Genomic DNA, 57,671 nt, shown 5'->3' with positions numbered 1-57,671 from the left:
CTGAAAGGGGCGCCGTGCAAGGCGCTGTGCAAGGCGCTGTGCACCCCACTCCCCCACCCCTCTGGTCCGACCGCATACGCTCCGCCCTCGCCGGCGCACCGGACGCGCCCATGGTCCTCCTCGGGAACTTCGAGGTGGAGAACCAGTGGGCCGAGAACGAACCCGGGCTGCCCCGGATCGCCGCGAGCGCGACCCGCGAGATGGCCAACCGCATGGACGAGTTCTGTCTGCTGCTCGCCGGGCCGCAGGACCACGTGGTCCTCAAGTCCGCGCCGGACCCTGACCACTTGGCACACCTCGAAGCCCTGGGCCTGGAACTTCCGCGCGTCCTCACCCCGGCCACCCAGGATCCGCAGCTCACGGTGGTCGAGGACGTCCTCGCGGACCCCGTCCTGTGCAAAGAGCTCGGCGCGCTCCCCGGGAACCCGGCCCTGTGGCCGCACGGGGTCTCCGAGCGCGAGGAGAAGCTGGCCGAACTCACAGGGCTGCGGCTCGCCCTGCCGTCCGCGCGGGTCTGCAAGGCCGTCAACGGCAAGACGTACAGCCGCGAGGTCGCCACCACGCTGGGGCTGCGCCAGCCGCACGGCTGGGTCTGCCGTACGGTCGACGACCTGGCGAACGCGGTGACGGAGGCCGGTGAGCTCCTCGACAGGGGCGAAACCGTCGTCACGAAGGACTCCTACGGCGTCTCGGGCAAGGGTCTCCTCGTCGTCTCCGAACGGGCATCCCTGGAACGCGTCGCGAGGAAGATCGCCCGTCGTGCGGAGCGCACAGGCGACGACAGGGTCAGCATGGTCGTCGAGACCTGGGTCGCCAAGCAGACCGACCTGAACTACCAGTTCACCGTCGGCAGGGACGGGTCCTTCACCTTCGACTTCGTCCGCGAGGCCGTCACCGACTCCGGAGTCCACAAGGGCCATCGCATCCCGGCCCGCCTCGACGCCTCCCAGCGCGCCGAACTCGAAGGAGCGGCCCGCGCCATCGGCGAACGCCTCTTCGCCGACGGGTACTTCGGCCCGGTCGGGGTCGACGCGATGGTCGATCCCGCGGGCGGGCTCTACCCCCTCGTGGAGATCAACGCCCGCAACAACATGTCGACGTACCAGGAGCGCGTCCGCGACCGCTGCATACCCGAGGGCAAGGTCGCACTCGCCACCCAGTACCCCGTCACCCTGCGCGGCCCGCTGCCGTTCGCCCGGCTCGCGGACCTCCTCGAAGGCCTGCTGCTGACTCCCGGCGCCCCCGCGGGACTCCTCGTCAACAACTACGCCACCGTCAACGCGGCCGCGCACCGGCTGCGGACCGACGAAGGGCGGCACACGTTCGACGGCCGTCTCTACGCCATCGCCGTCGCCGACAGCGACGACCGGCTCGCCGCCCTCGACCATCAGACAGCCGCACGCCTCGCGGCCTTCACGGAGGAGAACCGCCATGGCCGCTGAACCCACCGAACTCCACATCCAGGGCCTGCCCGTGTCCGGCCTGGCGGCGGAGTTCGGCACCCCGCTCTACGTGTACGACGCCGACGCGATCACCCGCCAGTACCAGGGCCTGCGGAAGCTGCTGCACCCCGCAGTCGAGGTCTTCTACTCCCTCAAGGCCAACCCCAACGTCGCGGTCTGTGCGCTGCTGCACTCCCTGGGCGCGCGGGCCGAGGTCTCCTCGCTGACCGAACTGGCCACGGCCCGGCAGGCCGGCGTGGCGGCCGACGACATCGTGTTCCCCGGCCCCGGCAAGAGCACCGAGGAACTCATCGCGTGCCTGGACGCGGGGATCGCGGCCGTCGTCTGCGAGTCCCTCGACGAACTGGCGCTGCTCGACGGGCTCGCCGCGGAGCGCGGGGTCACGGCGCGCGTGGCGCTCCGCGTCAACCCCAGCTTCTCGGTCAAGGGCGCCAAGCTCGTGATGAGCGGCACCAGCAGGCAGTTCGGCATCGACCAGGAGACGCTGCTCGCGCAGAGCGGCCTGGCGGAGCGCTTCCCCTCGGTGCGCCTGGTCGGCATCCACATCTACATGGGCACCCGGGTGCTCGACGAGGGCGTCGTCGCCGAGCACACCGAGCGCATCCTCGAAGCCGCCGAGCAGATCGCCGACGCGCTCGACTTCCCCCTCGAACTCGTCGACATCGGCGGCGGGTTGGGCGTGCCGTACTTCGACGGCGAGCGCGATCTTGACCCCGCGGTCCTCACCTCGCTGCTGAACCCGGTGATCGAGAAGTTCACCGCGGGCCGCCCCGGCACCCGCATCATCATGGAGCTGGGCCGCTACCTGACCGCGCCGGCCGGTACGTACGTCACGCGGGTCCGGTATCTGAAGGAGTCCCGGGGCGAGCGGTTCGCCATCGTCGACGGCGGCACCCACCACCACATGGCGGCCGTCGGCATCGGGTCCTTCGTCAAGCGCAACTTCCCCATCCGGCTGCTGAACCGCACCGGGGCGGAAGCGGACGAGGACGAGGTGTGGAACATCGCGGGCCCGCTGTGCACTCCCAACGACACGCTGGGCAAGAAGGTCCTGCTGCCGTCCCTCAGGACCGGTGACCTGATCGGAGTGCTCCAGTCCGGTGCGTACGGGCCGAGCGCGTCGCCCGTCCACTTCCTCAGCCACGGCCATCCCGCAGAGGTCCTGGTGCACCGGGGGCGACCGCTCCTGGTGCGGGAGCGGGACCGGCCGCAGGACCTCCTCGCCCGGCAGCGGAGCTACGACTTCACCGAAACGTCCGAAGGGACGGCCACGCACACCGGCTGACCACAGCCCGACAACCAGGCCGCGCCCACCGGCTGTCCGCAGCCCAACAACCAAGCCACGCCCACCAGTCGACCGCAGACCCACGACGTCACGACACCCGCCGCAAGGAGCGCACACCACCATGACCACCCACACCGGCCCCTCCGCCGACCTGGCCCGCATCACGCGGACCACGATTGCCGCACTCGCCGAGATGCGCGGCCGGGAGGCCGCCTCCATCACCGCCGACACCCGGCTCTTCGACGACCTGGGCTTCGACTCCACCAGCGTCCTCGAACTGCTGATGCGCCTGGAGGACGACCTGGGCTTCGAGTTCGACCCGGAGACGCTGGAACCAGGCGACTTCGAGACGGTCGGTTCGCTCGCGGCCCAGGCGGCCAGGCAGCTCGACGAGCCCGAGCAGTGATCCACACGTCGGCGCCCCCGCGGACGGCCACCGCGGGGAGCGCGGCCCCGCCGACGCTGCTGCGCCTCGCGCACGTACGACGGCGGGACTTCGGGCGGAACGAAGCCTTCGACGCGTCGGACCGGGAGTACTTCTCGGACCTCGCCGCGTCCGCCCGGCTCCCGGTGGACGAGGACTGCTTCGGTGCGGGGCGTACGACGTACTCGGCGATGGTCTCGGCACTGCTGCCCGAACTCGTCCCGTACGGGGACGACTTCGACCTCGCCCTGCTCACGCACGCCACGCCCGACTCGACCCCCGGCTGGTCGATGAGCCGCCTCGTGCGGTCCACCGCCAGGACCGGGCTCGCGTTCGCGGTCTCCGAGCAGGGCGTCACGTCGCCGTTCGCCGCTCTGCGCATGGCGGTGGGCGGCATCCCCGTCGAGGGCGCCCACCGTGTGCTGGTACTGGTCGCCGAACAGTCCGCCGTGGGTCACCGGGGGCCGGTGCCCGAGCCAATGCGGGCCGGGCGCGACACCGCGGTCGCGCTGGTGCTCGACGTGTCGGGCCCGCTGGGCGGCCTCACGGCCGAGCATCGGTCCGGGGTCGAACCGGACGACGTCTCCCGCGCGCTCACCTCACACCTGGCACAGCTCACGGACCGGTCCTCGGGCGGCCCCGGGCAGCCCCTACTGATCGCCGGTGCGGGCCTGACCGGGAGCAGCCACGACGTGCCCGATGGCGTCAACCTGCGCACCGCACCGCCGGGGATGCCCTGCGCCGGGATCTGGGCGGTGCTCGCCGACGAACTCGCCGAACCGCGGCGCGCCGCCAGGACCGTACTGCTCGCCGACTACGACGCGCGGTTCGGCTACCTGGGGCTGTGCCGGGTGGACACCACCGCTCAAGAGGGAGAGGTACGCCCATGACGACGCGCATGACGACGCGCATGCACAACGCGCCACCTGCGGATCTCTCGGACCCGGAGTTCCAGCAGTCGCTCGCCGGGACGGCGCGGGCAGCGGGCGCGCTGAGGGCCGTCGAGGAGCTGTACCGCGCCGTCCCCGCAGGGGCCCTGCTCAGCGGCCCGGCGGGCCACGCCCTGGTCCCCGCCGCCCGGCTGTCCGAGGTCCCTTCGGTCTGTCCCGTGGCCCTGGAGGGCAGCGGGCTGACGGTCGTAGGCACCGACAGCGCCGACCGGGCCGCCACGGGGAACATGCTGTCCACCGCCCTCGCGTGGCTGCGCCTCGGACTGTCCCGCGGGCTGTTCGACGCCTGTGTCGACCACCTGGGCCGGCGCACCGTGCACGACGCACCGTTGTTGCAACAGCAGTTGGTCAAGGGGGCGCTGGCCGACGCGGCCACGGAGCACACGGCGATCGAGACCGTGCTGCTCGCCCCCGTGCTCGACGGGGCGACCCTGGGCGACCTGCACCGCCAGCTCACCGGCGCCGACCGGACGGTGCTGCGGCTGCTCGGGGCGTTCGGCTTCACCGCCGAAGGTCCGGGCCGCGCCGCCCTGCTCTCCGAGCTGATCGCCGATGCGTACGCCTGCCACCACCACCCCGAACCAGGGACCGAACCAGGAACCGAACCAGGGGCCGCCTTGTGATCGAACTCGACCGGCGCCATGCACTGCTGCAGGCCCAGGCCCGCGAATGGTGGGCGGAGTTGCGGCCGCACGCGCTCGACGTGGACCGCGACCCGACCCTGCCCGCGCGGCTGCTGCACCACCCGGGGCTCGGCCGCCTCGGCACCCTGCAGATCCCGCCCGCGTACAACCCGGACCCGCTCACCCTCTCCGGGCACCACTTCTTCCTGATGACCGCCCTGGAACGCGTCGTGTACTACGAGGAGGCGGCCCGGGGCGACCTCGCCACCGCCCTGGCCGCCCCGGGAGCGCCCATGGCGGGCGCCCTGGTGGACGCGCTCGGGGACGAGGAACAGAAGGAGTGGTTCTACGGCCGGGTGCTCGCCGAACCCACCTGGACCTTCTTCGCCCTGACCGAGCCCGAACGCGGCTCGGACGCGGCCGGTCTGACGACCACGCTCACCCGAGAGGCGCGCGAAGGACCGTGGCGGCTCAACGGCACCAAGCGGTACGTGGGCAACGCGGTGCGCGGCCGGCTGGGTGTGGTGTTCGCACGCACGGGCGGCGGACCGCTCGGTGTCAACGCGGCGCTGGTGGAGGCCGAAGCCCCCGGCGTCACGGCCGAGCCCGTCGCCACGCTCGGCCTGCGGGGAGCCCAACTCGGCTCCCTCGCACTGGAATCGGTGGAAGTCGCCCCCGAGCGGATCCTGGGCAGACACCTGTCGCCCACCCGGCGCGGCATGGCGGGCTGGCTGCGCACCTTCAACCTGCTGCGGCCCGTCGTCGCCAGCATGGGCGTCGGCCTGGCGAGGGCCGCGCACGAGTACGTACGTACGTGTCGTGCCGGCCTCACGCGCGAGGAGCAGTGCCGGCTCGACGGCATGGAGCGCCGGATCGAGGGGGTGCGCCGGCTGACCCGGCGGGCCGCGGTCGCCGTCGACGCGGACGTCTCCGCCGGACAGCTGGCGTGCATGGCCAAGCTGCGCGCGGCCCGGCTCGCGGAGGAGACGACCCTGCAGGCCCTGGAGTTCTTCGGGGCCGGTGCCCGCTTCGAGCACCCCTTCCTGGAGAAGCTGGCGCGGGACGCACGCGGCGTCGAGTACATGGAGGGCACGGAGAACGTCCAGCGGCTCAGCGTCTTCCACGGCCTCGTCCGGGGCGGCTCCCATGGGCTCGTCCAGGACGGGTCCCACGGCTTCCGGTGCGGCTCCCATGGCTGAGGAAAAGAAGGCATCGGCCGCACGGGGCTCGCTGCGCATCGCGCGTCTCGCCGCTCCCATGGTCGTGGGCGAGATCGTCGGCTACCTCACCATGCTGATCCTGGTGGCGATGGTCGGGCGGATGGGCAGCAACGCCCTGTACGTGCGCTCGCTGTTCCTGCCGCTGGGCATGGTGTTCAGCGCGGTCAACGCGGCTCTCGCGGTCAGCACGCAAGTCGCCTGCTCCCTGAGCAAGGGCAAGGACGCCCCCGAGGACGTCTACCCGCTGACCGTGAACATGATGAAGGTCTGGGTGGTCGTCGGGACCTCGCTCACGCTGCTGCTCTCCGTGGGCGCGCCCCTCTTCGCGTCGCTGTTCGAGGTGCCCGACGCCGCGCGGGAGGAGTTCGTCTGGTTCCTGCGCTGGATGTCCGTGGTCAGCCTGCTGGGCTTCGGGCCCGCGCTGTGCGCATCCGCACTGCGGGGCTTCGGCTTCGCCCGGCAGGGCCTGGTCCTCACCCTGGTCAGCTCCTTCGTGGAGATCGCGCTGGTGGCCTGGCTCGGCCTCGGCACGGGGCTCGGGATGCACAGCCTGCCGATCGCGGCGGCCTTCTGTGCCGTCGCGGGTACGGCCGCGGGTCTGTGGCTGCTGCGCCGCGCCGGGCTCTGGCGGCGGGGCCAGCGCGCCCCGTGGCAGTCCGCCGTGCTCCGGCACGTCAAGTCCGTGGGCCTGCCGGTGGGCGCCACCCTCGGCATCATCTCCCTTTACAGCCTCGCCCTGGTGTGGGTGCTCGGGCCGTTCGGCGCGGCGACCGTGGCGGGGTTCTCCACCGCGTCCTCCGTACAGAGCCTGATCATCATGCCCGCGCTCGTGCTCGGCTCGGCCACCGCGATCATCATCAACCAGCAGCGCGGCGCGGGCTCCTACACGAGCCTGGCGGCGACCTACCGCAGCGGCATCCTGCTGTCCTTCGCCGTCTTCGCCGTGATCGCCGTCGTGACGTTCTTCGGCCGGGACGTCATCGCCCAGCTGATGACGGGCGAGACCGAGGCGGCCGGGGCGGCCGCCGGATACCTGGGCATCGTGGGTCTGACCTATGCGGTCGAGGGTCCGGTCCTGGTGGCTCTCACCCTGCTCGAACACATCGGCGGCGGCAGGCGCGCGGTGATCCTGAACGTCGTCTACTTCGGCGGGAACGTCGTCGTCGGCCGCTGGGCCGTCGCCGTGAGCGACAGCCCCGAAGGGCTCTACTGGACCGTCGCCGTCTCCAACCTGGTCAGCGCCATCGCCCTGGTGGCGGCGGCCGCCTTCGTACGGAAACTGGTCGCGGACTCCGAACGGGCCGCGGACGCCCCGGACTCCGAACGAGCCGCGGACGCCCCGGACTCCGAACGGGCCGGAGAGCAGGCGTGCTGAGGACCGACACCGTCCATGTCTGGCGGATCGATCTCGACGCGGCCGCCGCGCGGGCGGGCGTCCTGCTGCGTACGGCACTGAGCGAGCCGGAGCGGGACCGGGCGGCCGGTATCGGTGACCCGGTGCTGCGCGCCAGGTTCGAGGCCGCACGCGGTGCGGCCCGTCGCCTTCTGGGCCGGTACGTGTCGAGGCCGCCCGCAGGGCTCGGCTGGCGGACCGGCCGCTGGGGCAAACCGCACCTCGCGGGCCACGAGGACGCGCTGCGGTTCAGCCTGTCCCACTGCGGCCCGCAGGCACTGCTCGCGGTGACGGGCCCGCGTGACGTCGGCGTTGACCTGGAGCGGCCGGTCGCGGGCCGGGACGTCCTGGCGCTGAGCCGCAGGTACTTCACCGCCGACGAGAGCGCGCTCGTGGCGGCGGCCGCCGCGGTCGACCGCGAGGGGGTGTTCCTCTCCCTGTGGACGCGCAAGGAGGCCTGCACCAAGGCGGCGGGGACGCACCTGCTGGGGCACGGCCTGCGGCTCCCGGTCGCGGGAGCGCCCCGCTCCCCCGGTCCCCTCCGCGTGCACGATCCGGCCGGACGCCTTCCGGGGTGCTGGTCGGTACGCGACGTACCCGCGCCGCCGGGCCACCGTGCGGCGCTCGCCCTGACCGGTACGGCACCGGCACACCTGACGATCCGACAGTGGGAGCCACGGTGAAAGAGACACAGATCGGGACACGCAGGGCACCCATGCTCTGGGGGCAGGAGCACTACTGGTTCCTGTACTTCGACATACCCTCCTACGGCGCCACCCGGGACTGCGTGAAGATCACCCGCTCCTGGCACCTGGACGCGGAGCTTCCGGACGACGCCGTCCTCGCGTCGCTCAGCACTCTGGTGCGCCGGTACGAATCCCTGCGGACCCGCTTCCTCCACGACGACGCGGGCAGGCCCGTCCAGGAAGTGGATCCGCCGTGGCCGGCCGTCTTCGAGTTCCGCACCGTGGGCGACGCCTCGGACCTCCCGGCGGTGTCGGAGCGCCTCGCCGCGCGCCCCTTCGACCCCGCCCGGGACAGGCCTGTGAGGTTCGCCCTGGTCAGAGCTGAGGGCGGGGGTGCCTGGGTGGTGGTGACCGCCATCCACAGCGCCATCGACGGGCAGAGCTGGGTGGCCCTGGAGCGTGCGCTCCACGGTCTGGTCGGGGCCGCCGGGCAGGGCGGGGCGGCCCGGCCCGACGACGCACCGCACCCGGACGTACCGCTGCCGGGCGTACCGCAGCCGGACGCCCGACAGCCGCGCGAACAGGCCGAGTTGGACCACTCCGCCGCACGGTCCCGGTACCGCGAGCGGGTCCGCGCGTACTGGCGGGAGCGCTACCGGTCGATCCCGCAGGGCATGTTCCCCGGCTACCGGCCCGCGCCCGTGGGGCACTTCGACGGCTTCACCCCGCCGAGCCCGTACGAACGGGTGACCCTGAGGTCCCGCCGGCTCGCGTTCGCCGCAGAGCGCGTCGCCGCGGCGCACAAGGTGGCCCCCGGTGTCGTCTACCTCGCGGCCTACGGCGCGGCCCTGTCCGCGCTGTCCGGCAACGACCGCTGCGTGGTGTCCATGGACACGGCCAACCGGGCGGACCCGATGCTGTCCGCCGCGGTGGGCTGCTTCTTCCAGCCCGCGCTCGTCGTCTTCGACGTGGCGGCGGCGGACTCGTCGGCGACCCTGCTGACCAAGGTGTTCCGCGCCGTCGTCGCGGCACAGCGCTTCGCCCGGTACTCCTCGCTGGAGATGACGGAGGAGCGCGCCCGCGCGGGCCACGAGCGCGGCATGAACCTGAGGATCGGCGTCACGTACAACTACTTCGCCAGGGCACGGCCCGAACACGACCCCGAGACACCGCACCCCGACCACCACAGGGCGGCCACCACGGACGACTTCGTCGTCGAGAAGGCGCCCATCGACTGGCAGGACAACAGCGCCGACCTGTATCTCGCGGTGGAGACCGGTGAGGACGGTGTCACGCTGTCGATGCACGGACACACCTCCGTGACGGACGGCGAACGCATCGCGCGCGCCCTGCACGGCATCGGCGCGCTCATCGCCGGCTGGGCCGACGGCACCGTCTCCCCGGACACGCCCGTCCGCCGGGCACAGGATCAACTCGGCTTTCCACGGCGCGAGTTCGGCGACGGGTGGGTTCATGTGGACCACTCCTGGGTGAACACCCGGGAGTGCGCCGCGCTCCTCGCCGGACTGCCGGACGTGACGGCGGCCGACGTCTTCGCCGAGTGCGTCGACGGAGACAGCGGCAGTGACAGCGGCGGCAGCGACAGTGGCGGTGGCGGTGGCGGCAACATCAGCAGTCGGCTCGTCGCCCACGTCTCGGGGCCGACCACACCGCAGCAGCTCCGTGCCCAGCTGACGTCCGCCCTGGCCGACCGCCCGTCCCTGGTCCTGCCGCACTGGTTCGTGGTGTGCCGGGAAGCACCGGAGCAGCCCACCCCGCAAGCCTGGGCCGAGGCCCGGGTGACGGCGGAGGGCGACGGCTTCCCGTCCCGGCCCGAGCCGCCGCGCACCCCGCAGGAGCGGGCACTCGTCGCTGCGGTCACCGCCCGGTGTCCCGAACTCGTGGCCGACATGGCGACCCCCTACCTTCCGGCGGGCGGCCGGACGTCCCTCGCCCCGCTGGTGATCGACCACCTGTCCGCGGCCGGGTTCGCCGGGATCATCCCGGCCGACCTGCTGGGGCCGCTGCCCCTGCGGGCCGTCGCCGCGAAGCTCTCCCCGACCGCTCCTCCCAGGGACTGACGATGCACAACACCGACCGCGAAGCCCCCCGCGAAACCGTCACCGACGCCCACGGCGACCTGCCGCTGCCCGGTCTCCCCCTGACCCGGCAGTGCCCCTACCACCCGCCGAAGGAGTACGAGGACCTGCGCGCCCGCGGTCCCGTGACGAAGATCCGGCTCTACGACGGACGCGAGATCTGGGCGGTGACCGGCCACGCGGCCACCCGCTCGCTGCTCGCCGACGAGAGACTCACCGTCGACCGCGACAAGGCCGAATTCCCCAGACTGGCAAGGCTGTTGGCACTCGGCCGACCGGACCGTCACCCCGCGATGCGGGCCCTGCTGCGCACCGATCCGCCGCTGCACACCGAGCAGCGGCGCGCGCTGATCCCCAGCCTCTCGCTCAAGCGGGTGCAGAGCTGGCGGTCGACCGTCGAAGCGGTCGCGGACGCGCGGCTCGACGCGTGGGCGGCCCGGCCACCGGGCGAGTCCACCGACCTGTTGGGTACGTACATCCGGCCCCTGGTCACGGCGAGCATGCACACGATGCTCGGCATACCCGAGGACGACCGCGAGCACTTCCACGACCTGCTCCACCGGCACTTCGACGCGGTACCGCCGCTCGGGGAGTACCTACTGGCCCTCTGCGAGTCCAAGCGGCGCCGACTCGACGCCGAAGGCGACGCACGCGCCGAGGGCGAGGCGAGCGGCCCCGGACTCCTCGACGACCTGGCGGGCCGGGTACGGGCCGGGACGCTGACGGCCGAACAGTTCGCGCACTACGGCACCGTCCTCATCGTCGCCGGTCAGGACGTCACCGTCAGCACCATCGCGCTCGCCGTCCTCACCCTGCTCACGCACGAGGACGAACTCGCCCGCCTGCGCGCGGGCGAGGCGTCCTGGCCCGACGCGGTGGAGGAGCTGCTGCGCTTCCTGTCCCTGACCGGCGGGCTGGTACGGGTCGCCACGGCCGACATCGAGACGGCGGGCGAGGTCATCCGGGCCGGAGACGGGGTCGTACTCCTCAATCCGGCGGCCAACCGCGACCCCGACGTGTTCGAACGGCCCCACGAACTCGACCTCCGGAGGGGCGTGCGCAACCACCTCTCCTTCGGCTTCGGCGTCCACCAGTGCGTCGGGCAGAACCTCGCACGCCTGGATGTCGAGGTCGCGCTGCGCAAGCTCTTCGACCGCTTCCCGAAGCTGCGGCTCGCCGTCCCTGTCGACGAGGTGCCGGTACGCCAGGGCCTGGTCTTCGGCATCGGCGCGCTCCCCGTCGAGAGGTGAGCGTCCCGGGGCGCCTCAGGAGGCTGGTTCCTGCTCCGTCCCGCGGCCCTTCCTACGCACCGTGCTGTCGGCGCACCATCTCGGTGATCCAGACGGGCGCGTACGGAGACGTGCAGCCCGGGGACGTCGGATAGTCCTTGAGGACCTCCAGGCGCTCACCGATGCCGAGCGCGCGAGTGCGGTGCTCGGCGTGCGCGATCCCGATCTGGGCCAGGCAGTGGTTCATCGCCCACTGCAGCCGGTCCGGGGCGTCCTTCATCTCCGCCTCGACGGTGTCGAGCAGTCCGGCGAGGTCGAGGCCCTCGGGCTTCTTCGCCACGCGTTCGGTGGTCAGCGCCCACCCGGCACTCGCGACCACCGGATCCGGATCGGCGAACCAGGCCAGCCGCAGCTCGTCGGCGTGCGGGCTCTTCTTCACCACGTAGCTCACGAGCCAGTCGTGCACCTTGGGCGTACGGGCCTGGCGCATCATGGCGTCCAGCTCGTCGCGCGTGAACGCCTTCGGGCGGCAGATCAGGAGTGCCAGCAGCCGCGCCGCGGTGTCGTCCGTCTCCCAGAGCCGGACCGCGAGCTCCTGCTGCGTCTTCAGCCGCTTCGCCAGGGCACGCAGCTTGCCGAGGTTCACACCGTGATCGTCACCGTGCTTCTCGTTCACCGCGCGTGCCTTCGGGTCCTCAAGCACGGCCAGCTCGGCCATCACCTCGGCCGTCACCTCGGCCGTCACCTCGGCCACCGTCTTCTCGGCCACGGACTTCTCGGCCATCCCGCGCTCCTGTCCCTCACGCTCCTGTCCCTCACGTACGGGATTCAGCCTACGACGCGGTCGGCACACGGAGCCGGGCCCCACGGTGGGGGCGGCACCCGATGTGCCGCCCCCACCGTGGGACCCGGTCCGGCCGGCCCGCGCACCGTCACGCGGCGGCGGCCCGCTGCTTCGTAAGGTTCCTACCGTCCGTACGCTTCGCACTCCTCGTACTCTTCGTCCGCAGGAACAGTGCCGCGACGAGGACCCCGACGAGCACCAGTGCCGCGTTGGCGGCGATGGCGACGCTCACGCCGTCGAGGATCGCTCCCGCGGTGACGGCCCCCGCCGTGGTGGCGGCGACGATCGCGGACATGATCGGGGTGCCCATGGTGATGCCGACCTGCTGGGACATGCTGGCCAGGCCGGTGGCGAGGCCCTGTTCGCGGTCGGGGAGGCCGGTGGTGGCGGTGACCATGAAGCCGACGATGACCAGCATGTTGCCGACGCCGCCGAGGAAGGTGGCGGGCAGCAGCAGGCCCATGGACGCGGAGGTCGGCCCGAGGAGGAGCAGGATCGCGGTGAAGGCGGCCTGGAGCAGCCCGCCGGCGACCAGCGCGGTCAGGGTGGAGGTGCGGGAGATGACCTTCGAGGCGAAGACACCGCCGACAACGGTGCCCAGGCCCAGGACGCCGAAGGAGATGCCCGCGGTGAGGGCGGAGAAGCCGAGGGTCTTCTGCATGTAGAGCGTGAGCAGGTAGACGAGGGAGGTCTCGGTGACGAAGGCGAGCAGGCCGAGGACGTTGCCCCACGCCACGGTGGGCTTCTTCAGGACGTGCAGCGGGACCAGCGGCTGGGCGGCCCGCCGCTCGACGAGGTAGAAGACGAAGAGGAGTACGGCGCCCACGAGCAGGCCCGCGAGGGCGACGGGGTGGGTCCAGCCGTGTTCGCCTGCCTGGGTGAGTCCGTACACGATGCTCAGCAGGCCGAGGGTGACCGAGAGCGCACCGGGGAGGTCCATCTTCGGGCGGTCGGCGGGGCGGGACTCCTTGATGACGGCGGGTGCGACGAGCAGGACGCCGACCGCTACGGGCACGTTGATGAAGAACGCCCAGCGCCAGGAGAGCAGATCGGTGAGTACGCCGCCGAGGACGGCGCCGGTGGTGAATCCGGCGGACATCAGCGCCCCGTTGAGCCCGAGCGCCTTCTGCCGCAGCGGCCCTTCGGGGAAGGCCGTGGTGAGCAGGGCGAGGCCGGCCGGGGTGGCGGCGGCGGTGGCCAGGCCCTGGGCGACACGGGCGACGAGGAGTACTTCGGGGCTGGTGGCGAGGCCGCCGACCAGGGACGACAGGCCGAGCAGTCCGATGCTGGCGAGGAAGATCCGCTTGCGGCCGACGAGATCACCGATGCGGCCGAAGAAGAGCGTGAAGCCGGCGGCGCTGAGGGCGAAGGAGGTGGCGATCCACTGGAGGTTGGAGAGGGAGAAGCCGAGGCCGTCTCCGATGGCGGGCAGCGCCACGTTCAGGATCGAGAAGTCGACGGCAAGCATGAACTGGGCGATGAGGAGGACGGCGAGGATCACTCGGAGGTTGCCGGTGAGCTTCTGCGGCGGAGCGGCAACACCGAGTGGAGCAGGCGCAGTTGTGGTGCTGGACATGGCAGGAAGTTCCTTCCGGGACGCTTAAACGGGTCTGGAGTTCCGTTACGTCGAAGAAAGTAGCACCCTCGCCTCTCGTAAGGGAACCCCAGTTCCGATTAGAGTTGTCCCGTACGCACATCCCTGCCGAAGGAGCCAGCCATGTCAGCCATGACGGAACCCACCGCCCCCGGCACCGTCCGCCCCGGCGGCCGCACCGCCCGGGTGCGCGAGGCGGTTCTCGGCGCGGCGGGCGACCTCCTCGCGGAACACGGCTTCACCGCCCTCGACCTGGCGGAGATCTCCCGTATCGCGGGGGTCGGCAAGACGACCGTCTACCGCCGCTGGGGCACCCCGGGCGCCCTGGCCGCCGACCTGCTCGACGACATGGCCGAACAGTCCCTCCCCCGCGCCAGGACCGGCAGCGCGGAGCAGGACCTCCGGGAGAACGCCCGCCTCGTCGTCAAGACCCTCACCGACCCCCGCCAGGGCCGCCTCTTCAAGTCCCTGATCGCCGCCTCCCTCTGCAACGACCAGGCCGCCCAGGCCCTGCACCGCTTCTACGCCGTACGCATCACGGAGTGGGCGGGCTGCGTCACGGACGCGGTCGAACGCGGCGAACTCCCGGCCGCGACCGATCCGCGCCGGGTGGTCGCCGCCGTTTCCGCGCCCCTCTACTACGCGTTCCTCAACACCGGCGAAGCACTGGACGAGGCGGCGGCGGACCGCGCGGCGGCGGCGGCAGTGGCCGCCGCGCGCGCGGGGGCGATGGCCTGACCACGGGGCGCCACCTCGAAGGACAGCCCCCCGACTCGGCGCCCGCCTCGGCGCCGTATGCGGAGGGATGAAAGGATCACGGCCATGACCGAGCCCACGCACAAGGGGGAGACCGACGCCCAACTGGCCCTGACCGCGGCCCGGTCGGGCGCGGCCGTGGTGCGCCGCATGTACGGGACGTCGATGGCGCGGGTCGAGAAGTCCGCCGGTGACTTCGCGACCGCCGCGGACCTCGCGGCGGAGCGGGCGGTCCTCGACGTTCTGCGCACCGCGCGGCCCGACGATGCGGTGACGGGCGAGGAGACCGGCCGCACCGGCGCGGCAGGCGCACGGCGCAGCTGGCTGGTCGACCCGTTGTGCGGCACGCTCAACTACGCCGTGCGCACCATGCTGGTCGCGGTGAACGTCGCCCTCCGGGTGGATTCCGGCACCGCGGCGGCCGCGGCGGCCGACCCGTTCTCCGACGAGGTCTTCTGGACCGACGGCGTCCGCGCCCAGGTCCGCCGGAACGGCACCGACGAGGAACTGACCCCCTCGTCGGCCTCCCGCCTGGTGGACCTCAACCTCGATCCGCCGTTCCCCCACGCACCGGGCTTCCGGGCCGCCCGGCTCCTCAACTCCCCCGAGTTCGCCGAGCACTTCCGCCCGCGCGTCGTCTCCACCACCCTGGCCCTGGCCTGGGTGGCCGCCGGCCGGCGGGCCGCGTACGTCACGGACGGCGGCGATCTGCGCGCCAGCGTGCACTTCGCGGCCGGGATCGCCCTGTGCGAAGCCGCCGGCTGCGTGGTGACCGGCATCGACGGCCGACCGCTGGACGCCGGTACGGGCGGCCTGATCGCGACGGCCGACCGGCGGACGCACGCCACCTTGCTGGAGCTGGCCGGGAACCAGCTCCAGCAAGGCGAGGAAGCCTGACCGCTCAGCCGCCTCAGTCGCCTCAGTCGTCGATCGCGCTGTACGTCGCCGTCCAGAAGTCCTTGGCGAGCCGAGGTACGTCCTGGGTGTCCTGCGCGGTCTGGGTCAGCAGGATTCCGGTCAGCCCCGCGGCGGGGTCGGCCTGGACCGTCGTACCGAGTCCGCCGTCCCAGCCGAACTGCCCCACCCCCGCGTGGTCGATCCTCCGGGTACGGACGCCCATGCCGAAGCCGAAGCCGCCGTGGGTGCCGAAGTGCTCGGTGAAGGCGTCCTTCTCGGTCTTCTGGGCGGGGGTGAGGTGATCCATCGTCATCAGCTCCACGGAGGCCCGGGAGAGAATCCGCTCGTCCCCCGACTTCCCTCCGTTCAGGAGCATTCGGTAGAAGGCGTGGAAGTCGTCGACGGTCGACGCGAGTCCGGCGCCGCCCACCTCGAAGTCGGGCGGGCTGCTGTACGCCCCGCCGGCCGCCTCGTCCCAGACGGCGAGCTTCCCGGTCTCCTGGTCGTGCGCGTAACTCGTCGGCAGCCGGTGGATCTTCTCCGCGGGCACGTGGAACCCCGTGTCCTTCATCCCCAGCGGCGCGAAGACGCGCTCCTGGAGGAAGCCGCCGAAGGACTGCCCAGCGACCCTCGCGACGAGGATGCCGAGTACGTCGGAACCGGTGTTGTAGATCCAGCGTTCGCCCGGCTGGCGCATCAGCGGGAGGGTGCCGAGGCGGCGGAGCCATTCGTCGGGGCCGCAGGCGGGCACCGTACCGTCGCTGCCGAGGCCCAGCTCGGCGATCGCGCGCTGGACGGGGTACGTGCCGGGGGCGGCGAGCACGGCACCGAAGCCGAAGGTGAGGGTCAGCAAGTCCCGTACGGTAATGGGGCGTTGGGCCGGGACGGTGTCGTCGAGCGCGCTGTCGATGCTCCGCAGGACCCGACGGTCCGCCAGCTCCGGCAGCCACTCGTCGACCGGGTCGTCGAGCCGCAGCAGGCACTCCTCGACGAGGATCATGACGGCGGCGGCCGTGACCGGCTTGGTGGCGGAGGCCATCCGGAAGATGGTGTCCCGCCGCATCGGCGCGCCCGCGCCGCCCTCCTCGAAGGTCCCCGCCGTCTCGACATGAACCTCGCCGCGGTGCGCGACGAGGGCGACCAGCCCGGGAACCGCCCCGGACTCGACGTGCCCGGCGAGCACACGGCCCAGCCGCCGCAGCCCCTTCTCGGAGAACCCGCCGCGCCGGCCGACAGCCTGCACCCCGCCCACCCCACTCGCCCCACCGGCCCCGCTCGCCCAACCGGCCAGACCGGCCCGGCTCATGGACTCGGCGAAGATCTCTTCCCAGTTCCCGTACTTCGTCATGGCGCCTCTCCCCTGCGACAAACACTTCGGTGCGTACGATGTTCTCTCGATGCGCACACTGTACGCACGAAGCGGTGTCGGGCACAACCCCCCATCCCCCCCCCAGGCACATTGCCGCCGAAACCACCGCGGCCACCGCGGCTGCTGTGACCGCCGTGACCGCTGTGACCGCCGTGACCGCTGAAGAATCCGGATGCACCGCCGCCGCTCCCTGCGGCACACTCCCCCGATGAGCCCCAACGCACTCAGAACCTCGCAGCAGCGCGCACTCCGCCACGTCGCAGCACTGTCGTCGGGCAGGCCGCTCGACACCCGGCTGCGCATCACGCTCAACTTCCATCCGGACCGCCCGGCCGACGGTCAGCCGATCCTGGAGAAGCTGGCGGACGACGGGACGTACCTCTCCCAGTTCGTCACGGGAACCAGCAACGGCGGGCTGACCGCCCGTCCGGGCGGCGACCGGTGGCGCTGGGAGAGCCGGATCTTCGGCGGCGCGTACGACAGGGCCCCCGCCAGGGAACGCCCCGTCTACGGCGCGTTGAACTTCCGGCACCTGGCCGTCGGAGCAGCGCCGCGCTTCGGCTCGGCCCATCTCCGCCTGACCGGGGAGAGTCTCGACCGGGCCACGTTCTGCTATCCGGACAGCTTCACCGAGCCCTCGGACTTCGGCGTCGCCGCACGGATGTCACTCATCGAGCTCGCCGAGGCCGACCGGCGGGACGCGCTCGACGACTACATCGAGGCCCAGGTGCACGGCCCCGTCGGACTGGACCGCGACGTCGAGGCGCTGGTCCTGGACCCGAGCTTCCGCGGCACGGCGGTCGAGGCCGCCGCGCACCGCCTCCCGTTCCCCGTCGAGTGGCACCCCGGCCTCCGCCTCGCCGTCGCGGAACTGCGCCGCCATCCGGACTACCGGGGTCAGGAGTACGTGGAGCTGGGCGCCGAGATCGCGGAGGACGGACTCCTCGACCCCCGCGTCGTCGGAGCGGCCGCCCGCTCCGGCCGCCACGACCCGCAGGCCGTCAAGAAGGTCTGGCACTGCCTGGCCCGCTTCGGCTCCCCGGTGGCCGTGGAGCCGCCCACGGCACCTGCTTCAACTCCGCCCGACCGGAGGGCCGTTCATCTGTGACGAGGTGCGGGGTTCCGTTACAGGGCGTCCGAAAGCATCTGGTCAAGTTGGCTTGTTCGATGCCGGTTGATCAAAGTTGGCACGTGTCAGGATCTCTGCGACCGCTCCACAGGCCTCCACCCGGCACGGCTCTCACCCGGCACGGCTCTCACTCGGCACGGCTCTCCAAGGGGAACTCCATGCGCCTGCGTCAACGCTTCGCCGCCACCGCCGTTTCGCTCGTCGTCGCCGCGGGCGGCCTGGTGGCCCTCACCGCTCCCGCCGCGTCCGCCGCCGCCACCGGCCAGCAGAGCTGCACCGGCTGGCCGGTCACCGGCAGCGGGGGGCACGCGGGCTGGGAGTTCCAGTGCACCGGCAGCCTCGGCACCAGCTGGAGGACCTCCATCGTGTGTCTCGGCGCCCCGCAGCCCTACACACACTACGGAAACATCGTGGGGAAGAAGGCCGGCAGGTCGACCGCGTGGTGCGCGGTGCCCGGTCACTGGGTCCGGGACGGCGGCGGAGACATCGTTCCCGCCTAGAACTGGCGACGCCGTTCCGGCCTGAGCGGAGCTGGTGAAGTGGGTTGCGGTGGGCAGGCGCTCTCGGGGAGGGACGCCATGCCGAACATCCTCCGAGTCGCGCCGGGCGAGCTGCTGCGGCGCGAGGGTTTCCGCTGGAAACGCACCCGCGACAGCGTGCGGCACAAGCCCGACCCCGCCCTCCAGCAGGCCGCCCGGACCCAGCTGGTACGAGTTGCGACCGGAGGACACCCGCAATCGCCGGGTCAACGCACGGTCGTACTGGACTCCCCACAACACAGCCAGACCAGCGTCGAGGCCCTCGGCGAAGCCAATGCGCAGGAAATGACCCGCGAGGGCGATTCCCTTCTTACCTTCACCTCACCCGACCGGGGCGTCCACCACCTGCCGGGCGACACAGCGGCTCGGCAGCCAGGGCGGGACCGCTCCGACCACCGCGAATACGTCGGATGACGGATGTACAGCCGCCGGCGACAGGCAGATCGTTGCTCTCGACGTTCCTTGAGCCATGAGGGATGCGACGACCTGCACGTAGGTCGGCAACGGGTGATCGTCCCGGGTCGGAGGGCAATTCCGAGGAGCTGCATCCTCCGCGACGAACCGCCAAGGCTCCACCGCACCGCCGCGCAACTCGGTCCGTACAGCCACCTGAGGGGAGTCGCGACATGGCGCACCACATCTCCGGCCTGGGCATCAGCCCCACAAGCATGGATCCCAGGAGCCACATCACCGACCTCTACGTATTTCAGAAGCCAGGCGATGCGAGCAGAACGATCCTGGTGCTGAACATCAATCCGACCTCGCCGATCACCGACGACGCCGTCGACCACGAGTCGGTCTACGAGTTCGGTGTGGACACCGACGCCGACGCGGTCATCGACATCGCCTTCCGCATACGCTTCTCACCAGTACGGGAGCACGCGCAGACCGCAAGCCTGCAGTTGGCGACCGGCCGGGAGGCTGCGGCCGACCTCGACGCCGGGGACACGATCCTTCTGGACGCACCGGTGACCTTCGGCTCCGAGCCGAGGATCACCGCGGCCGGCGGCTTCAGGCTCTTCGCCGGGCTCCGCAGCGACCCGTTCTTCGCCGACCCTGTCGGCGCGAACAACAAGTTCCAGTGGACCGGCGAGGACTTCTTTGCCGACAAGAACGTGTTCGGCATCGTGCTGGAAGTCCCCAACAGCGCCCTCGGCCCGAACCCGCAGGTGGGTGTCTGGGCCCGAGTCCTGGTTCCGCACGATGGCCGAATGGTCCAGGGCGACCGCGCCGGGCGGCCAGGGATCGACGCCAACTTCAACCAGGACGACGACGACAAGCGAGTCTGGAACCAGCAGACGCCGTCCCACGACCGAGAGCGCTTCCTCGACAAGTTCGCGCACGTCTTCGAAGACGCGGGCCACCCCGAGGACCGGGCCAAAGTACTCGCGGAAGGCTTGCTCCCGGACCTTCTGACGTATGACTGCGCAAGCTCCGAAGGATTCCCCAACGGCCGCAACCTCACCGACGATGTCATCAACATGGGGATCGCTCAGCTGAGCAACGGCGCGGTGCCCCACGACGGGCTACGGCCTCACGCCGACCTTCGCACCGGCTTCCCCTTCCTGGGGAATCCGCACTAAGAGATCCCGCGGGCAGAGGCACTGTCGCGAGCGCCGCGATACCGCCGCCCGGACCAGCGGAATCTCTCAGTGATCGAGCGATGATCGGTCGTGGCGGCGGACCCGTGCGGGCGGTTTGCCGTCCGGGGGGGTGAAGTAGTGCCCCACGCCTCCGAATTCCGGACCGGGGCGGCGAGCCCTGGTCGCTGGGCGCGGACGCCGGCCGGGACATCATCAAGCAGGCCCTTGAGGGCGGCGTCAACTTCCTCGACACGGCCAGTGGGTACAGCGCCGGGAGCAGCGAGGAGATCGTCGGCCAGGCGGTCGAGGACTTCACGCGGCGCGAGGAGGTCGTTCTCTCCACCAAGGTCTGGATGCGGATGCGCCTCGGCCCGAACGGCGCCGGGCTGTCCCGCAAGGCGACCTTCGCCGGGCTGTCCCGCAAGGCGATCTTCGCCGAGCTCGACGCCTCCCTGAAGCGGCTGGGGACCGACTACATCGACCTGTACCAGATCCACCGCTGGGACTACGACACCCCGATCGAGGAAACCGTTGAGGCGCTGCACGACGCGGTCAGGTCCGGGAAGGTCCGCTACAGCAGGACCACTACAACCTCATCCACCGGGAAGCAGAGCGCGAGATGCTCCCGCTCTGCGCCGACCAGGGCATCGGCGTGATCCCGTGGAGCCCGCTGGCGCGCGGCAGGCTGACGCGGGCCCGGGACACCGCCACGGCGCGTGCCGGGACCGACGAGGGCGGCAAGATCCTCTACCGCGACGAGGACCAGGCAGTGGCCGAGCGCGTCCAAGAGATCGCGGGCAAGCGGGGTCTGTCCCCGGCCCAGCTGGCCGACGCGGTCGCCGCGGTGGACGTCGAACTCGACGCGGACGAGGCCGCCTACCTGGAGGAGCCCTACCAGCCGCACGAGGCCGCCCACCTGGAGGAGTCCTTCTACAAGCCGCGGCCTCTGGCGGGCTCCCGGTGGTCCGGGCCAGCGCCGGGCCTTCGACGAGTCCTTGGCCTCGGCCTTCACCGCCCTGTGGCCGGCCCGGCGGTGCTTGCGGGCGGTCGCGCGCAACTGCACGATCCGCGCGCTGCCCGCCGTCGAGGCATGGGCGATCGAGCCCTTGCGGGTCCGGTTCGAAGCCCTCCTGCCACCGCACGGAACGTCGAGCGGTCGTCATCAACGCGTTGACTTCGCCTCATCCGCTCAGCGCAGGCCGGGCTACGGCCGCGGCGAACGCGGCCGGGTTGTCGAACATGACGTTGTGGCCCGCCTCGGGCGCATGCACGACCCGCACGCCCGCGGCCACCAGACCGTCCTCGCCCGGGAGTTCACCGCTGCGCGAGCCCTGGACGTACACCCGGTCGATCTTCAGTTCCTCCAGCATGCGACGCATGGTGGGCCGGGTGCCGCGGACGAGTCCCACGGCGCAACGGTGCAGGGCGAGGGGGTCGGCGAGGCGCATCGTGGCCGCCCACAGGGGGTCGACCTTGGCCAGTACTCGCGCATGGCCGCCGCCCGTCACGAACTCCTCCTCGGTGTGGCTCGCGATGCCGCTGCTGCCCGCCGTGACCACCGGGTTCGGGTCGAGATTTCCCTCCGTGACGACGAGGCGCGAGACGAGGTCGCCGCGCCGGTGGGCGAGCACGATCGCCACGGCGCCGCCCATGCTGTGCCCGACGATCTCCGCCCCGGTGACCCCGGCCGCGTCGAGTGCCGTGGCGAGAGCGTCGGCGTGTTCCTCCAGCGTGTAGCCGAAGTCCGCGGGCCTGTCGCTGATGCCGTGTCCCGGCAGATCGACGAACAGCGAGCGCCGCCCGGCCAGTTCGGCCCTGGCCGCGATGTGCGCGTGGTACACCGTCGAGGCCGAGCCGAGCCCGTGCACGTACACCCGCGCGGGCTCCTCTCCGTCGACCTCGGTCCAGCGGATACGGCTCTCTGCGTGGAACACCGCCTGCTTCATGGGGCCTGCCCTCCGTCTTCCCGTTCTTCTCGCTGTTCTCGTTCTTCCCGTCCGGATCCCGCCGGTTCTCCATGACTATACATCGGTCACGTAGTACTACGTAGTCGATGTATTACGTGGTCGGCGGCGTGCGCCAGAATGAGGGCATGCTGGAGTTCGCCATCCTCGGTTTCCTCTACGACGCCCCCCTGCACGGCTACGAGCTGCGCAAACGCATCACGGCGCTGACCGGACACGTCCGCCCGGTCGCGGAGAGCACCCTGTATCCGGCCATCAAGCGGCTGGAGAAGGCGGGACTACTCGCCCGCGAGACGCAACCCGGATCCGCGGCCGCCCCGCGGCACGTCCTCACCCTCACCGGGGCGGGCCGCGACGAACTGCGGCACAGGCTGCGGGAACCCGCCAGGTCCGACATCACGGACGAGAACCGCTGGTTCACCGTGCTCGCGTTCCTGCGGCACCTGGAATCACCCCGGGAGCAGGCCGACGTGCTGCGGCGCCGGCTTGAGTTCCTGGAGGAGCCGGCCAGCTTCTTCTACGACGGGGAACGCCCGCTGCGCGCCGAGGAGTTGGCGGATCCGTTCCGCCGCGGCATCCTCACCATCGCGCGGGCCACCAGCCGGGCCGAGCTGACCTGGCTGCACGACACGCTGGCTTCCCTCGACACGGCCTGACCCTCAGAGAACTGGCCCGCGAGGTCCTGGGCGACGAGGCCGAGTCCCGCGACGCACCCCGTACACGGCCGCGCCCGCGGCCAGCACCGCGGCGCCCGTGACGACCGAGGCCGTCGGCAGCGCGAAGGCCAGGACCAGGCAGCCGGCCAGACCGACGAGCGGGACGATCCGGGCCGGGCGCCCTTCGGCCGGGCTCAGGGTCAGGGCGGCGGCGTTGGCGACGGCGTAGTAGGCCAGCACCCCGAACGAGGAGAAGCCGATCGCTCCGCGCACGTCCGCCGTCGCCGCCACCACGGCGACCACGGCGCCCACCACCAGCTCGGCCCGGTGCGGGACCTGGAACCTGGGGTGGACGGCGGCCAGGGCGTGCGGAAGGTGCCGGTCGCGGGCCATCGCCAAGGTGGTGCGGGAAACACCGAGGATCAGCGCGAGCAGCGAGCCGAGCGCGGCCACTGCGGCGCCGACGCGCACCACCGGCACCAGCCAGTCGGCCCCCGCGGCCCTGGCCGCGTCCGCCAACGGCGCGACGGACGCGCCGAGTTGCTGCGGCCCCAGCACCGACAGGACCGAGACGGCCACGACCGCGTAGACGACGAGGGTGATTCCCAGGGCGATCGGGACGGCTCGTGGAATGGTGCGGGCCGGGTCGCGGACCTCCTCCCCCAGGGTCGCGATGCGGGCGTAGCCGGCGAACGCGAAGAACAGCAGCCCGGCCGCCTGAAGCACCCCGCCGAAGGTGGCGTCCGAACCTGCCCCCAGCCGGTCCGCGTCCGCTCCGCCGGAGGTCAGGAACGCGACCACCGCCGCGGCGAGCACCGCCAGGACCACGGCCACAACGACCCGGGTCAGCAGCGCGGACTTCTGCACCCCGGCACAGTTCACCGCGGTCAGTGCCACCACCGCGGCGACCGCCACGGCGTGTGCCTGCCCCGGCCAGACGTACGAACCGACGGTCAGCGCCATCGCCGCGCACGAGGCGGTCTTGCCCACCACGAACGCCCACCCGGCCACGTACCCCCAGAACTCGCCCAGCCGCTCGCGCCCGTAGACGTACGTACCGCCGGACGCCGGGTAGCGGGCGGCCAGCCGGGCCGAGGACGTCGCGTTGCAGTACGCCACCACGGCCGCCAGCGCCAGCCCGGTCAACAGCCCCGAGCCCGCTGCACGGGCCGCGGGTGCCAGCACGACGAAGATCCCCGCACCGATCATCGCGCCCAGACCGATCACCACGGCATCGGTCACCCCGAGGCGCCGCCGCAGCTCGTCCGGCAGCCCTGCGGAAGTCGGCGGGTTCGACATGAGCTCGCTCCTCCGGTGCGCGACGCGCCCCTCCACCTCTTACGGAATCAGCTCTTACGGAATCAGCCTATGGTCACGACCCGGGCCCAGTCCGGCGGGGTGTCCGGCACGTAGTCCGGGTCGTTCTCGTCCCACGAGGCGGATCCGTACCCGCGGTTGAAGAGTCCGACCACCGTCCGGCACGGGGGCCTGTGGCCCGGCCAGGGGGTCTGGCCGTCGGTCAGAGCCACGATGACGTCCGGGCGGGGGTGGCCGCGGAGTGCCGCGGCGAAGCCGGTGCGGAGGTCCGTGCCGCCGCCGCCCACCAGCTCGATTCCCTCCGCGCGGCACAGCGGGTGGGCGACGCGGGCCGCCGCGTCGCAGGACAGCACCTTGATCAGGTCGCGCCGGCCGCCCACGGCGCGGGAGATCGCGGCGACTTCGAGGAGGGCGCTGCCCAGTTCGGTGTCGCTGACCGAGCCGGACGTGTCGATGACGACGGAGACGTGGGGCGGCCGACGGCGCAGGCTGGGCAGGACGATGCCGGGCAGTCCTGCCGAGCGGCGGGAGGGGCGGCCGTAGGAGTAGTCCTCGCCCGCGCCGGATCCGGAGGTGGCGGCGCGGAGTGCCGCACCCAGCAGGTCCCGCCAGGGCTGCGGCGGGTGAAAGGCCTGCTCCGCCCAGCGGCGCCAGCCCTCCGGGGTGTCCCCTGGACGGGCCTTCAGGCCCTGGGCGACGCGGAAGCGGACCGCGTCCTGTTCCTGTGCGCTGAGGCCGTGCGCGCCGTCCGGGCCCAGGTCCCACGCGCGTTCAAGACCGTCGGCGCCGCTGCCGCAGTCCAGCCAGGACAGGTGGTGGGTGCGCGGGCCGAGCCGGAACTGGAACAGGTAGTCCTCCATGAGTTCGCCGTCGGACAGGCCCAGCGACCGCGGGTCGACGGCGCCTTCGGGCTTGGCCAGTCCATCGCCGAACGCGTCGTCGTTGATCTCGCAGTCCGCGGCGATGTTCATCCGCAGCCGCTCCCCCGGGCCGGTCAGACCGCGCTGCTTCGCCACCCGGTCGCTGCGTCCGTGGTGGTCGCGCAGCAGGTGGGACACCTCGTGCACCCAGATCCCGGCGAGGTCCTCGACCGGCGTGCGGTCCACGAACCCCGGTGACGCGTAGCAGCGCCAGTACCGGTCGACGGCCATCGTGGGCACGGCCCTGGAGGCCACGGTGTGCAGGGCGAAGAGCGCGGTCGCCAGGTAGGGGCGGGCACGGGCGGCCTGCAGCCGGGCGGCGAAGAGCTTTTCGAGGTCGAGGGCTCCGGCACCTGGCGTGCCCTCTTCCACCCCGTACGCGCTCGTCTCTTCCCCGTACGTGCTCATCCCTTCCCCGTGCGGGCTCATCCCTTCCCCGTGCGCACTCGCCTCTTCCCCGTGCGGGCTCATCGGCCCACCCCGGCCCCCGCCTGCGCGGTCGCCGCGACCCGGTCCGCGGCGCGGTCCGCCCGCCGCGACAGCTTCACCGCGCCCGCGAGCCGCTCGATCGACTCCGGTACGTCCCAGTCCTGTTGGCGCAGCGCGGCGAGGGTCGTCGCGGGGACGACCACCAGGTCCGGGGCGCCGGTCTCCATCGCCCGTACGAGAAGTGCCCACGCCGCGTCCCACCGGTCCCGGTCGGGCCGGTTCCGTACGGCGGCCACCACTCCGTCGAGCACCGCCTGCCGCAGGTCCCCGCGCTCGGGCAGGTCGGCGGCCGACGGGTCGGCGAGGAGCGTCTCCGGGTCCGGCAGGTCCATCCGGTCGATGCTCGCCAGCAGTTCCAGGCCCGGCCCGTCCCCCACCGTTCCCCTGACCAGCTGCGACAGTACGTCCCTGTCGGAGCCCGCCGCGGTCGCGAAGGCGACCAGGCACAGGGTCATCTCCCAGCTGCGCGGCGACGGCCACGGCCCGCCCCTGCGGGTCTCACTGCTGGGCAGCCGGTGTACGAGCGTGGGGCGCGCGGCGAGCAGCCCGCACACCGCGCGCCTGGCGAACTCCACGGCCTCCGCGAGCCGCCGCGGATCCAGTTGGGGCAGGCCGGCACGGGGCCACGTACCGCCGAGGCCCCGTACGACGACGTCGTGGTCGTGCGTCCACTGGAGGTGTACGAACCGGTTGGCGAGTGGCGGGCTGAGCTCCCAGCCGTCGGCCGCCGAGGAACGCGGGTTGGCCGCGGCCACGATCCGTACGTCGGGCGGCAGTTGGAGGGAACCGATGCGGCGCTCCAGTACGAGGCGGAGGAGGGCGGCCTGCACGGCGGGCGGTGCGGTGGACAGCTCGTCCAGGAACAGCAGCCCCCGGCCGGCCCGTACGAGCCGCACGGCCCAGTCCGGCGGGGCCATCGGAACGCCCTGCACGGCGGGATCGTCGCCGACGACGGGCAGCCCGGAGAAGTCGGACGGCTCGTGCACGCTGGCGATGACCGTGGTGAGGGGAAGGTCCAGGGAGGCGGCGAGCTGGGTCAGGGCAGCGGTCTTGCCGATACCGGGCTCGCCCCAGAGGAGAACGGGCAGATCGGCGGCAACGGCAAGGGTCAGCGCTTCGAGCTGGGTGTCGGGGCGGGGCTCGGTGGTGGTGTCCCGGAGGAGGTTCAACAGGTCGTTGGCGACGCCGAGTTGGGAGGTGGGGGCTGCGGGGGTGGAGGGGGTGGAGAGGGGAGAGGGGGTGGAGGCCTGCGGGGCGTATGTGGTCAAGCTTGATCACCTTTGGGTGTGAGGCGGGGCGGGTGGATGCGCACGTGGAGGTGGAGTGTGGGACGTTGATGCGGGTGGTTGATGCGGGAGGGCATCACGAAGGAGCCCGTGGTCGTGGCCGTGGCCGTGGCCGTGGGTCAGCGGGCGTGGCGGGGGCGCGGGGTGCGGTCCGGGACCGGGTAGCGGCCGGGCCTCGTTCGGAGCGGGCTGATCCGGCCCGTCCGCGAGCCGGAACCGGAACCGGAACCCGAACCGCTGCCGGCCAGGCCTGCCCTGAAGAGTCCGTACGAGATGCGGCGGCGGGCGGCCGCTTCCAGTTCGTCCCGCAGCGGGCCGTTGCGCATCAGCGCGTCGGGGCCGATCAGGCCCTCGACTACGGCCAGCGCCCCGGCGGTGTCGCCGTGGTCCAGGCGTTCGCGCACACCGGTGAGGCAGTGCGGATTGCGGTGTGCCTCGTCGATGGCCTGGAAGCAGGGCAGTGGAGTGCCGGTGAGTGCGGCCAGCAGTTCCTCACGGCGGATCTCGCCGGGGTCGTGGTCCAGCGCGGCGAGCACGCCGTCGACCAGGCCGATCCGGTGCCGGGCTCCCCGGCAGTACACCAGATGCGGGTCCCCGGTCCTCCGGTCCGGAGCCGCGCCCGGGGTCCGCGACGAACGGCCCGGCGACGTCGACGACGGTGCCAGCGCCGAGGCGACCAGCGGATGCAGGCGGCCGGCCTCGATCGCGCCGGTACGCAGCAGTTCGAGGTCGGGCAGCACCCAGGTCGCGGCGTCGGGGAGAAGAGGAAGTGAGGCGGGCGCGGGCCCCGGGGTGCCGCGCCCGGCGGTCACCTCCGAGATCCGGGCCGTCTGCACGCACTCTTCCCCTTCCCCGCCCCCGTCCCCTTCCCCGCCCGGTTCCAGGAGCAACTGCCGCCCCCCGACCCGTACGCGGACAGCATCCGTGCTGGTCAGCCCCTCGGCCAGGAGCAGAATCCGTGCCTCCGCCGACCACCGGTCGACGGCACAGCGGTGCCCGTCCGGCAGGACGTCCGACGGCTCGGGGACCGCTCCCGACCCTGCCCTGAGCGGCAGTTCGTCGGCTCTGCGCGCGTCCCACAGATGGCGGTGCAGATCGAGCCGGAACCGTCGGCTGGGGTGGGGATGCGGATGGGGGTACCGCCAGCGGTCGTCCGTGCCGTGGGATCCGTCCCACAGCGCCAGGCTCATCCGCTGTCCGGCATCCGCCCAGGCCGGTGGGGTCCGCACGACGAGATGGAGCGCCCCCGCGCCGAAGGCACCGTACCGGGCGAGGGAAACGGTCAGTCCCGGCCGCAGCAGTCCGTCGGGAGCGATCCTCGGCATGTGCCAGCGCAGCAGGTCGGGTGCGAAGGCGCGGAGGTCGTCCCGTATCCGGGCGGCGATCTCCTGGCCGTACGTATGCGCCACGGCGCGCAGTTGAAGGTCTACGTCGATGGCTGCGGCGGCACACGCCCCCGCCCAGTCGCCTTCGCGGCGGCGGACGGTCGCAGTCTCGATCATGGATGGTGGCACGGCGAATTCGCGCACGCGCCGCCAGAAGGAAGGTTGCGGGGAAGCCCTGTTCGCGGTCTCGGTGAGCATCAGCACTCACCTTGCGCGGACGGGTCCCCCAATCTGTTCATCACTGGAGTCGTCATCGCGGGGAGCATAGCCCGCTCGACTCCGGAACCGCCAGGCCTTTTGATCGGGACGCACAGGGGCGGAGGCCGCGGGGCCCGGACCGCCACCGCGGTCCGGGCCCCGTTACGTACTGCACTTCCCCCTGCTACCGCCTCACTGCTTGCCCGCGCCCGCCTCCAGCGGACGGATCCGCAGCAGTGCCCTGGTCGGGAGGGCCGTGGCGGCGAGGGTCAGGAGGACCGCGCCGGCCGCCAGCGGGACGGCGACCGTCAGGGGGACGGACGGGCCCGAGCCGGTGACACCGCGGGCGATGGGGAGCAGAGTTGCCCAGGCGATCGCGCCGCCGAGGAGCAGACCGGTGCCCGCGACCAGGAGTGCTTCCCAGCGCATCATGCCCTTGACCTGGCGGCGGGTGGTGCCGGACAGCCGCAGCAGGCCGACTTCGCGGCGGCGGTCCAGGACCGTCATCACGAGGGTGTTGGCGGCGGCGATGGCGGCGAAGCCGCCGAGGACCGCCGCCATCACGGTGTTGGCCCAGGCGCCGAGTTCCTGGTTGAGGTCGGCCTGGACGCCGTAACCTGCCGCGTCCGTGACCGTCGCGGTCGGCGCGAGGTTCTTCAACTCACTTGTCAGAGCTGCCTGTTCGGCGTCCGGCTTGGCGGCGATCAGGACCTGGGAGTCGTACGGGGCCGTGACATGGGCGGTGAGAGCCGCGCGCGGCATCAGCACCTGGCCGACGCCCAGACCCCTGCTGTACGTGGCGACCAGCTTGGGCTTGACCTTGGTGCCGTCGCCGAGGCGCAGCGGGACCGGGTCGCCGAGGCGCACGCCGAGGGTGTCGGCGAGGTTCGCGTCGAGGGCGACGGTGTCCCGCGAGTCGCCGAGCGCGGCGAACGAGCCGGTGCTTACACCCAGGTCGAGGACCTTGGACAGGTGTGCCGGGTTGCCCGATATACCGAGGGCGGTCGCGGAGTTCAGGCTCTGCATGGCCTCGTAGACGACGCCGGTACGGAGGATTCCGGTGGCGCTCTCGACACCCGGGAGGGCCGCGGCGTACGAGGCGGTGGCGGCGGGCAGCCCCGGATCGGCCGGGTTTCCCGGTGTGATGACCCGGTCGGCGACGACCGACGTGGCCACGTTGCGTGCGGAGGCGTCGCGGATGGTGCTCTGCATGAAGACGAGCGTTCCGCAGAAGGCGATCACCATGACGATGGGTGTGATGGCGGAGGCCAGCCGGCGTGCGTTGACCCGGGTGTTGTCGGCGGCCAGGGAGCCCGGCGCGCCTGCCGCGCCCGCCCGGAGCGGGAGGGAGAGCAGGCCGGTGCTGAGGCGGGCGATCGCCGGGCCGAGCAGGGCGACACCGGCCAGGAAGCACATGACGACGCCGAGTGCGGTCGTCGCCGCCGCGTCCCCGCTGAGCTGCGAGGCGACAGCGGCAGCGGCCGCACCGCCCGCACAGAAGACGATGCCGAAGACGGTGCGCACCCTGCCGAGAGTGGAGGTCGCGACGGCGGCTTCGCCGAGGGCCAGGCCGGGACGGAGGTTCGCGGGCCTGCGGGCGGCGAAGTAGCCAGCGGCGAGGGCGGAGAGGACGCTCAGGAGTACGGCTGCGGCGACCGGCAACACCCCCGTCTCCAGGGTGATCTGGGGCGGTACCGCACCCCGCGAGACGAGTTCTCCGAACCACCAGCGGGCCAGTGCGTAGCCGGGGATCGCGCCGAGGAGACCGGCCGCAGGGGCGAGCATCATCGCTTCGGTGGCGATCGTCCGGCGGATCTGCCTGGGGGTCGCGCCGATCGCCCTGAGCAGGGCGAACTCGCGGGCGCGCTGGGCGGTGGCGAGGGCGATGGTGCCCGAGATGACGAAGACGGCCGTCATCGCCGCGATGCCGCCGAAGGAGGCGCCGAGGCCGATGAGGTACGTCTCACCGGCCGCCAGGGCGGGGAGTTCCGCCATGCCGCGGTCGGTCCCGGTGAGGACCTTCGCCTTGCCACCGACCGCCTGCTCGACCTGGGCGGCGAGCGCGTCGGTGCCGGTGCCCTGCTTCGGCGTGACGAGGATCGCGTCGGCCTTTCCGGGGTGACCGGAGAGGCGGTCGGCGGTGGCGGGGGCGAACCAGGCGTTCGTACCGAGCGGTGAGGGGGTGGCGAGGCCGGAGATCCGGTATGTCCCGGTGCCGCCGGCCGCGGTGAGGGCGACGCGGTCGCCGGTCTTCAACTGGGCGGTGCGGGCGGTCTGTTGATCGAGGACGACTTCGCGGGCGGACGGGGCGCGGCCTTCCGCGAGGGGGCCCGCGGCGGCGATGCTGCCACCGGTGAGCGACGGCGTCTCGTGCTGCCCGGTGAGCGACGGCTTCTTGTGCTGCCCGGTGAGCGACGGCTTCTTGTGCTGCTGCGCCACCGGGAAGGACACGTCCGGCACCGCCGACGCGACGCCCGGACCGGCAGCGATCCGGGCCGCCAGCGCGGTGTCCACCCGGCCCTGTTCGGGCAGCGGCGCGGACACGGTCTCGGCCTCGTCGCCACGGTTGATGACCTTCGAGGTGTACGGGTCGGCGGCGACGACCACCGGGGCGTGCCCGTACCGCACGGGGTCGGCCTTCGCGGTGATGCCGGTCTGGAGGAGCGCGCCGCAGGCGGCGATGATGGCCGCGCCGAGCAGCAGGGCGACGAAGCTGCCCACGAAGGAGGCGGGGCGGAAGCGGATGGACGCCCGCGCGAGACCGTTTCTCATGCTGCGGCCCCGGCGAAGTGGCGGGCGGGGGCGGCGAGGGCGGCCATGCGGGCGGCCACGGACTGCGGGTCGGGGCCCCGGAGTTCGCCCGCGAGGACGCCGTCGGCCAGGAACAGCACCCGGTCGGCGTGCGAGGCGGCCACCGGGTCGTGGGTGACCATGACGACGGTGGCGCCCATGGCGTCGACGGCCCGGCGCAGCAGTCCGAGCACCTCCTGCGCGGCGTGGGTGTCCAGGGCGCCGGTCGGCTCGTCCGCGAACACCACCTCGGGGCGTGTGATCAGGGCGCGGGCGATGGCGACGCGCTGCTGCTGGCCGCCGGAGAGCTGGCCGGGGCGGCGGTCGCCGTGCTCGGGCAGGCCGACCTGGGTGAGGAGTTCCTGGGCGAGGCGCCGGTCCTGCTTGCCGCCCGCGAGGCGCTGGGGAAGCAGCACGTTCTGCGCGACGGTCAGGGAGGGGAGGAGGTTGAAGGACTGGAAGACGAAGCCGATGCGGGAGCGCCGCAGCTCGGTGAGGCGGTCCTCGCGGAGGTGCGAGATGGCCTCACCGCCGAGGAGCACTTCGCCGGAGGTGGGCCGGTCGAGCCCGGCCGCGCACTGGAGGAAGGTGCTCTTGCCGGAGCCGGAGGGGCCCATCACGGCGGTGAAGCCGCCGCGCGGCAGGACGAGGTCCATGCCGCGCAGGGCGTACACGGTGGCGGCGCCGCGGCCGTAGCTGCGGGAAACGGCGCGCAGCTCGATCGCCGGGGCCTCGCTCCTGGGGCGCATCGTGCGCGTCTCGGTGTGCGTGCGGTCTCGACGCAAGGCCATGACGTCCCTTTCTGCACGGCTCGACAAGGGGTGAGCCGCTGGTGGAAGTGCTAGTGCGGTGATGCCTCCAACGGTAGAAAGTCCGAGGTCAGACGACCATGGGGCCAACCGCGCTCTCTAGGTGGTGCTAACCCCCCGGTGCGGGCTGCGGTCAACCACACCCGGGGCTGCGGTCACCCACAACAGGGGCTGCGGCCGACCGCAGCGGGTGGACGGGGGCGGGATTGCCCGCAGGCTCAGGACGCAGCTCAGGACGCGGCTCCGGACGCGGCTCCGGACGCGGCTCCGGACACGGCTCCGGACACGGCTCCGGACGCGGCTCCGGACGCCGTGACGCCGTACCGAAGAGGTCAGTTGCCTGGTTGTCGAGGAGAAAACCGGAGCCTCGTGAAGGAGTCGTGAACCCCAAAGAACCGCAGGTCAGAGGGAAATAGCAAAGCGTTAGCGGAACAACAGCAGAACGACAGGGCAGGGCCCCAAGCTGAAAGCAGACCAGATGCCTGCACCGCAGAGCAGATGCCTGCACCGCCGTCCGAGTGCCTGTCCAAGGCATCGCCGCACACCCTCTTGACCTACGGGGAGCCCCACATGCGTATGTCCGCCCGCCGCCCTGCCGTCCTCGCCGCCACCGCCTTCGCCGCTCTGTCCCTGTCGCTCACCGCCTGCAACGGCGGCAACGGCACCAAGGACGCCGGAGCCGGTGCCTCCGCCCCGGCCGGCGCGAGCTCGGCTTCCGACTCCGCGGAGAAGAAGGACCCGGCCGCCGGCACCGGTGGCGCTTCGGGCGAGGCGGGCAAGGACGAGAAGGCGGGCACCGCCGGTTCCGGGAACTCCGGTTCCGGTACGTCGGGTTCCACGGGCTCCGGCACCTCCGGCACCACCCAGACCGGTTCCAAGAGCAAGAGCGGCGCCAAGGCCCCTGCCTGCGGGTACAACGACGTGACGATCTCCGCGGAGAAGCAGGACGGCCCGCCCTACACCCACATCACGCTGACCGCGAAGAACACCTCGGGTCGCTCCTGCACCATGGAGAAGTACCCGCTGATCGCCTTCGGCGAGATCCAGACCGCCAAGGACGTCCCGGCCGTCGCCAAGAGCAAGCCCCCGGTCCCCGTGGTCCTGGAGCCGGGTGCGCCCGCCTACGCCGCGGTGCGCATCAACAACGGCGGCCGCGAAGAGGCCGGCCGCGCCGTCACCTCCTTCTCCGTGAACCTCTTCACCGGCGGCGCCCCGACCGAGGGCAGCAAGCAGGTCAGCGTGGCGGGCGGCATCCAGGTCACCGACAAGTTCGCGAAGACCGGCTACTGGACGCAGGAGCTGCGCAACGGCGCCGACGAGTTCTGAGCCGAACAGCACCACAACGGCGCTGCCGGCTGCTGAGCCGGACAGCGCCCCACAGACCGGCTGCCCCTGCGGAAACCCCCATCCGCAGGGGCGGCCTCCGTTTCGGCCCCCTCGCTCCTCTTCACCGACGGGCGGAAGATCTCCGTCTGACGGGCCATGACATCCTGACGTGTCACCACTCGCCGGACGGGATCGGCGGACGTCCGGGGGTTTTGGGGAACATCGATGAGGCTCTGCTTCCTGGTGGAAGAGCACTACCGTCACGACGGCATGCCCATCGAGGTGATCCGCACACTGACCTCGTGGGGGCACCAAGTGGACGTGGTGCGGCCCGGCGGCTCCCTGCTGGACATGACCGAGGCGGTACGGGCGGGCACGCACGACGCGTGGGTGCTCAAGACGGTGTCCGGCGGTCCCGGGCTCACCCTCCTCGAAGCCGCGGCGGAAGCCGGACTGACGACCGTCAACGACGCCCGGGCCATACGCCGCGTACGCGACAAGGCCCTGGCGGCGGCGATCGGCCGCAGCCACGGCCTCCCCGTGCCACCGACCTACGCGGCCGCCGGCCCTCGGCTCCTCCTGGACATACCGGAGTCCGCGTACCCGCTGGTCGTCAAGCCCGCCGACGGCAGCGCAGGCCGCTCCGTCCACCTGGTGCCGACGCCGGAGCGGCTCACGGCCCTCCTCCCCGAACTGGCCGGCGAGGGCATGCTGATAGCCCAGCCGTACGTGGCCAACCCGGGCGTCGACCTGAAGGTGTACTGCGTCGGGGGCAGGCTGTACGCCACCGAGCGCAGCTCCCCGCTCCACCCGGAGCACACCGTGCGCGAGCGCCGGGTGCCGCTGCCGGCCGAGGTCGCGGAGACCGTCGCCCGGGTGGGGGCCGTGTACGGACTCGACCTGTACGGGGTGGACGTGCTGCTCGGCCCGGACGGTCCTGTCGTCGTGGACGTGAACGACTTCCCGAGCTTCCGGCGGGTGCCCGACGCGGCGGCGCAGGTGGCGCGTGCGGTGCTGGAGCTGGCCCGGCGCGGGCCGGTTACCGCTTCCGCTGCGGGCGGGGCACTCTCCGTACCGGCGCCCCGGCCCCACCCCGAACCCCTCTCCTCCCCCGCTTACCCCGCACACATAGCGGTCGCGGCCGGTGAGAACGCATGAGGGAGCAGGTGAGAGGCCGCATGAGGATCGGCCTGATCACGCCCACGCCCGACCACCCCCTGCTGGCCGCGACCGCTGCGCTGCTCACCCCGGAGCACCGGGTGGAGGTGGTGAATCCGGATACCGTACGGTCCGTCTCCGACCGGACGCCCGCAGACGTCTATCTGCTCAAGTCCCGTACGCCACACGCCCTCGCCCTCGCCCGCGACCTGGAGCGACGCGGTGCGCGGGTGGTGAACTCGGCGACGGCGACGGCGCGCGTACAGGACCGTACGGAAATGGCGGACGTGGCCCGGCGGGCCGGACTCCCCTTCGCTCCCACCCGCACCTTCACCTCGCTTTCGGCCCTCGCCGACCCCACAGGCCTCACGGACCTCCCGGATCTCACGGCCCCGGTGGTGGTCAAGAGCCGGCACAGCCGCAAGCACGATCTCGTGGCCCGCGTCGACACCCATGGACAGCTGCGGGAGCTGGCCGCACGGCACCCCGAGGAGCCGGTCGTGGTGCAGGAGTTCGCCCCGAACAGCGGTTGGGACCACAAGCTGTGGGCCGTGGGCGACCAGGTCTTCGCCGCCCTGCGCCGCTCCGAACTCGCACCGGACGGGCGGAGCGACACCCGCTCCCTCGCTCTGGCGGACCTGCCGTCGGGCTGGGCGGACCTGGTGCGCCGGGTGGGCCAGGTCTTCGCGCTCGACGTGTACGGGGTCGATGTCATCGGCACCGGCACGGATCCGAAGGCGAAGAATCCGCCGACGGATCCGGATGCGAAGACTCCGCTGATAGTGGACATCAACGCCTTCCCCGGCATCCGCAATCAGCCGGGCGCCCCAGAGGCCCTGGCAGCAATGGCGCTGCGCACGGGCCGCGGCGTCCGAGAAGCCGAGAGCCTGGTCAGGCCCTGAGCTCGTCGACGGTACGGGCGACCGTGCCGAACAGGTCGGAAACCGTGGTCAGGCTCGCGGCCTGCAACACCTCCGCCGCAAGCACGGAGCCGTCCGGCGCCCGGAGGGGCCGCGTCGCGGTGGCCTCGGCGACGACGGTCGGGCGGTGGCCGAGGTTGAAGGCACCCTGCGCGGTGAACAGGACGCACATGTGGGTCATGAAACCTGCGATGACGAGACTGCCGCTGCCGCCCAGTCCCTCCAGGATCTCCTGGAGGTCCGTGTCGTGGAAGGCGTTGGGGAACTGCTTGACGACGACCTTCTCGCCCTCGATCGGGGCGACTTCGCTGCTGATCGCGCCGATCTCGGCCCGGATGTCGTACGGGGTGCCCTCGCCGCCGTCGTTGACGACGTGGACGACCGGGGCGCCCGCGGCGCGGGCCGCGGCGAGCAGCCGGGCACCGGCGGCCACGGCCTCTTCGGCGCCGTCGAGCCGCATGACGCCGGTGCGGTAGGTGTTCTGGAAGTCGATCAGGAGCAGCGTCGACTCGCTCAGCCGCGGCAGTTCCTCGGAGAAGCCGTTCAGCGCGCGCAGGGTGGTGGAGGCAGCCATGGGAGTTCCTTCTGGATCGGGATTCTGAAAGTGCTGGATCGAAATGCGGAAAGTGCTGGATCGGGATGCGGAAAGTGAGTGAACGGGGCTTCTAGCGGAGGCTCTTGGCGGTTCCGGCCGGCTCCAGGTCGACGAGCCGCTGGGCGATGCCCTGGTCCTTGAACGCCTTCACGAGGGACGCCATGTCCTCGGAGTAGATGTTCCAGCTGTCGGTGTGCACCGCGACCACCTTGCGGGGGTTGAGCTCCTTCGCGACCAGGGCCGCGTTCTTGGAGGTCAGGGTCAGCGGGGCGTTGTCGAGGATCGCGGGGGTGCGGGCGGCACCCGCGAAGAGGACGGCCGTGTCGATGCGGCCGATCTCCTTCCGGATGCGCTCGCCGGCCTTCTTCGCGACCTTGACCGAGGCGTTGTCGCCCGAGACATAGGTGGTGGGGACGCCCTTGCCGCTGAGCACGAAGCCGGTGACCTCGCCGTCCGCACCGCGGTCCACGCCGTCGGGGCCGTGCAGGGCGGGCACCGCGGTGACCTTGAGGGTGCCGCGCGAGGTCTTCAGGTTCCTGGATTCCCAGCTCTTCAGACCCGTGACGTGCGTGCCGAGGCGCTGGTGCGCGCCGGGCGTGGAGAGCACGACGGGTATGTCCTTGAGCAGTTCGCGGCCCGAGTCGTCGAGGTTGTCGTCGTGCTGGTCGTGCGAGAGCAGCACCGCGTCGATCTTCCCGAGCCTGTCGACGCCGAAGGCGGGGGCCTGCTTCTTCTCCAGGCCGCTCGGGTACTTCTTGGGCGCGTCAAAGGTGGGGTCGAGCAGGATGCGCGCACCGGCGATCTCCAGGAGCGTGGTCGGCCCGCCCACGTGCGTCACGGTGAACGCGGAGCCAGGACGTCTGTCCTTGTCCTTCTCCTTGTCCTTGCCCCTGTCCTTGGCGACGGCATCGGTGCCGCAGCCCGCGAGAAGGGCCGCGCTCGCGGCGGCCGCGACGCCGGCCGAGGCCACGCGGAGGAACGTCGAACGGTTCATGGAAGCCATGGGTGAGTACCAGCTCTCTCGTACGAACGTGCAGGGTCACGAACGGTCGGGCCCCGGGAAGCGGGTCGGCCCCGAACACGTTTGCAACGCTAACACATCACGTAATCATCGATAACAATCCCAGCTCAGAACCGTTAGCGCTGATATCAGCCGCTGTTATCGTGGGAGCCATGTCGACCGCACGAGAGCGCATCCTGGAAGCCACCGCGGAGCTGCTCGCCACCAAGGACGCGCTGGCGATCTCCACCCGGGCCATCTGCGACCTGGCCAAGGTCGGCATGCCGGAGATCTACCGCCAGTTCGGCGACAAGCAGGGTCTGCTCACGGCGGTCGCCGACCTCGGCTTCGAGCGCTTCCTCGCCAACAAGAGGCGCAACCCCCTCACCGAGGACCCGGTCGCCGACCTCCGTACCGCCTGGGACAGTCACGTGTCCTTCGCCCTCGGCAACCCGCACCTCTACCGGCTGATGTTCACGCCGACCGGCGACGCGGCGGACGCCAAACCGCAGGGGATCAAGGAGGCCCAGGCCCTGCTCCTGTCCGCGGTGGAGCGCTGCCGCGCGGCCGGCCGACTGCGTACGGCCCCCGAAGCGGCCGGTCGGGCGATCCTCTCCGCCAACGTGGGCGTGTGCCTGATGGCCCTGTCCTTCCCGGACCTCTTCGGCGACCCGGACATCTCCCGGTCGGTGCGCGACGCCGTCCTCGGCAAGGTCACGGGCGACGAGGGCGAGGACACCCGGATCGGCTCCGCGACCGTCCTCGCCCAGGCGCTGGTCGGCACCCTGACAGGGACGGCGCCGGTGGACGGCGCCGCCCTGGACGGCCTGACCCGCGCACTCAGGCCGAAGGGGCCGTCCGCGAGCGCGTGAACGGGTAGCGCACGTCGGTCAGTTGCTCGGAGAGTTCCCACAGCCGTCGGCCGGTTTCGGCGTCGGACGCGGCAGGGGCGAGCTCCACGCGGGTCGGTCCGCCGCGCAGCTCCGCCATCCCGTCGGGGCCGATGAAGTCGCCGCCCGACACGTCCGGGGCCGTGGCCGCGTACAGCTGGGGCAGTGCGCCCCGCTCCGGGGACTGGGCCAGCAGCGGGTTGCCGATGCGGCCGAAGACCACGCGCCACAGGCCGATGGGGCCATTGAGCTGGAGGTTGGTGGCGGTGTAGCCGGGGTGCGCGAGCACACTGCGCACGGGGCTGCCGGTACGGGTGAGGTGCTGGTGGAGGGTGTGGCCGAAGACGGCGTTGGCGAGTTTGGACTGGTTGTAGGCGCCCATGGCCGAGTACGCGCGTGTGCCGTGCGGGTCGTCGAAGTCGATGCGCGTCTTCCGGTTCCGGTGATTGACGGAACTGACCGTCACCACACGGGAGTCGGCGCCGGGTGCGGTGCCGGAACCGGTGCCGGAACCGGTGCCGGAACCGGTGCCGGACGCGGCCAGCAGATCGAGCAGCAGGCCGGTGAGAGCGAAGTGGCCCAGGTGGTTGCAGGCGAACTGCAGCTCATGCCCCTGGGCGCTGAGCGTGCGGGGCGGCGCCATCACGCCGGCGTTGTTGACGAGGACGTCGAGGTGCGGGTGGTCGGCGTGCAGCCGGTCGGCGAAGGCGCGTACCGAGTCGAGGTCGGCCAGGTCGAGCCGGCGCACTTCCAGACGTGCGTCCGGCTGTTCGGCGGTGATTCCGGCGGCCGCCCGCCGGCCCTTCTCCTCGTCCCGTACGGCCAGGATCACATGGGCACCGCTGCGGGCGAGCGCCCGGGTGGTGGCCAGGCCAAGACCGCTGCTGGCCCCGGTGACGACGCACACCCGGCCGCTCTGATCGGGAATCCGGGCGGCGGTCCACTGCTGCTGCCTCTCCAACTGGCGCTGCTCCGACTGGCGCTGCTCCGACTGCTGCTGCTCTGACTTGTTGCGTGGAGTCATGCGGCAGAGACTGCCGTTGGTGGCACTTGGTGTCAAGACGATACTGAGTGCCATGGAGGGCATGGTGTGTAGCATGGCTGGATGAGTACCCGCCCCGAAAGCCGCCCCAGCAGCCTCGCCCAGCGCAAGCGTCAGCTCGTCTCCGACGAACTGGCAGAAGCAGCACTGCAGTTGCTGGCCCAGAAGGGGTTCGACGCGGTCACCGTCGACGAGATCGTGACGACGGCCGGGGTGTCCAAGCGGACCTTCTTCCGGTACTTCGCGTCCAAGGAGGACGTGGTGGTCCAGTTCCTCGCCGACATGGGCATCGGAATCCGTACGGGACTGGCGGCCCGTCCCGCCGGGGAGCGCCCTTCGGTGGCACTGCGGCACGCGGTTTCGGTTCCGCTCGCCGCCTGCGGCGCGGACCACTCGGACCGGGCACTGCGCGTGGTCCAGCTGATCCTGCGCACACCCGCCCTGCACGCCCGGTTCCTGGAACGTCAGGCGCAGTGGCGCGAGGACCTGGCGACGGAGCTGGCGGCCCGTCAGGGGCTGGACACCGGCGGCGACCTGTACCCCCAACTGGCCGCCGGGACGGCGTTGACCGCCTTCAACACGGTGCTCCAGCGGTGGAGCGAGAGCGACGGCACCGACGACGCACTGGAACTGATCGACCGCGCCTTCGAGGTCGTCGCCCCGGCGCTGGACACCACCCCTTAGGGCGCACAGCCGGCGCGGCCCGTTCGCCGCAGCGGGACACCCACCGGCATTAAGAGGGCGTAAAGATTGCCGGTTTACGGCAATGCAGGAGAGCGCCCCCTTCGGAGAGCATGGCGCTGCCGGGGCACTGGAAGACCAGTGCTGCCGTAGCCGGGAAACGAAGGGGCGTGTGTGATGGGGGAGTTCCTGGATGCCGCCGCCGGTTTTCCGACCCTGCTCCTCTCCGCCGCTCTCGTCGTCGTCGTGGGGTTCTGGCTGCTGGTGCTGATCGGCGGCGCCGACCACGACGCCTTCGACGGCGATGTGAACACGGACGTGCTGGGGTTCGGCGGGGTGCCGGTCTCCGTGTCGGCGTCCCTGTTCGTCGCACTGGCGTGGTTCCTGAGCCTGAGCGGCTCCGTACTCGCCGCCCGCGCGGGGGTCTCCGGCCCCGGACGCGCCGTGGTCGGCACCGCCGTGCTCGTAGCCTCCGTGCTGGTCGCCAGGTCGCTGACCCGGATCCTCGTACGGCCGCTGGCCAAGCTCTTCCCCGACGAACCGGGGCCGTCCCGGCACGACTTCGTCGGGCTGACCTGCACCATCCGCACGGGGCGGGTGGACTCCAGGTTCGGCCAGGCGGAGGTCGCAGCCCGGGACGGCTCGACCTCCGTCGTACAGGTGCGGCAGTACGGAACCGAGGCGCTCGCCCTCGGCAGCACCGGACTGCTCTACGCGTACGACGAGGACGGCGAGTTCTTCTGGGTCTCGCCGTTCGGCATGGAGCTGTACCCGCGCGGCTGACGCCGTCCCCGCTCCGCCTTCGTACTTCTCGTTCCGCCCGTACCACTCATCGGGGGATTTCCCATGGATGCCATCACCGTGGGCGCCGTCGTGCTCGGCGCCGTCGTACTGCTCGTGGCCGTAGGCCTGTTGCTCGTCCTCACCCGGCTCTTCCGCAAGGTCGAACAGGGCAAGGCACTGATCGTCTCGAAGATGCGGAAGGTCGACGTGACCTTCACCGGGCAGGTCGTCCTGCCCGTGCTCCACAAGGCCGAGGTCATGGACATCTCGGTGAAGACCATCGACATCACCCGCACCGGCCGCGACGGCCTGATCTGCAAGGACAACATCCGGGCCGACATCCGGATCTCCTTCTTCGTACGGGTCAACAAGACCGTCGAGGACGTCATCAAGGTCGCCCAGGCCATCGGCACCGAGCGCGCCAGCGACAAGGAGACGATCCAGGAGCTGTTCAACGCGAAGTTCTCCGAGGCGCTCAAGACCGTCGGCAAGCAGCTGGACTTCACCGACCTCTACACCAAGCGCGACGAGCTGCGCGACCGCATCATCCAGGTCATCGGCACCGACCTGAACGGCTACAGCCTGGAGGACGCGGCGATCGACTACCTGGAGCAGACGCCGCTCGCCCAGCTGGACAGCAGCAACATCCTGGACGCCCAGGGCATCCGGAAGATCACCGAGCTGACCGCCGTCGAGCGGGTGCGCACCAACGAGTTCCAGCGGCACGAGGAGAAGGAGATCACCCGGCAGAACGTCGACGCCCGCGAGGCCATCCTGGAACTGGAGCGCCGGCAGGCGGATGCCGAGATCAAACAGCGCCGCGAGGTGGAGACCGTACGGGCCAAGGAGGAGGCCGAGACGGCGCGGGTGACGGAGGAGGAGCGGCTGCGGGCGCAGAGCGCGTTCCTGAAGACCGAGGAGCAGCTCGGCGTGCAGCGCGAGAACCAGGCCCGGGAGGTCGCGGTCGCGGAGAAGAACCGCGAGCGGGTCATCGCCATCGAGTCCGAGCGCATCGAGAAGGACCGGCTCCTCGAAGTCATCGCGCGGGAGCGGGAGACGCAGCTGCGGCGGATCGCCGCCGACAAGGAGGTCGAGTCGGAGAAGCGGGACATCGCCGAGGTCGTACGGGAGCGGGTGGCGGTGGACCGTACGGTCGCCGAGCAGGAGGAGTCCATCCTGCGGCTGCGCGCCGTCGAGGCGGCCGAGCGCGACCGGCAGTCGATCGTCATCGCGGCGGAGGCCGTCGCGCAGGAGAACCTGGTCAAGGACATCAAGGCGGCCGAGGCCGCCGAGCAGGCAGCCGTGCACCGGGCCGCCGAGGAACTCACCCTGGCGGAGGCCCGGTTGAAGTCCGCCGACCTCGACGCGCAGGCGAAGCTGCGGCTGGCCGAGGGCGTCCAGGCGGAGTCCGCCGCGGCGGGCCTGGCCGAGGTGCAGGTACGGGACGCGGAGGCGGCCGTCACCGAGAAGGCGGGCCGCGCCGAGGCGCAGGCCACCGAGGCACGGCTGGCGGCGGAGGCCGCGGGCGCCCGCGCGATGGCCGATGCGGAAGCGTCGGCGATCGGCGGGAAGCTGAAGGCGGAGGCCGAGGGGCTGACGGAGAAGGCCGCGGCCATGGCGGCGCTGGACGAGGCGTCCCGCACCCACGAGGAGTTCCGGCTCCGGCTTGAGGCGGAGAAGGACGTACGGATGGCGGGTCTGGAGGCGCAGCGGCAGGTGGCCGAGGCGCAGGCGACGGTGCTGGCGACCGGCCTGGAGAGCGCGGACATCCAGATCGTCGGCGGCGACAGCGCGTTCTTCGACCGGATCGTGGGCTCGATCTCGCTGGGCAAGAGCGTCGACGGCTTCGTGCAGAACTCCGAGACGGCGCAGGCGCTCGCCGGACCGTGGCTGGACGGCACGTCCAGTTTCACCGACGACCTGACGAAGGCGCTGGCCTCGGTCGGCAGCGGCGACGTGCAGAACCTGACGGTGTCGGCGCTGCTGATGCAGCTGATGCGGTCCGGTGGCGGGCAGAGCGGCCAGCTCCAGCAACTGCTGGACCACGCGGACCGGTTGGGCCTCTCCGACCAGCCGCTGACCGCGATGAACGGCACCGCGAAGGGCTGACCTCCCCGGGGGGAAGCGGTCAAGGGTGAGGGACACGAGGGAGCGGCATCGCATGGACACCGGCAGGAACACGGAAGTGCACAACAACACCGGCGTCGCCGAAGGACTGTCGTCGGGCGCGGGCCCGGGAGGAGCGGGTAGCGGTACGGGCGCGGGTGCGAGTACAGCCACCCGTACGGGCATGGACAGCGGCACGGGCGCGGGCACCGGCACGGGCACGGGTGCGAACGCGGGTACCCCCACCGCTACCGGCGCGGACGCTGCCACAGCCACCGGCGCGGGCGCGGGCACCGTCGAGCGCAGCGCCACCGGCACCGCCCCTGCAGCTGCCGCAGCCCCCGCCTCGGCCGTCGACATCGGCACCTACGAAGTGCTGCGTGACCGGTTGGCCGTCCAGGCGGCCGAGTTGGCCGGGCGGGCCGAGGAGCTGAACCGGGCGCGCATCGCCGAGTTCGGTTCGTCCGAGCTCTCCTTGAGCGGTACCGCCCGGCTGCGCACCGGAGCGGCCTGTGTGCCGCGCGACCTCGTCGCCGTCGGCGGCGCCCTGCTCCTCGGACATCACGCGGGGGCCGCCCGGGGCTCCTCGCAGCCGTCCGTCGGCGACGTCTTCACCCTGTACGACCGTGCCGGCGAGCCGCTGCCGCACAGTGCCGTCCCCGGGCTGCTCGACGATGCCGCGTTCGTGGCCGCCTTCGCCGACCTGCACCGCTACTTCCAGGACGCACGGCTGCTCCAGCTGCGCCGCGAGGAAGGCAGGCTGCTCGCGGTGTTCCGCACCGGGGAGCGGGCCGACGACATCCGCGTACTGCGCTGGGAGCTCGGCCCCGGCGGACACGGCGGCCCCAGCGGGCACAGTGGTCCTGACAGTCACAGCAGCCCCAGCGGCCCCGGCAGCCATGTGCGTTTTCTGGACGCCCAGGGGGAACGCGACCTCGCGCTGCCGCCCGCGTACGACTTCGACTGGGTGCCCGCCACCCGCGAGGACCAGGTGCTCGGCCGCCACCCGCACCTGTCCGTCGACGGCGGCGCGGTGTTCGTGACGACGGTCGGCGGCTCCCTGACCGTGAAGACCGACGACGACACCGAGTCCGCCGAGGGCATCCATTCCGAGCCGGTGGACGAACCGCTCCAGTCGCTCGCCGACGCGGACGTCGCCCACGCCCGGGTCGGCGCCCTGATCCTGCTGCGGGTGCGCCCGTACAAGGAGCGGGCCACGCGTCATCTCGTCTTCAACACCCTCACCGGCACCGTCGTCCGGCTCGACGGCATCGGGCAGTCCTGCCACCGGCTGCCCGACGGTCAGGGCATCGTCTTCCCCGGTGGGTACGCGCTCGCCTCCGGCACGGTCAAGACCTTCGACGCGGTCGACACCGAGGCCCTGGAGTTCGAGCGGGCGGTGCGCTCGCCCAACGGCGAGGACGTGCTGTTCGTCCACCGCGCGCAGGCCACGGGCCGCACGCTGCTGCTTCCGTACAACCTGATCCGCAAGGCGGTGGCCACCCCGCTGACCGGCGACGGGTTCGCGCTCTTCGACGACGGCGGCCTGGCCGTCCTGCGCGGCGGCGAAAGCGGCCACGGCAGCGGCGACGGCAGCGAGCCCGGCCGGGTGCACCAAGTGCAGTGGTGGCACAGCCCGTACGTCTCCGACGTGCACGCCGCCGAGGCACCGGCCGGCAGCGGGCCGCTCGCCCGCATCGGCAACGCCGACCTGGTGTGCGGCATCTCCGACTGTCTGGCCGTCGCCCGGCAGGCCACCGGGACCACCCCGACCGCCGCCGGGTACGAGGAGCTGGCCGCCGCCTGCGTGCGCGGCGGCGACCGGCACCACTGGCTGGGCGAGGCGGCGGCCGGTGATCTGCGCACCCCGCTGGAGGAAGTGCGCGGCACCGCCGTACAAGTGCTGGAGGAGTTCCGAGCCGTCACCGCGCTGACCCGGCAGGCGGCCGAGGCGCTCGACGCGTCCGCCGCCCGGCTCGCCCGTCTGGTGCGCCAGGTGAGGGGCGAGGCACCGGCGAGCGCCGAGGAGTGGATCGCCCGGATCACCGGGCTGCGGGAGGCGCAGGGCCGCCTGACCACCCTCAAGGAGATGCGGTACGCGGACACCGACCGCATCGACTCGCTGGCCGCCGAGGCCGAGCAGGACATCGTGTCGGCGGCTGGACGCGCCCTCGCCTTCCTGAGCCGTGCCGACGCGTTCGCCGACCACCACGCGGAGACCGAGAGGCTGGCGGCGGACGCGGCGGCGATCACCACGGTCGCCGCAGCGGGGCCCCTCGGGGAGCAGCTGGACGGGCGGACGGCCGGGCTGCGCACCCTCACCGAGGTGGTGACGGGCCTCGACATCGCGGACGCGACCGTACGCACGTCCATCCTGGAGCGCATCGCGGAAGTGCTGGGCTCCATCAACCGGGTGCGCGCCCAGCTGGACGGCCGGCGGCGCGAGTTGCTGGAGCGGGAGGGGCGGGCGGGGTTCGCCGCGGAGTTCGCCCTGCTCGGGCAGTCCGTGGCGGGGGCCCTTGCCGCGGCGGACAGCCCGGAGGCGTGCGACGCCGGGCTCGCCCGGCTGCTGCTCCAGCTGGAGAACCTGGAGTCGCGGTACGCCGAGCACGACGACTTCCTCGCCGAGACCGAGCGGCAGCGGGGCGACCTGCACGACACGTTCGCCGCACGGCGGCAGGCCCTCCAGGACGCCCGTGCCCGGCGCGCCGAACGGCTCGCCGGTTCCGCGCACCGGGCGCTTGAGGCGGTCTCCCGGCGGGCCGCCGCACTGGAGTCCCTCGACGCGGTGCACACGTACTTCGCCTCGGACCCGATGGCGCAGAAGGTCCGGCGCACCGCCGCCGACCTGCGTGAACTCGGCGACCAGGTAAGGGCGGACGAGCTGGAGGGCCGGCTGAAGGCCGCCCGCCAGGAGGCCGGCCGGACCCTGCGCGACCGCACCGAGCTGTACGCGGACGGCGGGAACACGATCCGGCTCGGCCGCCACCGCTTCGCCGTCGCCACCCGGGAGCCGGAACTCACCCTGGTCCCGCACGGCGACGACGGCATGGCGTTCGCCCTCACCGGCACCGACTACCGTGCCCCGGTCACCGACCCGGCGTTCGCGGCGGCCCGCCCGTACTGGGCCCAGACCCTGGTGTCGGAGTCGCCGCGGGTCTACCGCGCGGAGTACCTGGCGGCCCGGGTGCTGGCCGCACACGGCACCCGGACCCTGGCCGAGACCGACGCCGCCGCACTCGCCGATCTCGTACGGCACGCCGCCGAGGCCGCGTACGACGAGGGGTACGAGCGCGGCGTCCACGACCACGACGCGACGGCGATCCTGCGAGCGGTCCTCCAGCTTTCGGACGCAGCAGGACAGTTGAGCCATCGCGCCGCAGCCCGCGCCACGGCCCAGCTCTTCTGGACGTACGGCACGACGGCCGCCGCCCGCGAGACCTGGACCCGCCAGGCACACTCCCTCGTACGCGCCCGCGAAGCCTTCGGCACGGTCCACGACCTGGAGGCGCTGCGGACCGAACTCGGCGACGCGCTCGGCGAGTTCGAAGCGGTGACTCCGGTACTGGGCGAGGCACGTGCGACGGACTCCGCCGCCTACCTCGTGGAGGAACTGGCCGCCGGTGCGTCCTTCGCCACGAGTGCCGCGGCCCGCACCTTCCTCGACAAGTTCCGCCGCACCGTCGGTTCCTGCCCGTACGACGCGGACGTGCGCGCCCATCTGGCGGCCGGGGAGCTCTCCCCCGCGCTCCGGGTCGTCAGGGGCTGGCTCGCCTCGTACGCCGCCGCGTCCGGCGAGGACGTCGACCCCGGCGACCTCGCGGAGGCCGTCGCCGTCGAACTCTGCCCCGACCTGCCCCGCCACGACGTCGACGCGCCCCTCACCACCACGGTTCTCGGGCTCCTCGGCTCCCACCCGCGCATCGACCGCCGGACCCGCGCCCTCCCGCTGCGGCTCGACGAGTTCCTCGCCCGTACGTCCGACTTCACCGGCCGTACGGCGCCCGGATTCACCGCGTACCAGAAGCTGCGCACCACCCTCGTCGCCGCGGAGCGGGACCGGCTGCGGCTGGCCGAGTTCCGGCCGCGGGTGATGTCGGCGTTCGTCCGCAACCGGCTCGTCGACGAGGTCTACCTCCCGCTCGTCGGCGACAACCTCGCCAAGCAGCTCGGCGCGGCCGGGGAGGGCCGGCGCACCGACAGCAGCGGTCTGCTCCTGCTGCTGTCGCCGCCCGGCTACGGCAAGACGACGCTGATGGAGTACGTGTCCGAGCGCCTCGGCATGCTGCTGGTCAAGGTCGACGGGCCCGCCCTGGGCCACGACGTCACCTCCCTCGACCCGGCCGAGGCCCCGAACACGGCAGCCCGCCGGGAGATCGAGAAGATCGAGTTCGCGCTGACGGCGGCCAGTAACGTCCTCCTCTACCTGGACGACATCCAGCACACCTCGCCCGAACTCCTCCAGAAGTTCATCCCGCTGTGCGACGCGACCCGCACCCTGGGCGGCCACGACCTGCGCGGCAAACGCTTCGCGGTGTGCATGGCGGGCAACCCGTACACCGAATCGGGGCAGCGCTTCCGCATCCCGGACATGCTCGCCAACCGGGCCGACGTCTGGAACCTCGGCGACGTACTGACCGGCAAGGAAGCGGCCTTCGCGGCCAGCTTCGTGGAGAACGCGCTGACCTCGCACCCGGTGCTGGCCCCGCTCGCCGGACGCGACCGCGCCGAACTGGACCTGCTGGTACGGCTGGCCGAGTCCGACCCCTCGGCGCACGCCGACCGGCTCGCCCACCCCTACTCCCCCGCCGAACTCGACCGGATCCTCGCGGTGCTGCGGCACCTGCTGACCGCGCGGAGGACCGTCCTCGCCGTCAACGAGGCGTACATCGCATCGGCCGCGCAGACGGACGCCTCCCGTACCGAACCGCCGTTCCAGCTCCAGGGCTCGTACCGCAACCTCAACAAGATCGTCCAGCGGATCAGCCCCGCCATGAACGACACCGAACTGACCGCCGTCATCGACGACCACTACACAGGCGAGGCGCAGACCCTCACCACCGGCGCCGAGTCCAACCTCCTCAGACTCGCCGCCCTGCGCGGCACCCTCACCTCCGCGCAGACAGCCCGCTGGGCGGAGATCACCGCTGCGTACGTACGCACCCAGGCGCTCGGCGGCGCCGCGGACGACGGCCTCGGCCGCGCGGTCGCAGCCCTCGGCCTGCTCGCCGACCGCGTCGCCGCCGTCGAGTCGGCCATCGTCCGCGCGACCGACCCCCGCCACCTGCTCAACAGGCCGACGGGCCGACATGCGGCCGAGGGGGGCCGAGAACTCCGCTGAGCCGCCGGATCAGTCCCAGAAGCCGGTGTGCACCGCCGCCGCGCTCTCGTGGAGGAAGGGGCCTGCCACCTCCACCACGGGGTTGCCGTGTGCGAAGACCTTGCGGGAGGGCAGGGCCAGCAGGAGGTGTTCGCCACTGGTGCCGGCGAGGACGGCCAGTTCGTCCTCGCCGAGCGCGTAGACGACACGGCGGATGCCGCTCCAGTAGATGGCTCCGGCACACATCGCGCACGGTTCGGTGCTGGTGTACAGGGTCGCGGCGGCCAACTGCTCCGGCGAGAGGGTGCGTGATGCCTTGCGGACGAGGTTGGTCTCGGCGTGGGCGGTCACGTCGGATTCGGTGACGACGGTGTTCTCGGCTTCGAGGACGACGTTTCCCGCGGCGTCGGTCAGCAGGGCGCCGAAGGGGTGGTTGCCGTTCTTGCGCGCGCTCGCGGCGATGGCGATCGCGGCGACGAGATGGCGTTCGTCGTGCGGGGAGGGCTGGGCGGACGGGGCGGGCTGGGCAGATGGGGCGGACATGCTGTGCGGCACGGTCACTCCTTGGGGATGGTGATGGGGGTGGGGGTGGGGATGGTGATGGGACGACAGTGGTGGCTCACGGAGAGAGCCTCCGTGATCATGCCCCCTGCAGCCAATGGGCGGCAGCGGCGAGGAGCGCGGTGACGCCGATGCGCAGGGTGGGGTCGGGCACGGGGGCGTAGTGCGGAGAGTGGTTGGTGGGGATGCCCTCGGGCAGGCCGTCCTCCAGCAGGGAGTCGAGAGTGACGCCCTGGAAGAGGGCCGGGTCGGCGCCGCCGAGCTGCCAGAAGACTGAGGGGGCGCCGAGGGCGGTGCCGAAAGTGCCGAAGTCCTCGGTGCCGTTGAGCGGTTGGGGCAGGGTGAGGACGTTCCCTGCCCCCAGGACCTCGCCCAGTACGTGCTGGACCAGGGCTGTGCTGTGGGGGTCGTTGTAGGTCAGCGGAAGTGCCGTCAGGGTGGTGAACTCGGGTTCCTTCGGGGCTCCGGAGGCGGCGGCCTCCGCGCGGACGATGCGTTCGATCGCGGCGAGTATCCGCTCCCGGACGGCCGGGGCGGTGGAGCGGATGTTGATCTTCAGCTCGGCGGTGTCGGGAATGATGTTCTCCTTCGTGCCCGCGTGCAGCGAACCGACGGTCACCACGGCGGAGTGCGAGGCGCCGATCTCCCGGGAGACCACGGTCTGCAGGCGCATCACCACGGCGGCGGCCATGACCACGGGGTCGACGGTCGTCTCCGGCGACGAGCCGTGGCCGCCCCGGCCGAAGAGGGTGACCTTGAGGTTGTCGGAGGCCGCCATGGTCGGTCCCGGCCGGGTGGCGATGAAACCGGCCGGTGCGGGCAGGACGTGCTGGCCCAGGCAGATGTCGGGGCGGGGGAAGCGGTTCCGGAACCCGTCCTCGACCATGAAGGGCGCGCCGCCGACTTCTTCCGCGGGCTGGAAGACGGCGAGGACGGTGCCCTGCCAGGCGTCGCGGTGCGCGGCGAGTTGAGCGGTGGCGCCGAGCAGGCAGGCGACGTGCATGTCGTGTCCGCAGGCGTGCATGACGGGCACTTCGTTGCCGTCCGGGTCGGTGCCCGTGGCGGTGGAGGCGTACGGCAGTCCGGTCTCTTCCTCAACCGGAAGGGCGTCCATGTCGGCGCGGAGCAGGACGACGGGGCCTTCGCCGTTGGTCAGGACGCCGACGACTCCGGTGCCACCGATGCCTTCGCTGTCGCCGACGCCCTTGCGGCCGCCGATGTTCTCGGTGACCTCCCAGCCCTGGGCGCGCAGCCGGTCGGCGACCGTCTTCGCCGTACGGAACTCGTGGAAGGACAGCTCGGGATGGGCGTGCAGGTCCTTGTACAGGGCCAGCAGTCCGGGGAGTTGTCCGTCCAGGCCGGCGAGGAGCGCGGTGACGGCGGAGCCTTCGGTGGAGGTGGCGGACGTGTCGGCGGTCATGCTGGTTCCTTTGCTGAGTTGGTGGGCAGGTGCGCGGAGGGTGTGGCCATGCCTCTCCTCTCGCCGGGGGGCCGGGGTGGTGGGTCGACCGTGAGGTGCCCATACGATCCACCTCACGGTGATCGGTTCTTCTCAGATGCAGGAAAGCGGCGTGGGACGAGAGATGGCGCAGGAATCCGGCGAGGGGAGCGGGCTCTCCGGTGAAGGGACCAGGCTCACCGATGGAGGGACCAGGCTCACCGATGAAGAGCCCCGGCTCACCGGCGGGACGGTCCTCGCCGACGGAGCGGTCCGGTTCTCCGAACAGGACCTGGCGCTCGTGGAAGCCCTGCAGGCCGCGCCCCGCGCCCCGTGGTCCCGGATCGGGCGGGCACTCGGTGTGGATGCCACCACCGCCGCCCGGCGCTGGGAGCGGCTCCGTGCGGCGGGCCTCGCCTGGGTCACCGCGTACGACACGGTGCGGACGGCGACCGTGGGTTTCGTCGAGGTGTCCTGCCGCCCGCAGGACCAGGCGGAGGTGATCGAAGCGGCCTGTGCGATGCCCTGGGTGTTCGACGTCAACCAGACGAGCGGGGACTTCGACCTCCTGCTGTCCGTCGCCGCCGAGGACCTGCCCGCCCTCGGCCGGGCCGTCCACCGGCACATCGGCGAGCTGCCGGGGGTGCGCGGTCTCCGTGTGGGCGTGGGCATCTCCCTGTTCGGCGAGGGCAGCGACTGGCGCATGCGGGCGATGCCCCCGGCGGGGCGTGCCGAGCTCGGCCCACCGCGTCCGCAGAACAAGATCGCCTACAGCACCCAGCCGTTCCTGCGCCCGACGCCGCAGGACCAGGCCGTCCTGGACGCCCTGGGTGTCGACGGGCGCCTCGGTTACACGGGCCTGGCGGAACTCACCGGCCTGAGCGAGTACGCGGTGCGCCGCCGCCTCCAACGCATGCTCAACGAGGGGAGGATGCAGCTCCGCTGCGACATGGCGTATCCGCTCGCCGGGCTGTCGGTGCACGTCGTCTACCGCATGCGGGTGCCGCACCACGCGGTCGACGTGGCGGGGCGCACGGTGGCCAGGCTGGAACAGGTGCGGATGGCGGCGTCGGTGAGCGGCCCCGACAACCTCCTCGTCCATGCGGTGCTGCACGGCATGGGGGACATCGGCCGGTTCGAGACCCTGCTCGCGGAGCGGCTGCCGGAGCTGGAGATCAGGAACCGCGTCATGACGTTCCGCACCCTCAAGCGGGTGGGCTGGCTGCTCGACGCACAGGGACGGGCCGTCGGACGCGTCCCGCTGGGCCCGCCCCCACCGTGAACGACCGGCGCCACGCCCCCACCGTGAGCGACCGGCGCCACGCCCCTTCCGTGAACGACCGGCGCCCCGGTACGGCGGCCTCACCCGCCGCATGAACGGCCGTAAACGGCCCGCCCCCGGTCAGCCCGTTGCCGGAAAGGCGTTCCTCCAGCAGGAGCAACCCCTATGGCAGGAGCAACCCCTATGGCAGGGGCGACGACGACGCTGCCGCCCTGCGGTACTTGACGTTGACGGCCGAAGCCCTGGCCATCGCCACGGGGTTCAAGAAGCGCAGCGGCCCGATCAGGCGGGAAGCAAACAGGTGCATGTGCCGCGCCACGGCCGCATCGCGCGCCGCCGCCGAGAACATCAGCCGCTCCAGAGGGTTGAACGGCCGGGACCTGGCGAAGTCGGCGGCCAGGTACTGGTGACCGCGCAGCCCCCGCCCGTGTCTGCGTGCGTACGCCGCGAGCGACCTGTCGAGGTGATCGCGACCACCCCGGCCGGTCGCGGCCGAGGCGATCGCCTCCGTCAGCCAGTGCGCGGTCTGCAGGGCCCACCCGCAGCCCACTCCCCACAGGGGATCGCTGGTCAGCGCGGCGTCACCGATGAGCGCGACGCCCGGTGCGGTCGGCCTGCGGCTGTGCAGCGGGTAGTTGACAGTGCCGATGATCTTCGTGATGCGCTCGGCGGAGTCGATGGGCGGTGCCTCGGGCAGGGCGCGGACGAATTCGAGGAAGCTGCCCTCCAGGTCTTCCCGGAAGGCCGGCAGCCGCTTCTTGTCCGGGAGCACCGCGAGGACCGTCACCCCGTCTTCGTTCGGAAACGCGTACGCCATGTCGGGTTCCAGGAACCAGGCGTGGCTGATCCCGCCGGGCAGCGGAAGATCGCGGAAGTGCGCGAGATAGCCGAACCTGGCGTTCTCGTACGCCTTGTCGGGTACCCCGGCGAACTTCGCCACGGCCGAGTCCTTGCCGTCGGCGCCGACCACCAGACGAGCCCGGATCTCGCGCTCGCCCTCTGCCGTCGACACGCGCACCCCCGAGGTCCGCCCGGCTTCTCTGATCAGCCCGGTCACCTGGTGACCGAGCAGCAGATCGACGCCGGGAGTCTCCGCCGCGCGGGACCTGATCAGCGGGTCGAGGGTGCTGCGCCGGATGTTGTACCCGTACGGCAGCTCGGGGCCGGCCGGCGCGGCCTTCGGCTCGATCCATCCCCAACGGGTGTACCAGCGGGCCTGGTTGCGGACGGCTCCCGCCTTCTCCAGGGCGGGGACGAGGCCGAGCTCGTCCAGCACCGGGTAGGCGCAGGCCGTCAGGGAGTGCGTGCACAGCACCTTGTACGCCTCGGGGTCCGAGTGGCGTTCCAGCAGTGCGACGCGGACACCGCGTCGAGCGAGCAGGATCGCCGCGGCGCTTCCGGCGAGGCTGGCTCCGCTGATGACGACGTCGTAGTCGTATCCCGCGCTCTCAGGCTTGGTCATGCGGTGAGCGCTCCCTTCGAGGTGTGATGCCGTTCGTGGGGATGGTGCATGGTGCAGTGCAACTGCTGTCAGGTGCATGAATAGTTGTCAAGAGGTGCGGATCGGCCGATGCGCGATCAAGCCGCGGGCAAGGCGGTGGGGCGGTACCCCGGCCTGTGCCGGGATCCGCCCCACCGTTGTCGCTCCCCGCCGTGGCGGGCCGTTACGTATCAGTGGCGGCCCCGGTGGGAGACGCGGCGCTTGAGTGCGAACCCGGTGCCGGTCAGCGCGGTGGCGGCGGCGATCAGTGCCAGCCAGATCGTCCAGTCACTGTCGCTGCCCGTTTCGGGCAGCACGCCGGTCGGCTTCCCGGTGGGCTTCCCCGTGGGACCCGTCGTCGGCTTGGTCGGGCCCGTCACCGAGGGCGAGGGCGAGGGCGGCGGAGTCAGCGGCAGGGGCCTGACCGGGACCGGCGTGGTGGCGCATTCCGGATCCTGGGCCCCGGCCGGGCAGCCGGCACCGGGACTGGTGCCCGTCACGCGGTTGGTGAGCCTGCCGTCGCCCGAGCCTTCGGGCTTCACGGTGACGGAGTAGGTCACCGTGACGGTGGCGCCGGGCTCGATGTCGCCGGTCCAGGTCAGACGCGGCGTGCTGTAGCTGACGTTCCCGGCGGTGGCGGTGGCGTCCTGGTTGTAGGTGGAGTCGTCCAGGAGGTCGGTCAGGTCGTCGGTGAAGGATCCGCCGGAGTAGCGGCCCTTGCCCTTGTTGGTGATCTGCACGGTGTAGGTCACCTTGTCCCCGGGGTACACCTCCGGCCCCGCGTCGGAGGACTTCCGCAGTTCCATCGTGGCCACCAGCGTGGTGACGGAGACGATCCGGCGGACGTCGCGCAGCGAGCGGTGACCGTCCAGCGACGTGGTCAGCGTGTTGGTGAGCCGGTGGTCGGTCAGGTCGCGGTGGCTCTTGACGGTGACGGTGTAGGTGAGGGTGACCGTGGTCCTGGCGGGCACGTCGCCGTGCCAGGCGAGCCGGTTGGTGCCCGGGTCGAAGGTCGGTGCGGCGGGGGCTCCGGCGGGAGTCGCTGTCGCGGTCAGACTGCCCGGGTCGAGGTCGGCGTCGTCGAGGACCTCGGCGAGGTTGTCGAAGACGTCCACGTTGCGGGCGTCGGCGTCACTGTCGTTCTTCAGGGTGACCGTGTAGGTGACCTTCTCTCCCGGACGGGCGACCGCCTTGTCGACGGTCTTGGCGACCTCGACCTCGGGCATCGTGTGGGTGGTGGAGCACTCGGCTCCGGGACGGGTCGCGGCGCAGTTGCCGTGCGCGGCGGTCACGGCGTTGCGCAGGATTCCGTCACCGCCCAGGCCGACGCGGACCGAGTAGGTGATCGTGGCCGAGGCACCCGCCGCCAGATCACCGGTCCAGCTGAGCTTCGGCGCGGTGTACGAGGCTGTGCCCGACGTGGCGGCGGCGTCCTGGTTGTAGGAAGCGTCGTCCACGACGCCGGTCAGGTCGTCCTCGAACCGAGCCCCTTCGTACGCCGCCCTGCCGGGGTTGGTGACGGTCACGGTGTAGGTGATGGTGTCCCCGAACTGGACGGAGGCGTCCTGGTCGGAGGTCTTCTTGATGCGCAGGTCGGCGATGTCGCCGCCGGTGGAGGAGCAGGCGGGGTCGGTGGATCCTTCGGGGCAGTTGGTCCCGTTCGGCCCGACGACCGAGTTCGCCAGCCGGTGGTCGCCGGTGACCGGGTCGTCCACGGTGACGCTGTAGGTCACCGTGACGGTGCCGCCGGCCGGTACATCACCGGTCCAGGTGAGCTTCGGCGCCGTGTACCGGACGTTTCCGACCGTGGCAGCAGCGTCCTCGTTGTACTTCGCGTCATCCAGCGCCTCGGTCAGATCGTCCTCGAACCGAGCCCCCACGTACGCCGCCCTGCCGGGGTTCGTGACGGTGACCGTGTACGTCACCTTGTCCCCCGGCTTCACCGGCGAGCTCGCGTCGGACGCCTTGCGCAGTTCCAGCGCGGCCACCGGGGTCACGGTGCCGCAGCCCGCCCGGCTCAGCCGCGTGACGGCGCAGCCGCCCAGCGAGGTGGTCACCGCGTTGCGCAGCACGTGGTCGGCCAGTTCGGCGCCCGGCTTGACGGTGACCGTGTAGGTCAAGGTCACCGTCGCACCGGGGTCGATGTCCCCGGTCCAGTTGAGCCGCTTGCCCGCCGCGTCGTACGTCGGAGCGTTGACCCCCGTACCCGAAGTGCTCACCGCGCTCAGGCTGTTGGTGTCGAGGACGGCGTCGTCCACGACGGCGGACAGGTCGTCGCGCACCGTCATTCCGCGGGCGGGGGTGCCGCTGGTGTTCCGCAGAGTGATCGTGTACGTGACCTTCTCGCCCGCACGGACCGACTTCTTGTCCGCCTCCTTGCTCACCTCGACCGTGGGCATCTCCAGAGTGACGCTGCAGTCAGCGCTGGCCGGGTCTTCGCCAGCCTGGCAGTTGCTGTCGGCGGCGGTCACCTCGTTGTACAGCTGCGCGTCGCCACCCAGCTGGGCCGTCACGGAGTACGTCACGGTGACGGTGCCGCCTGCCGGGACGTCCCCGGTCCAGGTCAGCTTCGGAGCGGTGTACCTGACGTTCCCGGCAGTAGCAGCGGCGTCCTCGTTGTACGTCGCATCGTCCAGAACGCCGGTCAGGTCGTCCTCGAACCGGGCCCCCTCGAACTCCGCCTTGCCGGAGTTGGTGACGGTGACCGTGTAGGTGATCGTGTCACCGGGGTTGACGGGGGACTTGGCGTCGGAGGTCTTCTTCAGCTTGAGTTCGGCGATGCCGCCCTCACCGGGAGGCGTCTCGCAGTCCGGATCCGTCGAGCCAGGGGCACAGTTGGAGTCCTCAGGACCCACCACCGCGTTCCCGAGCTGACCATCACCCGACAGCGGCTTGTTGATCGTGACCGAGTACGTCACGGTCACCGTGCCACCCGCCGGAACATCACCGGACCACGACAGCTTCGGCTGCATGTAGGTCACATTGCCCGAGGTCGCCGCCGCATCATCGTTGTACTTCGCATCGTCCAGAACGTCCGACAGATCGTCCTCGAATGACGCACCCGGATAAGCAGCCGTGCCCGGATTGTCGATCGTCACCGTGAAAGTGACCTTGTCCCCCGGCTTCAGCACACCAGCCTTGTCCAACGACTTCTTGAACTTCAGCTCCGCGACCTCCCCACCCGGGCTCGTACAGTCCTCGTCGGTCGAGCCAGGCTCACAGTTCGAATCCTCCGGACCGACAACCACATTGGACAACTTCCCGTCACCCGTGGCCGGCTTGTTCACCGTCACCGAGTACGTGACCGTCACCGTGCCACCCGCCGGAACATCACCGGACCACGACAGCTTCGGCTGCATGTAGGTCACATTGCCCGAGGTCGCCGCCGCATCATCGTTGTACTTCGCGTCGTCCAGCACACCAGCCAGATCGTCCTCGAACGACGCACCCTCGTACGCCGCCTTGCCCGAATTCTTCACCGTCACCGTGTAGGTGACCTTGTCACCGAGCTTGACCGGGGACTTCGCGTCCGAGGTCTTCTTGAAGGCGAGCTGGGCGGTGTTGCCCTCACCCGAGTCGCACGCGGGGTCCGTCGAACCCGGCTCGCAGTTGGAACCCTCAGGACCCGTGATCGCGTTCTTCAACTGACCGTCACCCGACAGCGGCTTGTTCACCGTCACCGAGTACGTCACGGTCACGGTCTGACCGGCCGGGACATCGCCCGTCCAGGTCAGCCTCGGCGCCGCGTACTCAACGTTGCCCGAGGTCGCCGCAGCGTCCTCGTTGTACTTCGCGTCGTCCAGCACCCCAGTCAGATCGTCCTCGGACCGGGCACCCTCGTACGCCGCCTTGCCGGGGTTCGCGATGGTCACCGTGTACGTGACCTTCTGCCCCGGCTTGATCGGACCAGAAGCATCCGATGCCTTCTCGAACCTCAGCTCCGCGATCCCACCGCCGGGGCTGGTGCACTTCGGGTCGGTCGAACCCTCAGGACAGTTCGAGTCCTCCGGACCGACGATCGCGTTGGACAGCTTGCCGTCGCCCGTGGTCGGCTTGTTCACCGTCACGCTGTAAGTGATGGTCACCGTGCCACCGGCCGGAACATCACCGACCCACGACAGCTTCGGCTGCGTGTACGTCACATTCCCCGAGGTCGCCGCAGCGTCCTCGTTGTACTTGGCGTCGTCCAGCACACCGGCCAGATCGTCCTCGACACGGGCACCCTTGTACTCCGCCTTGCCGGGGTTACTGACTGTCACGGTGTACGTGACCGTCTCGCCGGGCTTCACCGGGGTCTTGGCGTCGGAGGTCTTCTTCAGCTTGAGTTCGGCGATGCCGCCCTCACCGGGAGGCGTCTCACAGTCCGGATCCGTCGAACCCGGGGCGCAGTTGGAGTCCTCAGGACCCGTCACCGCGTTCCCGAGCTGACCATCACCCGACAGCGGCTTGTTGATCGTGACCGAGTACGTCACGGTCACCGTGCCACCCGCCGGAACATCACCGGTCCACGACAGCTTCGGCGCCTCGTACCTGACATTCCCCGCCGTAGCAGCGGCATCCTCGTTGTACGTCGCATCGTCCAGAACGTCCGACAGATCGTCCTCGAACGACGCACCCGGATAGGCAGCCGTACCCGGATTGTCGATCGTCACCGTGAAAGTGACCTTGTCCCCCGGCTTCAGCACACCAGCCTTGTCCAACGACTTCTTGAACTTCAGCTCCGCGACCTCCCCACCCGGGCTCGTGCAGTCCTCGTCGGTCGAGCCAGGCTCACAGTTCGAATCCTCCGGACCGACAACCACATTGGACAACTTCCCGTCACCCGTGGCCGGCTTGTTCACCGTCACCGAGTACGTCACCGTCACCGTCTGACCAGCCGGAACATCACCCGTCCAGGTCAGCCTCGGCACCGCGTACGAAACACTGCCCGAGGTCGCCGCAGCGTCCTCGTTGTACTTCGCGTCGTCCAGCACACCGGCCAGATCGTCCTCGAACCGGGCACCCTTGTACTCCGCCTTGCCGGGATTGCTGACGGTGACGGTGTACGTGACCTTGTCGCCCAGCTTCACCGGGGACTTCGCGTCCGACACCTTCTTGAACTTCAGCTCCGGGATCTCGCCACCCGGCGGAGTCTCGCAGTCCGGATCCGTCGAGCCGGGCTCACAGTTCGAACCCTCAGGACCCGTCACCGC

General features: G+C 71.5%; 43 protein-coding genes and 1 pseudogene (1 of these 44 cut by a window edge). 27 read left to right on the top strand and 17 right to left on the bottom strand.

Annotated features, from left to right (window positions below; genetic code table 11):
- The first annotated feature begins 38 nt into the window (after positions 1 to 38).
- The 10 genes from ACH4SP_RS02320 to ACH4SP_RS02275 all read left to right on the top strand — a co-directional run bounded on the left by ACH4SP_RS02320 (position 39) and on the right by ACH4SP_RS02275 (position 11,393).
- A complete protein-coding gene (locus ACH4SP_RS02320; RefSeq protein WP_398408305.1) occupies positions 39 to 1,442 on the top strand; it encodes an ATP-grasp domain-containing protein in 1,404 nt (467 codons plus the stop codon).
- On the top strand, positions 1,432 to 2,748 hold the full coding sequence (gene lysA, locus ACH4SP_RS02315) for a diaminopimelate decarboxylase (protein ID WP_398408303.1): 1,317 nt from the start codon (positions 1,432 to 1,434) through the stop codon (positions 2,746 to 2,748). The genes ACH4SP_RS02320 and lysA overlap by 11 nt, the downstream gene beginning before the upstream one ends.
- A gap of 121 nt (positions 2,749 to 2,869) precedes the next feature.
- Positions 2,870 to 3,154 (top strand): acyl carrier protein, encoded by a 285-nt coding sequence (locus tag ACH4SP_RS02310; RefSeq protein WP_398408301.1) that lies wholly within the window; start codon positions 2,870 to 2,872, stop codon positions 3,152 to 3,154.
- Positions 3,151 to 4,062 carry a hypothetical protein gene (locus ACH4SP_RS02305; protein ID WP_398408299.1) on the top strand — a complete coding sequence of 304 codons (912 nt, stop codon included), beginning with the start codon at positions 3,151 to 3,153 and terminating at the stop codon, positions 4,060 to 4,062. The genes ACH4SP_RS02310 and ACH4SP_RS02305 overlap by 4 nt, the downstream gene beginning before the upstream one ends.
- Positions 4,059 to 4,745, top strand: a complete 687-nt coding sequence (locus ACH4SP_RS02300) for an acyl-CoA dehydrogenase family protein (RefSeq protein WP_398408297.1) — start codon at positions 4,059 to 4,061, stop codon at positions 4,743 to 4,745. Before ACH4SP_RS02305 ends, ACH4SP_RS02300 begins: the two co-directional genes overlap by 4 nt.
- Positions 4,742 to 5,944, top strand: coding sequence for an acyl-CoA dehydrogenase family protein (locus tag ACH4SP_RS02295; protein ID WP_398408295.1), 1,203 nt, complete (start codon positions 4,742 to 4,744; stop codon positions 5,942 to 5,944). Before ACH4SP_RS02300 ends, ACH4SP_RS02295 begins: the two co-directional genes overlap by 4 nt.
- Complete coding sequence (locus ACH4SP_RS02290) at positions 5,937 to 7,340, top strand: MATE family efflux transporter (RefSeq protein ID WP_398408293.1); 1,404 nt, start codon at positions 5,937 to 5,939, stop codon at positions 7,338 to 7,340. Before ACH4SP_RS02295 ends, ACH4SP_RS02290 begins: the two co-directional genes overlap by 8 nt.
- Positions 7,334 to 8,041, top strand: a complete 708-nt coding sequence (locus ACH4SP_RS02285; RefSeq protein WP_398408291.1) for a 4'-phosphopantetheinyl transferase family protein — start codon at positions 7,334 to 7,336, stop codon at positions 8,039 to 8,041. Before ACH4SP_RS02290 ends, ACH4SP_RS02285 begins: the two co-directional genes overlap by 7 nt.
- Positions 8,038 to 10,125: a condensation domain-containing protein gene (locus ACH4SP_RS02280; protein ID WP_398408290.1), complete on the top strand. Its 2,088-nt coding sequence runs from the start codon at positions 8,038 to 8,040 to the stop codon at positions 10,123 to 10,125. The genes ACH4SP_RS02285 and ACH4SP_RS02280 overlap by 4 nt, the downstream gene beginning before the upstream one ends.
- A gap of 2 nt (positions 10,126 to 10,127) precedes the next feature.
- A complete protein-coding gene (locus tag ACH4SP_RS02275) occupies positions 10,128 to 11,393 on the top strand; it encodes a cytochrome P450 (RefSeq protein WP_398408289.1) in 1,266 nt (421 codons plus the stop codon).
- A 52-nt stretch (positions 11,394 to 11,445) separates the two neighbouring features.
- Here ACH4SP_RS02275 and ACH4SP_RS02270 read toward each other — a convergent pair whose 3' ends face one another.
- Positions 11,446 to 12,156 (bottom strand): DNA alkylation repair protein, encoded by a 711-nt coding sequence (locus tag ACH4SP_RS02270; protein WP_398408288.1) that lies wholly within the window; start codon positions 12,154 to 12,156, stop codon positions 11,446 to 11,448.
- A gap of 148 nt (positions 12,157 to 12,304) precedes the next feature.
- Complete coding sequence (locus ACH4SP_RS02265; protein ID WP_398408287.1) at positions 12,305 to 13,792, bottom strand: MFS transporter; 1,488 nt, start codon at positions 13,790 to 13,792, stop codon at positions 12,305 to 12,307.
- Positions 13,793 to 13,942: 150 nt separating this feature from the next.
- Here ACH4SP_RS02265 and ACH4SP_RS02260 point away from each other — a divergent pair, with 150 nt between their 5' ends.
- Both ACH4SP_RS02260 and ACH4SP_RS02255 read left to right on the top strand, forming a co-directional pair.
- The gene (locus ACH4SP_RS02260; RefSeq protein ID WP_398409506.1) at positions 13,943 to 14,548 is read left to right on the top strand and encodes a TetR/AcrR family transcriptional regulator C-terminal ligand-binding domain-containing protein; all 606 of its coding nucleotides are present in this window, start codon (positions 13,943 to 13,945) and stop codon (positions 14,546 to 14,548) included.
- A gap of 84 nt (positions 14,549 to 14,632) precedes the next feature.
- Positions 14,633 to 15,463, top strand: a complete 831-nt coding sequence (locus tag ACH4SP_RS02255) for an inositol monophosphatase family protein (RefSeq protein ID WP_398408286.1) — start codon at positions 14,633 to 14,635, stop codon at positions 15,461 to 15,463.
- A gap of 22 nt (positions 15,464 to 15,485) precedes the next feature.
- Here ACH4SP_RS02255 and ACH4SP_RS02250 read toward each other — a convergent pair whose 3' ends face one another.
- Positions 15,486 to 16,811 carry a serine hydrolase domain-containing protein gene (locus ACH4SP_RS02250; protein WP_398408285.1) on the bottom strand — a complete coding sequence of 442 codons (1,326 nt, stop codon included), beginning with the start codon at positions 16,809 to 16,811 and terminating at the stop codon, positions 15,486 to 15,488.
- Positions 16,812 to 17,040: 229 nt separating this feature from the next.
- Between ACH4SP_RS02250 and ACH4SP_RS02245 the strand changes: the two genes are divergently transcribed.
- The 5 genes and pseudogenes from ACH4SP_RS02245 to ACH4SP_RS02225 form a co-directional block, all read left to right on the top strand.
- On the top strand, positions 17,041 to 17,940 hold the full coding sequence (locus ACH4SP_RS02245) for a DUF3626 domain-containing protein (protein ID WP_398408284.1): 900 nt from the start codon (positions 17,041 to 17,043) through the stop codon (positions 17,938 to 17,940).
- A 179-nt stretch (positions 17,941 to 18,119) separates the two neighbouring features.
- The gene (locus tag ACH4SP_RS02240; protein WP_398408283.1) at positions 18,120 to 18,461 is read left to right on the top strand and encodes a hypothetical protein; all 342 of its coding nucleotides are present in this window, start codon (positions 18,120 to 18,122) and stop codon (positions 18,459 to 18,461) included.
- A gap of 78 nt (positions 18,462 to 18,539) precedes the next feature.
- Positions 18,540 to 18,914, top strand: coding sequence for a hypothetical protein (locus ACH4SP_RS02235; protein ID WP_398408282.1), 375 nt, complete (start codon positions 18,540 to 18,542; stop codon positions 18,912 to 18,914).
- Positions 18,915 to 19,126: 212 nt separating this feature from the next.
- Positions 19,127 to 20,083, top strand: a complete 957-nt coding sequence (locus ACH4SP_RS02230) for a DUF4331 family protein (protein ID WP_398408281.1) — start codon at positions 19,127 to 19,129, stop codon at positions 20,081 to 20,083.
- 155 nt (positions 20,084 to 20,238) lie between these two features.
- Positions 20,239 to 20,996, top strand: a pseudogene (locus tag ACH4SP_RS02225) (aldo/keto reductase); the annotation flags it as partial.
- Positions 20,997 to 21,264: 268 nt separating this feature from the next.
- On the opposite strand, the gene ACH4SP_RS02220 reads toward ACH4SP_RS02225, so the two are convergent.
- Entirely contained in the window at positions 21,265 to 22,029 is a 765-nt protein-coding gene (locus ACH4SP_RS02220; protein WP_398408280.1) for an alpha/beta fold hydrolase, read from the bottom strand.
- A 146-nt stretch (positions 22,030 to 22,175) separates the two neighbouring features.
- On the opposite strand from ACH4SP_RS02220, the gene ACH4SP_RS02215 reads away from it, so the two are divergent.
- Positions 22,176 to 22,703: a PadR family transcriptional regulator gene (locus tag ACH4SP_RS02215; RefSeq protein WP_398408279.1), complete on the top strand. Its 528-nt coding sequence runs from the start codon at positions 22,176 to 22,178 to the stop codon at positions 22,701 to 22,703.
- 3 nt (positions 22,704 to 22,706) lie between these two features.
- On the opposite strand, the gene ACH4SP_RS02210 is transcribed toward ACH4SP_RS02215, so the two are convergent.
- The 6 genes from ACH4SP_RS02210 to ACH4SP_RS02185 all read right to left on the bottom strand — a co-directional run bounded on the left by ACH4SP_RS02210 (position 22,707) and on the right by ACH4SP_RS02185 (position 31,879).
- The gene (locus tag ACH4SP_RS02210) at positions 22,707 to 24,002 is read right to left on the bottom strand and encodes an APC family permease (RefSeq protein ID WP_398408278.1); all 1,296 of its coding nucleotides are present in this window, start codon (positions 24,000 to 24,002) and stop codon (positions 22,707 to 22,709) included.
- 62 nt (positions 24,003 to 24,064) lie between these two features.
- A complete protein-coding gene (locus ACH4SP_RS02205; protein WP_398408277.1) occupies positions 24,065 to 25,348 on the bottom strand; it encodes a VWA-like domain-containing protein in 1,284 nt (427 codons plus the stop codon).
- A 59-nt stretch (positions 25,349 to 25,407) separates the two neighbouring features.
- A complete protein-coding gene (locus tag ACH4SP_RS02200) occupies positions 25,408 to 26,697 on the bottom strand; it encodes an AAA family ATPase (RefSeq protein WP_398408276.1) in 1,290 nt (429 codons plus the stop codon).
- A 137-nt stretch (positions 26,698 to 26,834) separates the two neighbouring features.
- Positions 26,835 to 28,298 (bottom strand): hypothetical protein, encoded by a 1,464-nt coding sequence (locus ACH4SP_RS02195; RefSeq protein ID WP_398408275.1) that lies wholly within the window; start codon positions 28,296 to 28,298, stop codon positions 26,835 to 26,837.
- A gap of 192 nt (positions 28,299 to 28,490) precedes the next feature.
- Positions 28,491 to 31,070: an FtsX-like permease family protein gene (locus ACH4SP_RS02190; RefSeq protein ID WP_398408274.1), complete on the bottom strand. Its 2,580-nt coding sequence runs from the start codon at positions 31,068 to 31,070 to the stop codon at positions 28,491 to 28,493.
- A complete protein-coding gene (locus ACH4SP_RS02185) occupies positions 31,067 to 31,879 on the bottom strand; it encodes an ABC transporter ATP-binding protein (protein ID WP_398408273.1) in 813 nt (270 codons plus the stop codon). The genes ACH4SP_RS02190 and ACH4SP_RS02185 overlap by 4 nt, the downstream gene beginning before the upstream one ends.
- A gap of 588 nt (positions 31,880 to 32,467) precedes the next feature.
- Here ACH4SP_RS02185 and ACH4SP_RS02180 point away from each other — a divergent pair.
- The 3 genes from ACH4SP_RS02180 (at position 32,468) to ACH4SP_RS02170 (ending at position 35,283) form a co-directional block, all read left to right on the top strand.
- Positions 32,468 to 33,223, top strand: a complete 756-nt coding sequence (locus ACH4SP_RS02180; RefSeq protein ID WP_398408271.1) for a DUF4232 domain-containing protein — start codon at positions 32,468 to 32,470, stop codon at positions 33,221 to 33,223.
- 225 nt (positions 33,224 to 33,448) lie between these two features.
- Positions 33,449 to 34,381, top strand: a complete 933-nt coding sequence (locus ACH4SP_RS02175) for a RimK family alpha-L-glutamate ligase (protein ID WP_398408270.1) — start codon at positions 33,449 to 33,451, stop codon at positions 34,379 to 34,381.
- 20 nt (positions 34,382 to 34,401) lie between these two features.
- Positions 34,402 to 35,283 (top strand): RimK family alpha-L-glutamate ligase, encoded by an 882-nt coding sequence (locus ACH4SP_RS02170; RefSeq protein WP_398408269.1) that lies wholly within the window; start codon positions 34,402 to 34,404, stop codon positions 35,281 to 35,283.
- Here the strand turns inward: ACH4SP_RS02170 and ACH4SP_RS02165 are convergent.
- Complete coding sequence (locus tag ACH4SP_RS02165) at positions 35,273 to 35,875, bottom strand: isochorismatase family protein (protein WP_398408268.1); 603 nt, start codon at positions 35,873 to 35,875, stop codon at positions 35,273 to 35,275. The two genes, ACH4SP_RS02170 and ACH4SP_RS02165, sit on opposite strands and share 11 nt — an antisense overlap.
- A gap of 91 nt (positions 35,876 to 35,966) precedes the next feature.
- Complete coding sequence (locus ACH4SP_RS02160; RefSeq protein WP_398408267.1) at positions 35,967 to 36,890, bottom strand: MBL fold metallo-hydrolase; 924 nt, start codon at positions 36,888 to 36,890, stop codon at positions 35,967 to 35,969.
- Between the two features lie 179 nt (positions 36,891 to 37,069).
- Here ACH4SP_RS02160 and ACH4SP_RS02155 point away from each other — a divergent pair, with 179 nt between their 5' ends.
- Positions 37,070 to 37,768, top strand: a complete 699-nt coding sequence (locus tag ACH4SP_RS02155; RefSeq protein ID WP_398408266.1) for a TetR/AcrR family transcriptional regulator — start codon at positions 37,070 to 37,072, stop codon at positions 37,766 to 37,768.
- On the opposite strand, the gene ACH4SP_RS02150 is transcribed toward ACH4SP_RS02155, so the two are convergent.
- Entirely contained in the window at positions 37,737 to 38,747 is a 1,011-nt protein-coding gene (locus tag ACH4SP_RS02150) for an oxidoreductase (RefSeq protein ID WP_398409504.1), read from the bottom strand. The genes ACH4SP_RS02155 and ACH4SP_RS02150 overlap by 32 nt on opposite strands.
- A 144-nt stretch (positions 38,748 to 38,891) precedes the next feature.
- Between ACH4SP_RS02150 and ACH4SP_RS02145 the strand changes: the two genes are divergently transcribed.
- The 4 genes from ACH4SP_RS02145 to ACH4SP_RS02130 all read left to right on the top strand — a co-directional run bounded on the left by ACH4SP_RS02145 (position 38,892) and on the right by ACH4SP_RS02130 (position 47,739).
- On the top strand, positions 38,892 to 39,512 hold the full coding sequence (locus ACH4SP_RS02145; protein WP_398408264.1) for a TetR family transcriptional regulator: 621 nt from the start codon (positions 38,892 to 38,894) through the stop codon (positions 39,510 to 39,512).
- A gap of 174 nt (positions 39,513 to 39,686) precedes the next feature.
- Positions 39,687 to 40,292: a hypothetical protein gene (locus ACH4SP_RS02140; RefSeq protein ID WP_398408263.1), complete on the top strand. Its 606-nt coding sequence runs from the start codon at positions 39,687 to 39,689 to the stop codon at positions 40,290 to 40,292.
- Between the two features lie 63 nt (positions 40,293 to 40,355).
- Positions 40,356 to 42,401, top strand: a complete 2,046-nt coding sequence (locus ACH4SP_RS02135) for a flotillin family protein (RefSeq protein ID WP_398408262.1) — start codon at positions 40,356 to 40,358, stop codon at positions 42,399 to 42,401.
- Between the two features lie 52 nt (positions 42,402 to 42,453).
- The gene (locus ACH4SP_RS02130; RefSeq protein ID WP_398408260.1) at positions 42,454 to 47,739 is read left to right on the top strand and encodes a DNA repair ATPase; all 5,286 of its coding nucleotides are present in this window, start codon (positions 42,454 to 42,456) and stop codon (positions 47,737 to 47,739) included.
- Between the two features lie 9 nt (positions 47,740 to 47,748).
- Here ACH4SP_RS02130 and ACH4SP_RS02125 read toward each other — a convergent pair whose 3' ends face one another.
- Positions 47,749 to 48,273 carry a nucleoside deaminase gene (locus ACH4SP_RS02125; protein ID WP_398408259.1) on the bottom strand — a complete coding sequence of 175 codons (525 nt, stop codon included), beginning with the start codon at positions 48,271 to 48,273 and terminating at the stop codon, positions 47,749 to 47,751.
- Positions 48,274 to 48,358: 85 nt separating this feature from the next.
- Complete coding sequence (locus ACH4SP_RS02120; protein WP_398408258.1) at positions 48,359 to 49,699, bottom strand: amidohydrolase; 1,341 nt, start codon at positions 49,697 to 49,699, stop codon at positions 48,359 to 48,361.
- A gap of 151 nt (positions 49,700 to 49,850) precedes the next feature.
- Here ACH4SP_RS02120 and ACH4SP_RS02115 point away from each other — a divergent pair, with 151 nt between their 5' ends.
- Positions 49,851 to 50,999 (top strand): Lrp/AsnC family transcriptional regulator, encoded by a 1,149-nt coding sequence (locus tag ACH4SP_RS02115; protein ID WP_398408257.1) that lies wholly within the window; start codon positions 49,851 to 49,853, stop codon positions 50,997 to 50,999.
- Positions 51,000 to 51,180: 181 nt separating this feature from the next.
- Here the strand turns inward: ACH4SP_RS02115 and ACH4SP_RS02110 are convergent, their stop codons facing one another.
- On the bottom strand, positions 51,181 to 52,461 hold the full coding sequence (locus ACH4SP_RS02110; RefSeq protein WP_398408256.1) for an NAD(P)/FAD-dependent oxidoreductase: 1,281 nt from the start codon (positions 52,459 to 52,461) through the stop codon (positions 51,181 to 51,183).
- A gap of 209 nt (positions 52,462 to 52,670) precedes the next feature.
- Positions 52,671 to 57,671: the final stretch of an isopeptide-forming domain-containing fimbrial protein gene (locus ACH4SP_RS02105; RefSeq protein WP_398408255.1), read on the bottom strand. 5,622 nt of this gene lie beyond the right edge of the window; the window shows 5,001 of its 10,623 coding nt (coding positions 5,623-10,623); the start codon falls outside the window, past its right edge; the stop codon is at positions 52,671 to 52,673.

This window comes from Streptomyces sp. NPDC021093 (assembly GCF_044333135.1).
In the GTDB taxonomy this organism is placed as follows: Bacteria; Actinomycetota; Actinomycetes; order Streptomycetales; family Streptomycetaceae; genus Streptomyces.
This window is presented reverse-complemented; position numbering and strand designations above follow the sequence as displayed.

Coding starts and splice junctions, on each gene's coding strand:
- lysA (WP_398408303.1), top strand. CDS start 1,432: ATGGCCGCTGAACCCACCGAACTCCACATCCAGGGCCTGCCCGTGTCC.
- ACH4SP_RS02310 (WP_398408301.1), top strand. CDS start 2,870: ATGACCACCCACACCGGCCCCTCCGCCGACCTGGCCCGCATCACGCGG.
- ACH4SP_RS02300 (WP_398408297.1), top strand. CDS start 4,059: ATGACGACGCGCATGACGACGCGCATGCACAACGCGCCACCTGCGGAT.
- ACH4SP_RS02290 (WP_398408293.1), top strand. CDS start 5,937: ATGGCTGAGGAAAAGAAGGCATCGGCCGCACGGGGCTCGCTGCGCATC.
- ACH4SP_RS02275 (WP_398408289.1), top strand. CDS start 10,128: ATGCACAACACCGACCGCGAAGCCCCCCGCGAAACCGTCACCGACGCC.
- ACH4SP_RS02270 (WP_398408288.1), bottom strand. CDS start 12,156: ATGGCCGAGAAGTCCGTGGCCGAGAAGACGGTGGCCGAGGTGACGGCC.
- ACH4SP_RS02265 (WP_398408287.1), bottom strand. CDS start 13,792: ATGTCCAGCACCACAACTGCGCCTGCTCCACTCGGTGTTGCCGCTCCG.
- ACH4SP_RS02260 (WP_398409506.1), top strand. CDS start 13,943: ATGACGGAACCCACCGCCCCCGGCACCGTCCGCCCCGGCGGCCGCACC.
- ACH4SP_RS02255 (WP_398408286.1), top strand. CDS start 14,633: ATGACCGAGCCCACGCACAAGGGGGAGACCGACGCCCAACTGGCCCTG.
- ACH4SP_RS02250 (WP_398408285.1), bottom strand. CDS start 16,811: ATGACGAAGTACGGGAACTGGGAAGAGATCTTCGCCGAGTCCATGAGC.
- ACH4SP_RS02245 (WP_398408284.1), top strand. CDS start 17,041: ATGAGCCCCAACGCACTCAGAACCTCGCAGCAGCGCGCACTCCGCCAC.
- ACH4SP_RS02240 (WP_398408283.1), top strand. CDS start 18,120: ATGCGCCTGCGTCAACGCTTCGCCGCCACCGCCGTTTCGCTCGTCGTC.
- ACH4SP_RS02235 (WP_398408282.1), top strand. CDS start 18,540: ATGCCGAACATCCTCCGAGTCGCGCCGGGCGAGCTGCTGCGGCGCGAG.
- ACH4SP_RS02230 (WP_398408281.1), top strand. CDS start 19,127: ATGGCGCACCACATCTCCGGCCTGGGCATCAGCCCCACAAGCATGGAT.
- ACH4SP_RS02220 (WP_398408280.1), bottom strand. CDS start 22,029: ATGAAGCAGGCGGTGTTCCACGCAGAGAGCCGTATCCGCTGGACCGAG.
- ACH4SP_RS02215 (WP_398408279.1), top strand. CDS start 22,176: ATGCTGGAGTTCGCCATCCTCGGTTTCCTCTACGACGCCCCCCTGCAC.
- ACH4SP_RS02210 (WP_398408278.1), bottom strand. CDS start 24,002: ATGTCGAACCCGCCGACTTCCGCAGGGCTGCCGGACGAGCTGCGGCGG.
- ACH4SP_RS02205 (WP_398408277.1), bottom strand. CDS start 25,348: ATGAGCACGTACGGGGAAGAGACGAGCGCGTACGGGGTGGAAGAGGGC.
- ACH4SP_RS02195 (WP_398408275.1), bottom strand. CDS start 28,298: ATGCTCACCGAGACCGCGAACAGGGCTTCCCCGCAACCTTCCTTCTGG.
- ACH4SP_RS02190 (WP_398408274.1), bottom strand. CDS start 31,070: ATGAGAAACGGTCTCGCGCGGGCGTCCATCCGCTTCCGCCCCGCCTCC.
- ACH4SP_RS02185 (WP_398408273.1), bottom strand. CDS start 31,879: ATGGCCTTGCGTCGAGACCGCACGCACACCGAGACGCGCACGATGCGC.
- ACH4SP_RS02180 (WP_398408271.1), top strand. CDS start 32,468: ATGCGTATGTCCGCCCGCCGCCCTGCCGTCCTCGCCGCCACCGCCTTC.
- ACH4SP_RS02175 (WP_398408270.1), top strand. CDS start 33,449: ATGAGGCTCTGCTTCCTGGTGGAAGAGCACTACCGTCACGACGGCATG.
- ACH4SP_RS02170 (WP_398408269.1), top strand. CDS start 34,402: ATGAGGATCGGCCTGATCACGCCCACGCCCGACCACCCCCTGCTGGCC.
- ACH4SP_RS02165 (WP_398408268.1), bottom strand. CDS start 35,875: ATGGCTGCCTCCACCACCCTGCGCGCGCTGAACGGCTTCTCCGAGGAA.
- ACH4SP_RS02160 (WP_398408267.1), bottom strand. CDS start 36,890: ATGAACCGTTCGACGTTCCTCCGCGTGGCCTCGGCCGGCGTCGCGGCC.
- ACH4SP_RS02155 (WP_398408266.1), top strand. CDS start 37,070: ATGTCGACCGCACGAGAGCGCATCCTGGAAGCCACCGCGGAGCTGCTC.
- ACH4SP_RS02145 (WP_398408264.1), top strand. CDS start 38,892: ATGAGTACCCGCCCCGAAAGCCGCCCCAGCAGCCTCGCCCAGCGCAAG.
- ACH4SP_RS02140 (WP_398408263.1), top strand. CDS start 39,687: ATGGGGGAGTTCCTGGATGCCGCCGCCGGTTTTCCGACCCTGCTCCTC.
- ACH4SP_RS02135 (WP_398408262.1), top strand. CDS start 40,356: ATGGATGCCATCACCGTGGGCGCCGTCGTGCTCGGCGCCGTCGTACTG.
- ACH4SP_RS02130 (WP_398408260.1), top strand. CDS start 42,454: ATGGACACCGGCAGGAACACGGAAGTGCACAACAACACCGGCGTCGCC.
- ACH4SP_RS02120 (WP_398408258.1), bottom strand. CDS start 49,699: ATGACCGCCGACACGTCCGCCACCTCCACCGAAGGCTCCGCCGTCACC.
- ACH4SP_RS02110 (WP_398408256.1), bottom strand. CDS start 52,461: ATGACCAAGCCTGAGAGCGCGGGATACGACTACGACGTCGTCATCAGC.